Annotated in this window: 51 protein-coding genes and 6 pseudogenes (1 of these 57 only partly in view); 38 read left to right on the top strand and 19 right to left on the bottom strand. The window is 70.9% G+C overall.

The window, feature by feature from the left end; all coding sequences use genetic code 11:
- Both ACZ5NJ_RS15720 and ACZ5NJ_RS15715 read right to left on the bottom strand, forming a co-directional pair.
- Positions 1-410, bottom strand: the 5' portion of a protein-coding gene (locus tag ACZ5NJ_RS15720) for an Imm1 family immunity protein (RefSeq protein ID WP_468765420.1). It extends 22 nt beyond the left edge of the window; only the first 410 of its 432 coding nucleotides appear in the window; it begins with the start codon at positions 408-410; the stop codon falls past the left edge of the window.
- 473 nt (positions 411-883) lie between these two features.
- Positions 884-1474 (bottom strand): ricin-type beta-trefoil lectin domain protein, encoded by a 591-nt coding sequence (locus ACZ5NJ_RS15715; protein ID WP_468765419.1) that lies wholly within the window; start codon positions 1472-1474, stop codon positions 884-886.
- A 113-nt stretch (positions 1475-1587) separates the two neighbouring features.
- On the opposite strand from ACZ5NJ_RS15715, the gene ACZ5NJ_RS15710 reads away from it, so the two are divergent.
- Entirely contained in the window at positions 1588-2568 is a 981-nt protein-coding gene (locus ACZ5NJ_RS15710) for an ArsR/SmtB family transcription factor (protein ID WP_468765418.1), read from the top strand.
- Between the two features lie 363 nt (positions 2569-2931).
- Positions 2932-4383, top strand: coding sequence for a tetratricopeptide repeat protein (locus ACZ5NJ_RS15705; protein ID WP_468765417.1), 1452 nt, complete (start codon positions 2932-2934; stop codon positions 4381-4383).
- A 445-nt stretch (positions 4384-4828) separates the two neighbouring features.
- On the opposite strand, the gene ACZ5NJ_RS15700 is transcribed toward ACZ5NJ_RS15705, so the two are convergent.
- Positions 4829-6049 (bottom strand): beta-ketoacyl-[acyl-carrier-protein] synthase family protein, encoded by a 1221-nt coding sequence (locus tag ACZ5NJ_RS15700; RefSeq protein ID WP_468765416.1) that lies wholly within the window; start codon positions 6047-6049, stop codon positions 4829-4831.
- 274 nt (positions 6050-6323) lie between these two features.
- Positions 6324-7097, bottom strand: a complete 774-nt coding sequence (locus ACZ5NJ_RS15695) for an ATP nucleotide 3'-pyrophosphokinase (RefSeq protein ID WP_468765415.1) — start codon at positions 7095-7097, stop codon at positions 6324-6326.
- A 970-nt stretch (positions 7098-8067) separates the two neighbouring features.
- Here ACZ5NJ_RS15695 and ACZ5NJ_RS15690 point away from each other — a divergent pair.
- The 5 genes from ACZ5NJ_RS15690 (at position 8068) to ACZ5NJ_RS15670 (ending at position 16606) form a co-directional block, all read left to right on the top strand.
- Positions 8068-9447 (top strand): DUF1254 domain-containing protein, encoded by a 1380-nt coding sequence (locus tag ACZ5NJ_RS15690; protein WP_468765414.1) that lies wholly within the window; start codon positions 8068-8070, stop codon positions 9445-9447.
- Positions 9448-9597: 150 nt separating this feature from the next.
- Positions 9598-9813, top strand: a complete 216-nt coding sequence (locus ACZ5NJ_RS15685) for a hypothetical protein (protein ID WP_468765413.1) — start codon at positions 9598-9600, stop codon at positions 9811-9813.
- 606 nt (positions 9814-10419) lie between these two features.
- Positions 10420-10803 (top strand): hypothetical protein, encoded by a 384-nt coding sequence (locus ACZ5NJ_RS15680; protein WP_468765412.1) that lies wholly within the window; start codon positions 10420-10422, stop codon positions 10801-10803.
- Between the two features lie 591 nt (positions 10804-11394).
- Positions 11395-11790, top strand: coding sequence for a trypco2 family protein (locus ACZ5NJ_RS15675; protein ID WP_468765411.1), 396 nt, complete (start codon positions 11395-11397; stop codon positions 11788-11790).
- 1 nt (position 11791) lies between these two features.
- The gene (locus tag ACZ5NJ_RS15670) at positions 11792-16606 is read left to right on the top strand and encodes a tetratricopeptide repeat protein (protein WP_468765410.1); all 4815 of its coding nucleotides are present in this window, start codon (positions 11792-11794) and stop codon (positions 16604-16606) included.
- A gap of 70 nt (positions 16607-16676) precedes the next feature.
- Here the strand turns inward: ACZ5NJ_RS15670 and ACZ5NJ_RS15665 are convergent, their stop codons facing one another.
- Complete coding sequence (locus ACZ5NJ_RS15665) at positions 16677-17165, bottom strand: nuclear transport factor 2 family protein (RefSeq protein ID WP_468765409.1); 489 nt, start codon at positions 17163-17165, stop codon at positions 16677-16679.
- A gap of 80 nt (positions 17166-17245) precedes the next feature.
- A complete protein-coding gene (gene mscL / locus ACZ5NJ_RS15660; RefSeq protein WP_468765408.1) occupies positions 17246-17686 on the bottom strand; it encodes a large conductance mechanosensitive channel protein MscL in 441 nt (146 codons plus the stop codon).
- 420 nt (positions 17687-18106) lie between these two features.
- Between mscL and ACZ5NJ_RS15655 the strand changes: the two genes are divergently transcribed.
- The gene (locus ACZ5NJ_RS15655) at positions 18107-18310 is read left to right on the top strand and encodes a cold-shock protein (protein ID WP_466617938.1); all 204 of its coding nucleotides are present in this window, start codon (positions 18107-18109) and stop codon (positions 18308-18310) included.
- Here the strand turns inward: ACZ5NJ_RS15655 and ACZ5NJ_RS15650 are convergent.
- Positions 18307-19092, bottom strand: a complete 786-nt coding sequence (locus ACZ5NJ_RS15650; RefSeq protein WP_468765407.1) for a serine hydrolase domain-containing protein — start codon at positions 19090-19092, stop codon at positions 18307-18309. The genes ACZ5NJ_RS15655 and ACZ5NJ_RS15650 overlap by 4 nt on opposite strands.
- 272 nt (positions 19093-19364) lie before the next feature.
- On the opposite strand from ACZ5NJ_RS15650, the gene ACZ5NJ_RS15645 reads away from it, so the two are divergent.
- The 4 genes from ACZ5NJ_RS15645 to ACZ5NJ_RS15630 all read left to right on the top strand — a co-directional run bounded on the left by ACZ5NJ_RS15645 (position 19365) and on the right by ACZ5NJ_RS15630 (position 25442).
- Positions 19365-20621, top strand: coding sequence for a phospholipase D-like domain-containing protein (locus tag ACZ5NJ_RS15645; protein ID WP_468765405.1), 1257 nt, complete (start codon positions 19365-19367; stop codon positions 20619-20621).
- A 283-nt stretch (positions 20622-20904) separates the two neighbouring features.
- Entirely contained in the window at positions 20905-23586 is a 2682-nt protein-coding gene (locus ACZ5NJ_RS15640; RefSeq protein ID WP_468765403.1) for a glycosyl hydrolase, read from the top strand.
- Positions 23587-24936: 1350 nt separating this feature from the next.
- Positions 24937-25287, top strand: a complete 351-nt coding sequence (locus ACZ5NJ_RS15635) for a MerR family transcriptional regulator (RefSeq protein ID WP_468765401.1) — start codon at positions 24937-24939, stop codon at positions 25285-25287.
- Between the two features lie 20 nt (positions 25288-25307).
- Entirely contained in the window at positions 25308-25442 is a 135-nt protein-coding gene (locus ACZ5NJ_RS15630; protein WP_468765399.1) for a hypothetical protein, read from the top strand.
- On the opposite strand, the gene ACZ5NJ_RS15625 is transcribed toward ACZ5NJ_RS15630, so the two are convergent.
- Entirely contained in the window at positions 25423-25830 is a 408-nt protein-coding gene (locus ACZ5NJ_RS15625; RefSeq protein ID WP_468765397.1) for a hypothetical protein, read from the bottom strand. The genes ACZ5NJ_RS15630 and ACZ5NJ_RS15625 overlap by 20 nt on opposite strands.
- Before the next feature lie 195 nt (positions 25831-26025).
- Between ACZ5NJ_RS15625 and ACZ5NJ_RS15620 the strand changes: the two are divergent.
- The 3 genes and pseudogenes from ACZ5NJ_RS15620 to ACZ5NJ_RS15610 all read left to right on the top strand — a co-directional run bounded on the left by ACZ5NJ_RS15620 (position 26026) and on the right by ACZ5NJ_RS15610 (position 28129).
- A pseudogene (locus ACZ5NJ_RS15620) lies at positions 26026-26897 on the top strand (helix-turn-helix transcriptional regulator).
- Between the two features lie 168 nt (positions 26898-27065).
- Positions 27066-27227, top strand: coding sequence for a hydrophobic protein (locus ACZ5NJ_RS15615; protein ID WP_468765395.1), 162 nt, complete (start codon positions 27066-27068; stop codon positions 27225-27227).
- A 185-nt stretch (positions 27228-27412) separates the two neighbouring features.
- On the top strand, positions 27413-28129 hold the full coding sequence (locus tag ACZ5NJ_RS15610; protein WP_468765393.1) for a hypothetical protein: 717 nt from the start codon (positions 27413-27415) through the stop codon (positions 28127-28129).
- 252 nt (positions 28130-28381) lie between these two features.
- Here ACZ5NJ_RS15610 and ACZ5NJ_RS15605 read toward each other — a convergent pair whose 3' ends face one another.
- On the bottom strand, positions 28382-28777 hold the full coding sequence (locus ACZ5NJ_RS15605; protein WP_468765391.1) for a VOC family protein: 396 nt from the start codon (positions 28775-28777) through the stop codon (positions 28382-28384).
- 94 nt (positions 28778-28871) lie between these two features.
- Between ACZ5NJ_RS15605 and ACZ5NJ_RS15600 the strand changes: the two genes are divergently transcribed.
- The 3 genes from ACZ5NJ_RS15600 to ACZ5NJ_RS15590 all read left to right on the top strand — a co-directional run bounded on the left by ACZ5NJ_RS15600 (position 28872) and on the right by ACZ5NJ_RS15590 (position 31389).
- Positions 28872-29861 (top strand): helix-turn-helix transcriptional regulator, encoded by a 990-nt coding sequence (locus tag ACZ5NJ_RS15600; RefSeq protein WP_468765389.1) that lies wholly within the window; start codon positions 28872-28874, stop codon positions 29859-29861.
- A gap of 267 nt (positions 29862-30128) precedes the next feature.
- On the top strand, positions 30129-30527 hold the full coding sequence (locus tag ACZ5NJ_RS15595) for a hypothetical protein (protein WP_468765387.1): 399 nt from the start codon (positions 30129-30131) through the stop codon (positions 30525-30527).
- A gap of 121 nt (positions 30528-30648) precedes the next feature.
- Entirely contained in the window at positions 30649-31389 is a 741-nt protein-coding gene (locus tag ACZ5NJ_RS15590; RefSeq protein ID WP_468765385.1) for a class I SAM-dependent DNA methyltransferase, read from the top strand.
- Here ACZ5NJ_RS15590 and ACZ5NJ_RS15585 read toward each other — a convergent pair.
- The 6 genes and pseudogenes from ACZ5NJ_RS15585 to ACZ5NJ_RS15560 all read right to left on the bottom strand — a co-directional run.
- Positions 31378-31551, bottom strand: a pseudogene (locus ACZ5NJ_RS15585) (transposase); the annotation flags it as partial. The gene ACZ5NJ_RS15590 and the pseudogene ACZ5NJ_RS15585 sit on opposite strands and share 12 nt — an antisense overlap.
- Before the next feature lie 122 nt (positions 31552-31673).
- Entirely contained in the window at positions 31674-32768 is a 1095-nt protein-coding gene (locus ACZ5NJ_RS15580; protein ID WP_468765383.1) for an LLM class flavin-dependent oxidoreductase, read from the bottom strand.
- Complete coding sequence (locus ACZ5NJ_RS15575; RefSeq protein WP_468765381.1) at positions 32768-33808, bottom strand: ABC transporter substrate-binding protein; 1041 nt, start codon at positions 33806-33808, stop codon at positions 32768-32770. Before ACZ5NJ_RS15575 ends, ACZ5NJ_RS15580 begins: the two co-directional genes overlap by 1 nt.
- Before the next feature lie 127 nt (positions 33809-33935).
- The gene (locus ACZ5NJ_RS15570; RefSeq protein WP_468765379.1) at positions 33936-34682 is read right to left on the bottom strand and encodes an ABC transporter ATP-binding protein; all 747 of its coding nucleotides are present in this window, start codon (positions 34680-34682) and stop codon (positions 33936-33938) included.
- Complete coding sequence (locus ACZ5NJ_RS15565; RefSeq protein WP_468765377.1) at positions 34655-35527, bottom strand: ABC transporter permease; 873 nt, start codon at positions 35525-35527, stop codon at positions 34655-34657. The genes ACZ5NJ_RS15570 and ACZ5NJ_RS15565 overlap by 28 nt, the downstream gene beginning before the upstream one ends.
- A gap of 180 nt (positions 35528-35707) precedes the next feature.
- The gene (locus tag ACZ5NJ_RS15560) at positions 35708-35776 is read right to left on the bottom strand and encodes a putative leader peptide (protein WP_328303517.1); all 69 of its coding nucleotides are present in this window, start codon (positions 35774-35776) and stop codon (positions 35708-35710) included.
- A 200-nt stretch (positions 35777-35976) separates the two neighbouring features.
- On the opposite strand from ACZ5NJ_RS15560, the pseudogene ACZ5NJ_RS15555 reads away from it, so the two are divergent.
- Positions 35977-36129 (top strand): annotated as a pseudogene (locus tag ACZ5NJ_RS15555) (IS5/IS1182 family transposase); the annotation flags it as partial.
- Between the two features lie 139 nt (positions 36130-36268).
- Here the strand turns inward: ACZ5NJ_RS15555 and ACZ5NJ_RS15550 are convergent.
- A complete protein-coding gene (locus ACZ5NJ_RS15550) occupies positions 36269-36862 on the bottom strand; it encodes an NAD(P)H-dependent oxidoreductase (protein ID WP_468765376.1) in 594 nt (197 codons plus the stop codon).
- Positions 36863-37128: 266 nt separating this feature from the next.
- Positions 37129-37256 (bottom strand): annotated as a pseudogene (locus tag ACZ5NJ_RS15545) (DUF4360 domain-containing protein); the annotation flags it as partial.
- Between the two features lie 275 nt (positions 37257-37531).
- Between ACZ5NJ_RS15545 and ACZ5NJ_RS15540 the strand changes: the two are divergent.
- The 5 genes and pseudogenes from ACZ5NJ_RS15540 (at position 37532) to ACZ5NJ_RS15520 (ending at position 41613) form a co-directional block, all read left to right on the top strand.
- Complete coding sequence (locus ACZ5NJ_RS15540; RefSeq protein ID WP_468765375.1) at positions 37532-38095, top strand: GNAT family N-acetyltransferase; 564 nt, start codon at positions 37532-37534, stop codon at positions 38093-38095.
- A gap of 694 nt (positions 38096-38789) precedes the next feature.
- The gene (locus ACZ5NJ_RS15535; RefSeq protein ID WP_468765374.1) at positions 38790-39539 is read left to right on the top strand and encodes a hypothetical protein; all 750 of its coding nucleotides are present in this window, start codon (positions 38790-38792) and stop codon (positions 39537-39539) included.
- A gap of 91 nt (positions 39540-39630) precedes the next feature.
- Positions 39631-40467 (top strand): hypothetical protein, encoded by an 837-nt coding sequence (locus ACZ5NJ_RS15530; RefSeq protein WP_468765373.1) that lies wholly within the window; start codon positions 39631-39633, stop codon positions 40465-40467.
- 15 nt (positions 40468-40482) lie between these two features.
- Positions 40483-40896: pseudogene (locus tag ACZ5NJ_RS15525) on the top strand (DUF2716 domain-containing protein); the annotation flags it as partial.
- 237 nt (positions 40897-41133) lie between these two features.
- Entirely contained in the window at positions 41134-41613 is a 480-nt protein-coding gene (locus ACZ5NJ_RS15520) for a hypothetical protein (protein WP_468765372.1), read from the top strand.
- A 17-nt stretch (positions 41614-41630) separates the two neighbouring features.
- On the opposite strand, the gene ACZ5NJ_RS15515 is transcribed toward ACZ5NJ_RS15520, so the two are convergent.
- Entirely contained in the window at positions 41631-42281 is a 651-nt protein-coding gene (locus ACZ5NJ_RS15515; RefSeq protein WP_468765371.1) for a TetR/AcrR family transcriptional regulator, read from the bottom strand.
- A gap of 64 nt (positions 42282-42345) precedes the next feature.
- Here ACZ5NJ_RS15515 and ACZ5NJ_RS15510 point away from each other — a divergent pair, with 64 nt between their 5' ends.
- The 4 genes and pseudogenes from ACZ5NJ_RS15510 to ACZ5NJ_RS15495 all read left to right on the top strand — a co-directional run.
- Entirely contained in the window at positions 42346-43305 is a 960-nt protein-coding gene (locus ACZ5NJ_RS15510) for a hypothetical protein (RefSeq protein WP_468765370.1), read from the top strand.
- 49 nt (positions 43306-43354) lie between these two features.
- Complete coding sequence (locus tag ACZ5NJ_RS15505) at positions 43355-44041, top strand: HAD-IA family hydrolase (protein WP_468765369.1); 687 nt, start codon at positions 43355-43357, stop codon at positions 44039-44041.
- A gap of 7 nt (positions 44042-44048) precedes the next feature.
- On the top strand, positions 44049-44819 hold the full coding sequence (locus tag ACZ5NJ_RS15500) for a transposase (RefSeq protein ID WP_468765368.1): 771 nt from the start codon (positions 44049-44051) through the stop codon (positions 44817-44819).
- A 67-nt stretch (positions 44820-44886) separates the two neighbouring features.
- Positions 44887-45222, top strand: a pseudogene (locus tag ACZ5NJ_RS15495) (transposase family protein); the annotation flags it as partial.
- Between the two features lie 26 nt (positions 45223-45248).
- Here the strand turns inward: ACZ5NJ_RS15495 and ACZ5NJ_RS15490 are convergent.
- Positions 45249-45788 (bottom strand): SMI1/KNR4 family protein, encoded by a 540-nt coding sequence (locus ACZ5NJ_RS15490; RefSeq protein WP_468765556.1) that lies wholly within the window; start codon positions 45786-45788, stop codon positions 45249-45251.
- A gap of 270 nt (positions 45789-46058) precedes the next feature.
- On the opposite strand from ACZ5NJ_RS15490, the gene ACZ5NJ_RS15485 reads away from it, so the two are divergent.
- The 10 genes from ACZ5NJ_RS15485 to ACZ5NJ_RS15440 all read left to right on the top strand — a co-directional run bounded on the left by ACZ5NJ_RS15485 (position 46059) and on the right by ACZ5NJ_RS15440 (position 54731).
- On the top strand, positions 46059-46637 hold the full coding sequence (locus ACZ5NJ_RS15485; RefSeq protein ID WP_468765367.1) for a TetR/AcrR family transcriptional regulator: 579 nt from the start codon (positions 46059-46061) through the stop codon (positions 46635-46637).
- Positions 46638-46720: 83 nt separating this feature from the next.
- Positions 46721-47116: a hypothetical protein gene (locus tag ACZ5NJ_RS15480; RefSeq protein ID WP_468765366.1), complete on the top strand. Its 396-nt coding sequence runs from the start codon at positions 46721-46723 to the stop codon at positions 47114-47116.
- Positions 47113-47472 carry a hypothetical protein gene (locus tag ACZ5NJ_RS15475; RefSeq protein ID WP_468765365.1) on the top strand — a complete coding sequence of 120 codons (360 nt, stop codon included), beginning with the start codon at positions 47113-47115 and terminating at the stop codon, positions 47470-47472. The genes ACZ5NJ_RS15480 and ACZ5NJ_RS15475 overlap by 4 nt, the downstream gene beginning before the upstream one ends.
- A gap of 48 nt (positions 47473-47520) precedes the next feature.
- Entirely contained in the window at positions 47521-48453 is a 933-nt protein-coding gene (locus ACZ5NJ_RS15470) for an MBL fold metallo-hydrolase (RefSeq protein ID WP_468765364.1), read from the top strand.
- 139 nt (positions 48454-48592) lie between these two features.
- A complete protein-coding gene (locus ACZ5NJ_RS15465; RefSeq protein WP_468765363.1) occupies positions 48593-48802 on the top strand; it encodes a hypothetical protein in 210 nt (69 codons plus the stop codon).
- The gene (locus ACZ5NJ_RS15460) at positions 48789-50261 is read left to right on the top strand and encodes an amidase (protein ID WP_468765362.1); all 1473 of its coding nucleotides are present in this window, start codon (positions 48789-48791) and stop codon (positions 50259-50261) included. Before ACZ5NJ_RS15465 ends, ACZ5NJ_RS15460 begins: the two co-directional genes overlap by 14 nt.
- Positions 50262-50336: 75 nt before the next feature.
- Positions 50337-51836 carry a serine/threonine-protein kinase gene (locus ACZ5NJ_RS15455; protein ID WP_468765361.1) on the top strand — a complete coding sequence of 500 codons (1500 nt, stop codon included), beginning with the start codon at positions 50337-50339 and terminating at the stop codon, positions 51834-51836.
- A 430-nt stretch (positions 51837-52266) separates the two neighbouring features.
- Entirely contained in the window at positions 52267-52692 is a 426-nt protein-coding gene (locus tag ACZ5NJ_RS15450; protein WP_468765359.1) for a hypothetical protein, read from the top strand.
- Between the two features lie 156 nt (positions 52693-52848).
- Positions 52849-52995 (top strand): hypothetical protein, encoded by a 147-nt coding sequence (locus ACZ5NJ_RS15445; protein WP_468765358.1) that lies wholly within the window; start codon positions 52849-52851, stop codon positions 52993-52995.
- A gap of 386 nt (positions 52996-53381) precedes the next feature.
- Positions 53382-54731 carry an SMI1/KNR4 family protein gene (locus ACZ5NJ_RS15440; RefSeq protein ID WP_468765357.1) on the top strand — a complete coding sequence of 450 codons (1350 nt, stop codon included), beginning with the start codon at positions 53382-53384 and terminating at the stop codon, positions 54729-54731.
- Positions 54732-55213: the final 482 nt, after the last annotated feature.

The raw sequence follows: 55213 nt of genomic DNA, 5'->3' as shown, positions 1-55213 counted from the left end.
TCAAGGCATGTGGGCCGCTGTCCGCCGGACAGGACGAACTCCTTCACGGCCTGGCGCACCAGGCCGATCGGGACCTCTGTCGGCTCCAGGAACTCCCGGGGGTGGGTGACGACCATGTAGGTTGCCACCGGGGCGGTCGCCTCGCCGGCCGGGACCAACGCACCCTCCTTGCCGGTGCTGTAGGACAGGACGCCGAACCGACCGCAGGCGCTGACCCCGACCTGGAACTCGTGGTCCGGCCAGCCCGACGGCAGCACCGCGCGATCCAGGCAGATCAGCTGGGCCGTGTTGCGCAGTGGGCCGCCGGTAATCAGCGCGTCGATCATCGCGTCGACGGCGTGCGCCGAGTCGAGGAGCACCGGTGCATCCAGGTGCTCCTCCGTGAAGACCGCCTCGGTGCCCCGCAACATCCCCTACCCCCTACCGCCCCTGCTGGACCCCTGCGGTGTCCGAGCATCGGAGACTACCGCTTCGCTCAGCACCGCCCTGGCGCCGACACCCGCCCTGATCCCCGAGCGCCGCGACCAGGAGCGGGATCACCACCCGCCCGCCGGGTTCCCGACGACGGTGGGAGGCAGGGCGGGTAGGCGCCGAGCCGTGAGCTGCTCGCGTGAGCAGGCCCGGGGAGCGGTGATGGGGCATCCACTACAGGGCTGCTCCGCCCCCCTGTCGCAGCCGTACAGGATCAGCTGGACGCCGGCGTTCGGCGAATTCGCCGGACCGGGCCGACACTTGTCGTAGTTTCCGTACCCCCGCCCTGAGCTTCCTCCGGGGACATGTCGCTGCGTTCATGCGTGTGCCCTCGGTGTCGAGACTGCCGTTCACCGGGCACCGACACCGGCCGGCACCGACACCGGCACCGGCACCGGCGGCGTCGGAGGCGTCACGCGGTCCGGATGTCCCACCACTGCTGGGACTGGAAGTTCTTGCCCCACAGCTGGGCCCGGGCGCCGTTGCCGGTGACGTTGGTGTCGCGGTCCAGCACGGTGTTGTTGCCGTTGTTGAAGCGGGCGTTGTAGATGGCCAGGTCCCCGGAGGGGTGGTACCACTGCTGCTGGGTGGTGCCGTTGCACTGCCACAGCTGCACCCGGGTGCCGTTGGCGCCGCCGCCGTTGGTGTCGGCGTCCAGGCACATGCCCGGGAACCGCACGCTCCGCAGGCTGCCGTCGGTGGACAGCAGCCACTCCTGCTGGGCGGTGCCGTTGCACCCCCACACCTGGACCTTGGTGCCGTTGCCGCCGGCGGTGGCGTCGGCGTCCAGGCACTGGCCCGGAGTCGCCTTGTACAGGCTGTAGATACGGACGTAGATGCCCGCGGCGAGGGAGCCCGCCCGGGGGCCGGGCGCCTGGCCCTGCTCCCAGGCCACGTGGTGGGCGGCGGGCTCGGCCGCCTGGGCGGACGCCGTGCCTGTGGCGCCGACGGCGAGGGCTGCCACGGCGGTCGCCACGGCGGCCAGCTTCTTGTGAACGATCATGTGTCCTGGATTCCTTTCAGCCGGTCTGTGCGGTGAGTCCAGGAAACGCCAGGCCGATTGACCGGTCGAATGATTCGATTTCTTTCGAAGAGACTGGCGAAGGGGAAACGCGTGTGATCCGGATCCGCCTGGGTGCCCGGGGGCTGGGGGGCGTGAGGTTCGCGGTCTCACCGATAGGCTCGGCCAAGGACCTGCTCCGCCTCGTCGGCTTCAGCCCAGGCACCCTGACCGCGCCCTGGCGGACCAGGGCCACGGACGCGCTGACCCGGCACCGGCTCGGGCTGCTGGCCGTGGTCGGAGGGGGAGGCCCCCTCGGTTACGCCCCGGACTTCCTCCGGCCGGAACCCCCGGCCTTCCTGACCGACATCGACATCGCCCTGCACCAGATCGCGACGACCCCGCAGGAACGGATCCGCTACGAGCTGGCGGGGGCCGTCAACGGCCACTCCTGGGACCCCGGTTCCGTCCAGCCGGCGCCGCGGCAGCTCCTGCAGGCCCTCGACCGGGGGGAGGAGCACTTCGCACGCCGACTCGCCGACGAGATGGGGCGGTTCTGGCACGAGGCACTCAAACCCTCGTGGCCGGCCATCAGGGCCCGACTGGAAGCCGACGTCACCACCCGGGCCACCGAGATCGCCCAGTACGGGCTCGCCGAGGCCCTCAACCGGCTGGCCCCGAACCTGGAATGGCGCGACGGCGAACTGCTCGTCCACCTCCGCACGGACAGCATCCACCGGCTGACGCTGGACGCGGAAGCGGTGATCCTCACACCGAGCGTCTTCGTCGACCGGGCCCTCTTCTGCGCCGGGGAACCGCCCGGGACGCCGGCGCCGCGCACTCCGCTCATCGTCTATCCCGCCGCGCAGATCGGCTGTCTTCCGCCGGCCCAGGACCACCCGCTGATCGGGGCGATGCGCCAAAGGCTCTTGGCCGAGCTGAGCCAACCGCGTTCCACGACGGAGATCGCCCAGCGTCTCTACCTGAGTCCGGCCACCGTCTCCTACCACCTGCAGATCCTCCACCGGGCCGGGCTCGTCACCCGTGTCCGACGGTCCCGGCACGTGCTCTACCAGCGGCGCGGGAGAGCGGTGTAGACGTACCAGCCGCGCCCCTCGCCCGGGGGGAGTACCTCGGCGAGCGAGCGAGCGAGGGGGGGGGCGACGGCTGCTGTGCGGTCCAGCCGGAGATCATGACCCTGTCGAGTCCTGGCGTTCGGACGGTGCCGGGCGGACTTCCAGGTCTCGGTGACCTCTGACAGCGGAGCTGGACCGATTTCAAGGCCTGGGTTGTGCACCCCTGCCAGAGGCCGGATACCGCGCAGACGGTTGACCCGCCTTGTGGACTTCGGCTGGTGACGGGTTGTCCCAGCGGAGTTCGATCGCCGTGTACGAGGTTGTTGCCGGTGTCCCGGCTCCCGTTGGGCGGAGGCTGTCGGTGGCAGTGCGTAAGGTGCCCGGGTGAACATTGACGATCTTTCCTGGCAGGCGCGGCACCACGGTGGCGTCTACCCGCGTATGGTGCGGACCCTCCTCGACCTGGGGCAAGTGGAATTGCTGGTCCGGGCGGCGCGGGAGCGTGGCGACTGGAACTGCGCGGACGCGGCGGCCCGGGAGTTGTGCGCGGCCGGGAAGTGCGACCGGGCGCTGGCGTTGCTGGATCCGTTCGCAGAGGTCGGCTGGCGACCTGCCGAGTGGCTCACCGCGGAGATCATGATCCACCAGGGCCATGGTGACAAGGCGCTCGCGCGGGTGCGCCCCGACGCGACCGAACTGGGCGACGGCCACGTGTGCGCCCGCTACGCCGAGCTGCTGTCGAAGGCCGGACGGATAGAGGAGGCCGTCGACGTGCTCTCACCCCGCCTCGGGGAGCACTGGCTCCGCTCCCGCCTGGTCGAGATCACCGAGGGTCGGGGACACGACGACCTGGTCTTGGACGTGCTCACGCGGGAGGCCGAGCACATGGAGGGTGCCGAAGGCGCGGCGTGCGAGCGGTGCGGCGGATCCTGCGGGACGAACCGGACCGACCGGTGGCATGTGCTGCTCCTGATCTCCCAGGTCTTGGAGCGGGCAGGGCGCACGGACGAGGCCGTCGAGGTCCTGCGCGCCGAGAGGGCTTCCGGCCGACGGCACCCCGTCAACTTCCCGGAGTACTACGCGGAGCTCCTCGCCCGGCAGGGCCTGATCGAGGAGCTGGGGGCCCTGGCCGCCGAAGACCACCGCTCAGCCCTCGACGTGTATGCGAAGGCACTGGAGGACGCGGGGCGGGCGGACGAAGCGGAGTACGTGCTGCGCGAGGGGATCGCGACCCACGACCACCCGAAGGACCGGGCGGCGCTGATGCGGCTCCTCGTCCGCCAGGGGAGGGTCGACGAAGCCGTCGAGACCGGCCGGCCCACCTACGAGTACTACGACTGCTGGAACTTCCTCCAGTGGGCGCTGGAACTGCTCGTCCAGGACGGCCGCCCCGACCGGGCACTCGAACTCCTGGACGGTCAAACCGACGAATACGTCAAGGAGCACCCGGACGAGGTCCGCCACCTGCGGCTCTGGCTGCTGGGCGAGGCAGGCCGTTGCAAGGAGGGCATCTCGGAGGCCACCGCCCTCAACGAGCGGGAGCCGGGCGAGTGGGACGCCGCGCTGGCGCGGCTGTTGGAGCAGGACGGACGGACGGAGGAAGCCCTCGCCCTGCTCCGCTCCTCCACCCACTACTTGGTTCACCATGACTTGCCCGACATGCTGATCAGGCACGGCCGCCCGGCGGCGGCCCTCGATGCCATTCCCACGATCGCCGAGAGCCGCGCGGCTGCCGAACGGCGGAAGAGGGAGCAGGAGCGAGAGGCGGCTGAGCAGCGAGAGCAGGACGACCCCTGGGCCGCTACGGGCGGGTTCAGCGTGGAGCCGCCGTTCTAGCCTGGACCGCCACGGTCAAGCAGTGCTGCCCCCCGTCGGCCGCCGCCCGCTGACTGGTGTCACGCCGTTGGAGCGTGCGCGTGATGCCGGCCCCTGATGGCGGGCGTGGGCACGCGCGTTGCAGCGGGTCCCGCGCACAGCCCAAGACGGCGGCGCGCTCATGGCCCTCACCCTCCTGGTGGCGCCATGGACGCGGCGGCGACCCCCGGCTGTGGCACGAGGTGCAGGCCCACCGCGCGCGCGGGCGAAGAGCAACACGGAAAGGGGAACCGGCGTACTGGGCCAGAGTCTCAGCGGCGGCGTGGGAGTTTTCCCGTACGCGGCCGCCGGGGGCACCGACCTGCACGCCATGGCCGCGCACCTGTCCCTTGCCGTGAGGGTGTCAGCCGGCCCAGACGCCGGCGCGGACGCGTCTGAGGCTGGCGCTTGGAGAGTGGGGATACGGTCAGGCGGAGGTGAAGAGCAGCGCCGCGTTGTGGCCGCCGAAGCCGAAGGCGTTGGCCAGCGCGGCGGGCACCGGCATCCGGCGGGGACCGTCCGTGACCACGTCCAGGCCGATTTCCGGGTCCGGGGACTCCAGGTTCCGGGTTGGCGGGACGACTCCCTCGTACACCGCCCGCACCGCCGCGATGGTGCCCACCGCGCCCGCCGCCCCGAACAGGTGCCCCGTCATGGACTTGGTCGCCGTCACCGCAGGGTGCGTGCCCACCGCCTCGGCGATCGACCGCGCCTCCACGACGTCGCCCGCCTGCGTCGACGTCGCATGTGCGTGCACGAGCGCGACGTCTGCGGGGGCGAGCTCGGCCGAGGCCAGCGCCGTCCGTATCGCGCGTACCTGTCCCGGCGCGTGGGCGGCGGTGATGTGGTGGGCGTCAGAGGTCACCCCCGCCCCCGCCAGCCGTGCGTACACCCGCGCCCCGCGCGCCGCCGCGAACTCCGCTCGTTCCAGGACGAGCAGCCCCGCGCCCTCGCCGATGACGAAGCCGTCGCGGCCGGTGTCGAAGGGGCGGGAGGCCGCCGCCGGATCGTCGTTGCGCGTCGAGTGGGCCTTGGCCTGCGCGAACGCGGCCAACGGCAGCGGATGAACGCAGGCCTCCGCACCGCCGGCCACCACCACGTCGGCCCGCCCCAGCCGGATCAGGTCCAGGGCGAGTGACAACGCTTCCCCGCTGGAGGCGCAGGCGCTGACCGGGGTGTGCGCGCCGCCGCGTGCGCCGAGGTCGATGGAGACCCAGGCGGCCGGACCGTTGGCCATCAGCATCGGAACGGTGTGCGGGGAGACCTTGTGTACCCCGGACGCCTCCAGAACGTCGTCCTGCCCGAGCAGGGTCAGCACCCCGCCGGTACCCGTGCCGACGACCACGGCGAGCCGTTCCGGCTCCACCTGCGGACGCCCCGCGTCCGCCCACGCCTCACGAGCGGCTACCAGCGCGAGCTGCTCGCACCGGTCCAGACGCCGTGCCTGCACCCGGTCCAGCACCTCGGTCGGCTCCCGCCGCACCCGTCCGGCGATACGTATGGGGAGGGTCGCGGCCCACTCCTCCTCGATGGCGCGGATGCCGTTCTCGCCGCGCAGCATCGCCCGCCAGGTGGCCTCCACGTCGCCGCCGAGCGGCGTGGTGGCCCCCAGGCCGGTGACGGCAACTCCGGTGATACCCGTACCCATGACGGTTCTCCCTTGTGGTGATTCGACAGTTGGCCGGACTGGCTGTGTCACCACTGTGTCAAGCGAGAGAGCGCCTAATGAGGGGGATGATCAATCGATTCATGATCACAAATTTGTAGAGTTCCGCCATGGTGATCAGCTCACCAGGACCACGACCACCCATGCCGCGACCAACGTCGGACACCCCGGTACGCCAACAGGCCCGCTCGCCTCCACCCACCCGCCCGCCGCGCCGAAGACCCGAGGCAGCACCCGGTCCTGAGGCCCGCATGCTTCAGACGGCCGCGGACTCAGCCCTGGTGGCGGCTGCCGGAACCGTGGTGATTTCGGGTGCGGTGAGCTGGTCGGCTCCGTCGGGGACGGGGACGGCGTTGAAGAGGGCGTCCTGCTGGGCCTGGAGTTCCTTCTTCCGCTCGGGGCTGGTGGAGGGCAGGCGCTGCTCCTCGTAGAGGAGGTGGGTGGCTTCCTGGGCGTGCTTGCTGGCGGGGGTGTGGAACTGGATTTCGTAGAGCTGGCCCGAACGGGTGGCGCGCCAGCCGGTGTTGAGGCCCCTGTAGCCGCTGCTGCGGCCCCAGGTGTTGGACCACTTGGTGCTGTCGTTGCCCCAGGCTGTCAGAACGGCGGACGCCTGGGTCACGCCGGTGGTGTAGCGACCGTCGGGCCACTGCAGGGTGTAGCGGACGGCGTCGGTGAGCCTGCCGAGGACGGTGTCCACATCCTGCTGGGGGTTGTCCTGCAGGGAGGTGGCGACCTTCCGCTTGAGTGAGTCCGGGGACTTCAGGCGCTGGTCGAAGCCGATGAGCTCGGCTCCCGAGATCTGGGCGGCGGCGCGTACGTCGGTGCTGATCGTCTTCTCGGCTTGGCGGGCCCGGTCGAGGTACGCGTCGACCTTGGCGTTGTCGGCGCTGTTGAGCGTGAGGCCGCCTGCTCCCTTCCAGCCGTCGTCGCCGGCAGCGGTCGCCGCGGTGCCGGTTGTGGCGGTGACGGCCATGGTGAGCGCTGCCGCGAGCAGGCCCTTGACGACGGGGGAGCAGCTGGTGGGGGTCATGCGGTGTCCGCCTTCACGCTGGTCGGGGGTGTGCCAGGCCTAACCACCCCGGCGGGCAGCGGGTTACTGTCGAAGGCGAGGCGCACGCCGCCGCTGGCGCGACCCCGCAGGGGTGCTTCCACTACGTCGTGGAGAACGCACCCAACGGCGACCCGCAGATCGCGGAGGACGCGGTGTGAGCGGCGGTGGCGGCACCGGTGTTGCAGTGGCGGGCGTGACTTTCCGGCTGGGGAATCGTTCCTTCTGGTGTCGCACGGCATGCATACCGCTCCCCCGCGGTACCGCGACGCTGGCCCGGGAAGCCGCCCCCCGACTTCCCGGGCCAGCACTGGCCGGTGTGTCCACCACGCCTCGGCCGTGACCCGCAGTTCCTCAGAAGGGCCGCCTTGACCCGGGCCGGGGACGAAGGCGCGCCAGGCGTCTTGTCGTAGGAGCGGTGACGTCCCTCGACGAACAGCGCCAACGCCTCCCGGGACCGTTGCCACGCCTGCGCCCGTGGCCCGCTTGGTCCGCGTCCTGGCTCAACACCGGCCCCGCCCCACACGGCCTGATGACCTCGACCGTCACGGTCCACGCCACCTGCACCACCGCGATCGGCCCGGCCCGGCCGGCAAGACCGACCGCGCTGCCGCAGCCCGGCCGGTCCCTGCTGCGCGCCGGCCGCCCGGTCACCTGCCGCCACATCGACCCCGCCAAGGGGTTCCGGCAGGCAAGGCGCGTGGAGCAGGCGGTGACCGCTCCGGGGGAGTGGCACGCGTACACGTGCCACGGTCCGGGCCGCCCCCTGCCGTCAGCCCCGGGACGCGCCGGAGCGCGACCGCCCCAGCCGACCCGGCGCCCATGCCGGACCCGAGTCGATGGACGCAGGAGTGAGTTGTGACGGCCCTTCACATCGGCTTGATCTGTCGCTGCGGCGTGCACGGACCGGCCACTAGCGTCACCGATCCGACATACCGGAAGGGATCACGGCATGGCCTCAAAGCCCCACCCCCACCCCCAGCACCACGCGCAGGCCGCAGCGACGGACGTCTACGTCTTCGGCTACGCGCTGATCATGATGGAGCTGACCCGCCGGTTACAGACCAACACCGTGAAGGTGAATGCCACACAGGCGCCCACCAACCAGTTCTGTCAGTACGACGCGCCGCCCACGCCGGAGTCGAAGGACGTGGTGCGTCCCAACGTGGACACGCTCTACTCGCAGGCGTGGATCGACCTGGCGGCCGAGCCGATGGTGCTGGCGGTGCCGGTCATGGACGAGGGCCGCTACTGGCTGATGCAGCTGATGGACGCCTGGTCGAACACGTCCTTCAAATCGCCCAGCAGCATCACCCCGCTCGGCACCCCGACCACCGATCCGTCCTCCGGCGCCGAGGTCTACGCCTACGCGCTGACCGGGCCGGACTGGAAGGGAGATCTCCCCGACGACGTGTACCACGTGCCGATGGGGACCGACACGGTCTGGCTGATGGGCCGGATCGAACTGTTCGGCACGGACGGAGAGCAGGTGAGCGCTGTCACCGAGTACCAGAGCCTGATGCGGCTGCTGCCGCTGAGCGCCTGGCCCGACCACGGCACCTTCGTTCCGCCGGACGGCAGCTACGACCCCGCCGTCTCCACCGCTCCGCCTTCCGAGCAGATCAATGCCCTCAGCGGTCCCGAGTTCTTCGCCCGAATGATCGATCTGCTGCCTGTCACCCCGCTCAATCCCCCGGACCCGGCCATGAGCGCCACGCTCGCCGAGCTGGGCGTCTACCCGTACGACCCCGCGAGGCTGCCCGACGCCCAGGTCCTGGACCGGGCCAAGGAGGAGGGCCTCAAGATCATCACCCAGCACAAGGGGCCCGAGCCGATCAACGGCTGGACCTTCGTCAAGACCGACATCGGCTACTACGGCACCGACTACGTGCAGCGCGCCTACATCGCCATGTTCGGCCTGGCCGCCAACCTCCCCGAGGACGCCCTCTACCCCAGCACCGGCGGCCCCTCGACCGACGGCACCGGCGCACCGATCCGCTACACCCTCACCTTCCCCGCCGGCCAGCTGCCGCCCGTCGACGCGTTCTGGTCGCTGACCGCCTACGACGCCGACAGTTTCCTGGTGGCCAACCCGGCCGAGATCTACGCCGTCGGCCACTTCGCCGAGCCGGTGGCCACCCCGGGCACCGGCGCGACCACCCTCTACCTCAGCGCCGTCGCGCCCGACGACGGCTCCCTGCCCAAGACGAACTGGCTCCCCATCCCCACCAGCGGCAAGTTCACCATCACCCTGCGGCTCTACGCCCCGCAGACCGACGAGATCCCCGCGAACTGGCCGCCCGCCCTCACCAGGACCGACGAGCTGGACTGACGCGCAGCGAGCCGACCTGCCCGGCGGTACCCGGGCTGAGGAACGGGTACCGACCCGGCCCCGCTGATGGCGCGGAGCCCTGGTGCGGCGGCTCCACCCATTCGGGCGCGGGCGGATGCCGCCGGAGCCGGGCCGCCGGAGGCTGGGCTCATGCCCGCCAAGCTGGTCGTCTACCCGCCCGACAAGAACGGCTGGCGTCGGGTGCGGTACGACGGCGTCGCCATCGGAGTCGCCCACCGCCCGGCCGACATCCGCGTCTTTCTGGCCGAGGCCGGCCTGGAGGACGCCGAGGACGTCGACCTGACCGACACGGGCTTCGTGGAGTGGAGAGGCGGCGGACCCGAGGAGTGGGAGCCTGCCGGGTAGAGCAGGGCCGGTTGGCGCCGGCTGGTCGCGCGGCCCGCTCAGAAATGACGTACCCGTGCCCTGCCACGCGGCAGGGCACGGGTACATGCGGTGCTGTTCCGATCGCCCCTACCGGGGCCGCGTACGGCTCGGCGGCCGTTTTTGCCGGGGGCGAGAAGAAGGCGCCGGGGCGCTGGGATCAGCGCGCGTCGGGTGCGCGGCCGGGCGTGGGTGGAGATCGCGGGCGGGCCACGGTTCGCGGGCGACTTCGATGAGGTAGTCGCCGGTAGCCGGGTCGACGGTGATGTCGTGGGCTTCGCTGCGGAAGCCGGGGAAGGCGCGGTCGAACGCTTCCAGTGCGCCCAGGTAGCGCAGGAGGCGGCCGTCGGGGGTCGCCGGTGGCTTCGCCGGGCACCAGGACCGGGAAGCCGGGCGGGGTGACGGTAACCATGGCGGCGGCGGTGTGATAGGCAGCCGGATGCCCCTCAGCGGTGGGTTCGCCATCCGCCCCGTCTCCACTGGCGCACAGCACAGCACAGCACAGCGTGGGTGGGCATGCAGTGCCCCGTCCTGCCGGACGGGGCGGCGGCAGGCGGATCTCGGATGCGGTCCGCGTAGTCTCGTCGGGTGCATTCTCATCTGAGCTTCGAGAACCCTCCGGCTCTGCCTCACGAGGCGGTGGTCAAGATGATGGAGCGGGCTCTGCGTGACCGCTCGGCGGAGGGCGAGGCGGCGGGCGTCCTGGTCGGCACCGCGTTGAACGACGACGACGCGGAGTTCGTCGAGCACTGGTGCATGCAGGTCGGGACGCGGGCTGTGTCGGGAAGTCCACTGCTCGGGCTGGCCGGCCTGTGCCTGGGACATACCGCTCGACGCTTCGGGCGGCTCAGCGATGAGGCCCTCGCGCTGGCGAAGTCGCTGGCGGCGCGGGCCGAGGCCGACCCGACGGACGTGGACGGACGGGCCCTCGACGGTTATGACGACGCCCGGAGCTTCCTTCACCTGTGGTGACGCCGCCTGCCGTGCCGGGTGAGGCAGCGTCATCCCCGGGTCGCGCAGCGAGCGGGCACAGCCACCGCGCCCTCGCCCGACGAGGTATACGCCGCGCAGACCGCGAACGGTGGCTGGCGCAGGAGGCAGCTTGCCGAGTGGGGGTTTCGTGGTCTCCGCCGTCCGGCTGGCGCAAGCACGTGGAAGCGAGGGGGAACGGCGAGGACGTCGCCCCGTTACCGCGTCAGGGGGGCCTCGCCTGGCACGTGTCGGGGGACTGCTCCGCGTCCCAGTCCATGCTCACCGCACCGATGAGGTCGACAAAGCCGGCGATCTCCAGCGAGCGGGAGCGGCCCGGCGCCATCTCGTTCGAGCTCTCGGCTCGACGAGCGCATGCTCGTCGCCGGTGCCACCGGACCGGCAGGAGTGGACAGTTGGCCGTTCCCGGGACGAGCGCCCTCATTTGCCAGCAGACTGGTGCGCGTCGACGGCCCTCCGGGCTCTTCTCCCTTGAGGAGGCGCTCTGTTGAGGCCGTCGTGGGCGGGCCGGATCGGTTGTGCGCCGCGCTCACCACGGTGTGGGGCGGGCACGGATGGGTGGGGACGGTACGGATGGACGAGATCAGTCTCAGTGAAGCGTTGCGGCAGTTGCGGTCGGAGTTGTACCAGGCGCAGACCGACGGCGCGCAGCAGCAGTTGAGATTCGAAGTGGAGAAGGCGGAGCTGGAGCTGGAGGTCGAGTTCCGGCGGGACGGCGCCGGCAAGGTGAAGGTGTCCGTCGGCGCGCTCGGTGCGAAGGGCGAGGCCGAGGCCGGAGGGGCGCGCGGGGCCGTCCGTCGAGAGAGGCTCACCCTCACCTTGAACGTCCTGGACGAGGCCCTCGGCTCCGATGTGCCCTGGCGGGTCGAGCGCGGCTCCTCGGGCCGCAGAACGCACGCCGGGTCGCCTGACCCCGCCTACGGTTCTCAGCCGTCCGAGCCGCCGCAGCCCCAGCCCTGGGACGAGTGACATGGACCCGAGGAGACTGGTACTGATCCGCGTAGGGGACGCACCGAACGGCACCGGCTACCTGATCGGGCCCCGGCTGGTCCTGACGAGCCTGCACGTCGTGCGCGGCTCCGAACCGTGGTTGAGCGTGCGCGTCGGGCATCCGGTCCTGAGCACGGAGCTGCTGCACCGGCGAGACGTCCGCGTCTGCTGGCCCACTCCCGGCGACCAGGTTCCCGACACGGTGGACGTGGCGCTGTTATGGCTGGACGAGCCCGTTGATCTGGGCGGTTCCGCGCCCGTGCGGTGGGGCCGGCCGGCCGGGGCCGCGCTGTTGTCGTACGACGGCCTGGGCTTCCCGTCGTTCGCCGACGACGGCGGGAAACCGCAGGTGGAGCACCTGCGGGGCGACCTGCCCCCGGCCGGTACCTCCAGGACCGGCGGGGGATGGGTCCTGGACACACCGATCTGGCCCGAGCGCCGGAGCCGGAGGGGACGCAACGGCGCGTCGCCGTGGGCGGGGGTTTCGGGCAGCGCCGTCTTCTGCGAGGGGCGGCTGGTCGGTGTCGTCACCCTGGCCGACCCGGCCCTCGGGCAGCGCCGCCTGCACGCCCAGCCGATCCACCCCCTGTTCGGGATCCCGCGGTTCGCCGACCTCCTGTCCCGGCACGGCGACCGCCGGACCATGCCCGACCTGGAGTTGGTCGAAGCCAAGAAGGGCCCGGTCCAATGGCCGGTCCTGGAGGGCAATCTCCCACCCGAACCCAGTGCATTCCAACCGCGAACCGAGGTGTGCGGGGTCATCGACGACGCGCGGGAGAGGTCCGGCACCGTCGTCCTGTCCCAGGTGCTGGCCGGCCAGGGCGGGGTCGGCAAGACCCAGCTCGCGGCACACTACGCCCGCCGGGCCATCAACGAGGGCACCGACCTGGTGATGTGGGTGGACGCCACACGGCCGGCCGGTGTGCTGGAGGCGTACGCCGGCACCGCGGTGAAGGTGCGGGTGCCCGGGGTCGGCGGACAGCCGGAGACCGTCGAGCAGGACGCGGCCGCGTTCCTCGCCTGGCTCGCCACCACCGAGAGGTCCTGGCTGATCGTCCTCGACAACATCACCGACCAGACCCTCGGCGATTTGTGGCCCGCCACGAGCCGCGGCGGGCGCGGACGGGTGATCGCCACCAGCCGGCTGCGGGGGGCCGCGGCCAGCGACGCCGGGCGCGCACTCGTGGACATCGGCGTCTACTCGGCTCCCGAGTCCGCCGCCTACCTGCGCGACCGCCTCGAAGCCGCCCGCTGTTCCCACCTGCTGGACGCCGGGAGCGCCGACCTCGCCGAGGCGCTCGGGCACCTGCCCCTGGCGCTCGCCTACGCCGCCGCCTACATGATCCAGCGGCGGCGCAGCAGCAGCCGGTACCTCCAGTCGTTCCGTGAGCGCGGCCAGTCCTTGGAGGAGGCCCTACCGGGGCGCGACGGCGTCGACGGCTACCACCTGTCCGTCGCAGTGGCCCTTCTGCTGTCCCTCGACGCCGTCCGGCAGGAGGATCCGCTCACCGTGGACGCGCTGGTCCTGGCCTCGCTCCTCGACCCCGCCGGCCATCCGGAGGCCCTGTGGGCCACCGCGCCGGTGCTGGAGCACCTCGCCCGCGCCCGTGCCGGAGCGGTGGGGGGCGGGGGCGCCGAGGTCGAGGACGGGCGCGGTGCCGTGCGACGGGTGCCGGAGGAGGACGCGCTCGACGCCCTGGCGGTCCTGCACAACTACAGCCTCCTCACCCTCACCGAGGAACCGAACCGGCAGGTCACCATCCACGCGCTCACCGCCCGCGCCACCCTCGACACCACCCCCGCCGGCGAGCGCCCGCACTACACGGCCGCCGACGGGCTCCTCGCCCTGTGGCCGGGGGAGGAGCACCAGGACCACGCCCTGGCCATCGTCCTGAGGGCCAACACCGAAGCGCTGCGGGGGCACGCCGGCGGACTCCTCTGGCACTTCGACAAGGCCGAACCCCACGCCCACGGCCTGCTCTTCCGCTACGGCACCAGCCTCCTCGAAGCCGGCCTGGCCGCCGCCACCGCCCACTGGAACCAGCTGGCCCTCGACGGCGGGCGTCTCCTCGGCCCCGACCACCCCGATGCGCTCCGCGCCCGCGCCCACCAGGCCGTCGCGTACAGGCAGGCCGGACGCTTCGACGACGCCGTCTCCACCGGGGAGCGGGCCCTCTCGGACCACGAACGGCTCCTGGGCCCCGACCACCCCCATACGTTGGCCACCCGCGGCAACCTCGTCCTCGCCCATCAACAGGCCGGTCACCCGGACCGTGCGGTGGCCATCGGGGAGCGGCTCCTCGCCGACTACGAGCGCCTCCTGGGCCCCGACCACCCCGACACCCTCACGACCCGGGGCGTCCTGGCGGTCTGCCACGAGCGGGCCGGCCGCACCACCGACGCCGTGCCGCAGCTGGAACGAGCGGTGGCCGACAACGCGCGGCGCTTCGGCCCGGACCACCCCGAGACCCTCGTGGCGCGGGGCAACCTCGCCCTGGCCCACCGGAAGGCCGGGCGCACCGCCCACGCCGTCGCCCTGCTCGAACAGGTGGCGGCCGACTGCCGACGGATCCTCGGCCCCGACCACCCCCACACGCTCGGTGCCCTCGGCAACCTCGCGGACTCGTACCACGAATCCGGACGGAACGAGCAGGCCCTGGCCGTCAAGGAACAGGTACTCACCGACCGCGTACGGCTCCTGGGCCCCGACCACACCCACAGCCTCACGGCCCGGGCCGGCCTCGCCCTGTCGTACTTCCGGGTCGGGCGAACGGACGAGGCCATCCGCCTGGAAGAGAAGGTGGCGGCTGACAGCGCGCGCGTCCTGGGCCCCGACCACCCCGAGACCTTCATGGCCCGTGGCAACCTGGCCTCGTCCTACTGGCAGGTCGGGCGCGGCGACGAAGCCGTCGGCCTCCTGACGGACGTGGCTGCCGACCAGGTACGCGTCCTGGGCCCCGACCACCCCAGGGCCCTGACCGCCCGCACCGATCTCGCCGCCCTGCTCGTACGCATGGGCCATACCGACGAGGCCGCTTCCCTGCTGGGGGAGGTACTGGCCCACGCCCCCGACTCGCTCACCGCGCGCCGCGTCCTCGCCTCCTGCCACCGACACGCCGGACGGACCGGGGAGGCCCTCGCCCTGCTGGATCGGCTCGCTGCCGACAGCGTCCGCACCCTGGGTCCCGACCACCCCGACACCATCGGCGTCCGTGCCGAACTCGCCATCTGCCACCTGCTGGCCGGTCGCGCCGCCCAGGCCGTCACGCTGCTGGAACAGGTGGTGCTCGACCGCACACGCGTCCTCGGCCCCGACCACCCCGACACGCTCTCCGCCCGCGGCAGCCTCGCCCTGGCCCACCAGGAGGCCGGAGACATCGCCCGGGCCGTCTCCCTGCTGGAACGGGTGGCGGCCGACAGCGCGCGCGTCCTGGGCGCGCACCACCTCGACACCCTCACCGCGCGGAGCAACCTCGCCGTGGTCCTCCAGGAGGTCGGACGCTCCGCCGAGGCCATCGGCCTCGCAGAGGAGGCCCTCGCCGGCAGAGTGCGGCTCCTGGGCCCGGAGCACCCGGAGGTCCTCACCGCCCGCGGCAATCTCGCCCTCGCCCGCCAGGAGGCCGGAGACGTCGCGCAGGCCGTTACGCTGCTGGAACAGGTGGTGGCCGACAGCACGCGCCTTCTGGGCCTCCACAACCCCCAGACCCTCACCGCTCGCGGCAATCTCGCCGCGGCCTACCAAGAGGCCGGGCGTTTCGACGATGCCATGGACGTCGGGGAGGAGGTCCTCGCCGACAGGGTACGGATCCTCGGCCCGGACCACCCCGACACCCTCACCAGCCGCAGCAACCTCGCGACGGCCTACCACCGGACCGGGCACACCGCCAAGGCCATCGACCTCGGGGAAGGGGTCCTCGCCGATAAAGAGCGGATCCAGGGCCCGGACCACCCCGACACCCTCACCAGCCGCAGCAACCTCGCAGCGGCCTACCACCAGGCCGGGCGCACCGCTGACGCCAGCGACCTGCTGGAACGGGTGGTGGCCGACCGCACGCGGATCCTCGGCCCCGACCATCCCGAGACCCTCGCCGCCCGCACCAGCCTCGCCGGCTGCCGCTCGGAGGCGGGGCGGTTCGACGAGGCCATCGCCATGGAGGAGCAGGCCGTCGCCGACAAGGTGCGGGTCCTGGGCCCGGAGCATCCGGAGACCCTGACCGTCCTCAGCAACCTCTCCTTCTCCTACCACGGCGCGGGCCGCAACGACGAGGCCATCGCCATCGGGGAGCGGGTGCTGGCCACCCGCCGCCGGCTCCTGGGCCCACACCACCCGGACACGCTGCTCTCCCACGGCAACCTCGCCCCCTTCTACCGTCTCGCCGGGCGCCTGGAGGAGGCCGTCACCGTCGGGGAGCAGGTCCTGGCTGCCCGCAGTCGGCTCTTGGGCCCCGAGCACCCCCAGAGCCTCACCGCCCAGGGCGGCCTCGGGGCGTCCTACCGGCTCGTCGGGCGCCTCGCCGAGGCCATCGCCGTCGGAGAGCAGGCCCTGGCGGCCTGCGTCCGGGCCCTGGGACCGGACCATCCTCAGACCTTCACCGCCCGTCACCACCTCGGCTCCTCGTACCGGCAGGCCGGACGCACCGACGAGGCCATCAGGCTGTTGACGTCCGTCGTGGAGGACCGGACCCGCATCCTGGGGCCGGCGCACCCGGACACGGCGAAGGCACGGGCGGAACTGGCAGCGGTACGGGGCGAACGGGGGCGCCCCCGGCGGCCCTCGGACCCAGCCGGAGCCTGACGCCCCACCAACCCGCGACGGCACACCGCCCAGGGCTCCTGACGTCCAGGGGCCCGGGGCAGACCTTCGGTCAGTACACCTGGGTCGCGGGGGCCGGGGTCAGGTCGTCCGGAAGCTGCGGAGGGGTGCCCTGGGTCCAGACCACCCGAAGTGCGGAGGCGAGGATCCGCCAGCCGGCGGCGGTCCTGACCAGTTCGGTCTCGGTGTGACCGGCGGAGACGAAGACGTTGCCGGGGTCGCCGGCCAGGACGGGGGTGCTCAGCTGCGCACCGCGGACGGTTGCGCGGTCGCCGTGGACCTCGATGATGTTGTTGGTGCCGAGATGGACGGTTCGGTCGAACAGTGCCATCGCGCGCTGAATGTGGGCCAACAGGGCGGCGCGGCCATGGACGGTGCCGACGGGCATGTCCGCGGTGACGTTCTCGATGTGGAAGTCCCGGGCCCACGCCTCGTCGAAGATCCCGTCGTCCAGGGAGCGAAGGTAGCGGTCCATCAGATCGGTGATCTCCGCGCGGTCGGTCAGGGCCTGTAGTTGTCGCTGCATCTCGCTGGTGTCCATGGCGAAAGCCTGCTACCTCAAGCCGACTTGAGGTCAAGCCCTGCGGCTGTCGGGCTGTGATGGTCAAGGGGGATCGGCCATCAGAGGCGCTGGGTCGTATCCCCGGCCTGTGCGGGTACGGCGGGCAGCGCGACAGTGCAGGAGGCGCACCGTCGGGCCTGGGCGGGTACGGGACTGAGGCATTCGGGACAGTCGCGTTTCGGGGCCTGGACGTCCTGGTGCGGGGCGAGGCGTTCGTGCAGCTTGTTGATCGGCAGCACGACCAGGAAGTACAGCGCGCCGGCGATGAGGAGGAAGCTGATCGCCGCGTTGACGAAGGCGCCGTAGGGGAACGTGGTGGTGCCGACGGTGAAGGTCTTGCGGCTCGTGTCGCCGGTGGCCCCGGTGGCCAGCCCGACCAAGGGGGTCAGGAAGGCGCTGACGAAGCCGTTCACCACGGCGGTGAACGCTGCCCCGATGACGATGCCGACCGCCAGGTCGACCACGTTGCCGCGCAGGATGAAGCTGCGGAAGCCCTTCATCTTTTCACCCCTTGATGGTCTTGACGTCGACGGGCGGCACCGGGAGCACGGTGAGCCCGGCTTGACCTCTGCTGCCCGGCCCCACCGCACACATGCCCGCCGGACGCACATCCCCGTACCCGGCCGGGCCGGCTGACCGGAGGGGATCCTCCGGGACCGCTTGGCCGGGGCTGCGGGCATCCGGGCCGTGTGGCGTCTCGGCCACTTCGGCACAGCCTTCCGCCCATCGGGGCGGTGTTTCCTGTGGTGACAGAAGGTGTGGGCGTGTAGCGTCTGCGTTAGCTGTCGTGGTTCGGATTTTCCCTTTGCCCATGCCTCCGGCGTGGGCATTTTTGCTGTGTTGTGCCGCAGGAACCAGGGCGATCACCTCCGGCTTCCCGTATACCGCGGGAGGCGTTCATCGACTGGAAGGCATGAGACATGGCTACAGGAACTGTGAAGTGGTTCAACGCGGAGAAGGGCTTCGGGTTCATCGCCCAGGACGGCGGCGGCCCGGACGTCTTCGCCCACTACTCCGCGATCAACTCCTCGGGCTACCGTGAGCTCCAGGAGGGCCAGACGGTGACCTTCGACGTGACCCAGGGCCAGAAGGGCCCCCAGGCGGAGAACATCACCCCCGCCTAAACATCGGCCGCCCTCGCCTGCCGGATGACGACGTCCGGCGGGCGGGCGGCGGCGCGACGGCCCTCACCGTCGATGACGGCGCTTCCCGCCTTCGGACGAGGCGTCAGGCCGTGCCTTGGCGGGCGTCGCCGCAGGCGGCCTGGTCCTGGAGGGTGCGCAGCAGTTCGAAGGCCGGGGCGTCGACGGGGCGCTGGGTGTTGCTCAGGACGATCGCGCCCCAGCTCGGCGGGGCCGCGGCAGTCCAACTGGGTCCGAACGTAGGACACGAGGTCGACCGCGGACGACCGCAGGCCTCCCGCCCCGGCAAGATCGGCCAGGTTCCACGGTGGGGTGCGGCGCCGCCTGCCGTCATGGCCCTGGGCGAGCCGGCCCGGCCGGGTGACGTCATCCGCCACCCCGGTCGCGGACATGCCCAGCGGGGCGCACACCTGGCTGGTGACCAGTCGCTCGTAGGTGGTGCCCGCGCGGCGGGCGAGGGCCAGTCCGAGGAGGCCGGCACCGAGGTTGGAGTAGCGCACCCGTCGGCCCGGGGTGGATCCGAGGCGGGTGCGGGCCAGTCCGGACAGCAGCGTCTCCGCGGTGCAGCCTGCGTACGGATCGGGGGTGCGGGGACGCGGCAGCGCCCGCACCATCATGCCCTTGGGCAGCCGCGGCAACCCGGAGGTGTGGGTGGCCAGATGCCGCAGGGTGATCTCCCGTCCCTCCCTCGACGGTACGGCCGTGCCCGATGGCAGCAGCCGGCCCAGCGGCTCGTCGAGTTCCACCGTGCCGGCGACCGCCATCCGTGCCTCTCGAAAAGCGTGTCGGCGCTCGGTACCGAGCCATCGCCCCTTCCTGTGGCTCCCGTCGCCGCGTATGCGACCCGCCCGTCGGCTACGACGGCGACGACGACGCCGACGTGCCGTCGGGCAAGCCCCTCCGCGGTGGCCAGAGCCAGCGTGTCCAGGTCTTGAGCCTGTCCATCAGGCAAGACGCCCAGGGGCTCCGTCATTCGCGTGCAGGGATCTTCGTGTTTCATATACCAGTTCGACAACCGAAGGGGAGCGGCAACAACATGCGCAGAGCAGCGGTATTGGTGGCGGCGACAGGGCTGATGGCGGGGGTCTCGCTGCTCACGGCTCCAGGGGCGGGTGCCGTGGACGAGCCGGTGGCCGTCACGGCCACGTTCAATGATCCGGCCGGTTCGGCGGCCGAGCAGGACGCGATCCGCAACCAGCTGATCTCACTGGTCAACCGGGCTCCGGCCGGGTCGGAGATCAACGGCTCCATCTACCTGATCACCGACGGCGGCGTCCGCAGCGCGCTGGTCGCGGCCAAACAGCGGGGAGTGAAGGTCAAGGTCATCGTGGACGGGGACGCCGTCGCCGACACCGACCCCGAAACGGGCAAGGCCACCGGCTCCGAGTACTCCGCCCTCGCGGCCGCCACCGGTCTGGGCACGGACCTCACGGCGGACTCCTGGGTCATGGCCTGCCCGACCACGCGGGGCTGCATCGGCAACCGCAGCCTGTCAGGCGGGGACGGCGGCGCGATCAACCACAACAAGTTCTTCCTCTTCTCCAAGGTGGGCAGCACCGACAACGTCGTGTTCCAGACGTCCGCGAACCTCACCACCAGCCAGCGCCGGAACTTGTACAACAACGCCGTCACCCTCCCCGACAACGGCTCGGGCCTCTATGCGGCGTACCGGGCGTACTGGCAGGACCAGCAGACCTACGGCTCCTCGGGGTTGGGGCTCCCTCACTACTACCAGACCCAGGACAGCGGCCCGTACAAGACGTACTTCTTCCCCCGCCAGGAGAAGACGGGCACCACGTACTCCACCGACGCGAGCACGGACACCGTCGTCTCCCTGCTCAACAACGTCGACTGCGCCGGCGGGGCGACCCGTGTCCGCGTCGGGATGTACGCGTTTACGCGCCCCCAAGTGGCCGACAAGCTGGTGCAGATGAAGACCGCCGGATGCGCGGTCGACCTCCTCCACAACGGCGAGGACGGCAACCTCGGCACGACCGTCAAGAACACGATCGCGGGCAAGCTCGACTACACCGCCCGCTGTGCCGGAACCGCCTCGAACGCCGACGGCACCTCCCGCACCATCGGCATTCACTCCAAGTACCTGCTCATCGAGGGCACCTACCTGGGAGGCGCCAACCGCAAGCTGGTCTTCACCGGAAGCCACAACTACACCTTCCCGAACCTCCGCGCGAACGACGAAACCCTCCTGAAGATCGACAATCCCGCCGTCTACGACGCCTTCAAAGCCAACTTCGAAGCGATCAAGGCGGGGCCGCACTGCACCCAGTGGTAACGCCACACTGAGACGGGGCGCGTCGCGGTGGTGCCGACGTGCGGGGCCGTGCGTCTCAACGCCGGGGGAGAGATAGCCGAGGCGCCGCTACGCGCGGACCGTGCCCGCGTCGAGCCGAGGACGGCGTCCCGCAGCGGCCCGCGGCCGCCTCGGTGGCCGCCTCACGCCGGAATGGCAAACTCCGGCTCATTTTTCCCCGCTCCCCTTTCCCACCTGTCGCGGACACGCCAAGATCTCCCCGCGTCGGGCCACATCCGGTGCCCGACCGTAGGGAGGAGAGCGCATGATGCCTCAACGGCATCGGCGACGGTTCATCACCTGCACCGTCGTAGCCGCCGCGTTCGGACTGGTGAGCACCCAGTCGCTCGCAGCATCCAGTGATGCCCGACCCCGGCCCTGGAACGCGCGCCACCAGGCCGACATCGGCCGCCAGCACACCAAAGCGGTCAACGCGGGTCACGGCAGGTCCGCCTTCGCGGCACCCGGGAGCGAGGGCGACGACGGTTCCGACGAAGCGGAGAACTCCGCCGAGGGCACCGCCCAGTACACCGAGGCCCGGACGGCGCCCGGCATCGTCGCGCCGGGTGCGTACGGCGCGGCCTGGGCGCAGTTGCAGTCGATGCAGCACACCCGCGGCGACTGGAACCACGTCACGAAGAAGCCGTACAACTCTGACGACCCCCGCTACCGCGACCTCAATTCCAACTCCAGTGGCGGTTCGGGCAACGTGACCGGCCGCATCACCGGGGTCGCCGCCGACGACCAGGGTTTCGTGTACGCGGGCGGCGCCAACGGCGGGGTGTTCCGGTCGAAGACCGGCGGCGGGCAGTGGGAGCCCATCGCCGACAAGCTGCCCTCGCTGTCGACCGGCACCCTCGCCCTGGACGGCTCCAAGCGGCTCTGGTACGCCACAGGCGAGTCGAACACCGGGGCGACCTCCTACGTCGGTACGGGTGTCTACCTGCTGGCCGACCCGCAGCACGGGCAGTTCCAGCCCGGCGGCCGGGTGGGCGGTGCGGAGCTGGAGAGCACCACCATCCACGCCCTGCGCTTCGCCGGCACCACGGTGTGGGCGGCCACCAGCCGGGGCGTGTGGTCGCACTCCACCACCACGCTGTCGGGCCCGTGGAAGCTGGAGTTCGCTCCCAACCCGGACTATCTTCCCGGCGGCGCCAAGGCCTCCGACCCCAGCGCCCCGTACAAGAACATCGCCAACGACATCGCCGTGGACCCGAAGGACCCGTCCAAGGTGCTGCTCGCCGTCGGCTGGCGGGGCGGTGACACCAACAACGGGCTGTACTCCAAGCAGGGTGACGGCACCTGGCAGCCGGCCGCCGGTCTGGGCGACCTGCCGACGAACCACGAGGACGTCGGCAACGTGACGTTCGCGTCCGCCGCGGACGGCTCGCGCATGTACGCCATCGACCAGTCCCCGGCACAGATGGCCGCGGACCCGAACAGCGGGCTGAAGGGCGTCTACGTCTCCAAGAGCGGCTCCCCCTTCGGGCCGTGGACGCAGATCGCCGACTACCCCAAGCTGAAGGCGTCCGGCTCGGCGCTCCAGGGCGACGGCTACATGCCCGGCATCCAGTCCTGGTACAACCAGTTCCTCCAGGTCGACCCGGCCAACCCCGGCCACGTCTACCTCGGTCTGGAGGAGGTCTTCGAGACCAAGAACGGCGGCGCGGACTGGATCACCCCGGGCCCGTACTGGAACTTCCCCTTCCCCTGCTGGAGCATCGACCCGGCGAAGCAGACCGGTGACTGCTCAGCGACCACGCACTCCGACCAGCACGCGGTCGCCATCGGCACGTACAAGGGCAAGACCTACGCGTACGTCGGCAACGACGGCGGCATCTACCGCCGCCCGGTCAACGGCGCGGTCGACTCCGGCGGCCACGCCAAGGACTGGCAGTCGCTGAACGACGGCACCATCGACACCCTCCAGTTCTACTCGGTGGGCGTCGGCAAGGACCTCGCCTACGGCGGCGTCTCGGTCACCGGCGGCCTGCAGGACAACGGCCAGTCGATCCTCCGCGGCCGCGACAAGGTGATGGGATCCAACTTCGGCGGGGACGGAGCCGACACCATCACCGACCCGAACAACGGCTGCAACATCGCCGAGGAGTACGTCTACCTCGACATGTGGGTCACCCAGAACTGCGGTGTGAACAACGGCTCCTGGACTACGGACCCGACCAAGGCCACCGAGTACGAGGTGGCACCCCCGGACAAGGACCTCGGCGGCGCGGGCGCCCGCTTCATCGCGCCGATCGCCTCCGACACCAAGGACGTCAACACCTGGGTCGCCGGCGGCCGTCACGTGTGGGTGCAGCACAAGGGCTTCGCGATCCGTTCCGGCGCGGAGTGGAACAACGCCTACGACCTGGGCGAAGGTCATGTGGCCACCGCCGTCGTCTCCTCCGGCGGCACCGTCTACGCCGGCTGGTGCGGCCCCTGCAACAACCAGGGCTTCAGCCGCGGCATCGCGACCGGCAACGCCGACGGCACCGGCTGGCACCAGCTGAACCTCCCCGTCGACGGCACCGTCCCCAACCGCTACATCTCCGGCTTCGAGGTCGACCCGGCCGACGCCCAGCACGTGTACGTGGCCGTCAACGGCTTCTCCCGCAAGTGGACCGAAGGCCCCGGCGCGGGCGTCGGCCACGTCTTCGAATCGAAGAACGGCGGGGCCGACTGGACCGACATCTCGGCGAACCTGCCCGATGTCCCCGCCAACTCGGTGAAGCTCGTACCCGGCGGAGGACTGTCCCTCGCCACCGACCTGGCCGTCTTCTACCGCCCCGTCGGCGCGAACCAGTGGCAGGTACTCGGCAACGCACTGCCCACCACGGCCGTCATGCAACTGCGCCTCGGCCCGGACGGCAACCTGTACGCCGCCACCCACGGACGGGGCATCTGGTCCTTCGACGCACGGCGGCTCAGGGGCCGCACGAACGACTGACCGGGTCCTGTGGCCAAACGGCCGGTGCGACCCCGGCACGGGGGATCGCGCCGGCCGTCAGGGGATCTGAAAGGCGGCCACGTCGAGGCGCAGACTGAGCACGGGCGAGCCCTGTGTCCCCCAGGTCACCAAGGCCACGCCCGGTCGGGCCGCGCGAAGGGTGACGTGGCCCGTGCCCTCCGCATCGGTCGTGGCCGCAGTGATCACGGCCGGCATCGGAGTGCTCGTACTCGGCCCCGGCCAGGCACCACTCGGGCCGGCCGGCACAACGACCGTCACGGTGGCACCGACCCTCACGCACACCCGCTGGACGGCGAACTCCCCGGGCCGCATGGTCACCGTCACCGCACCCGAGACGCAGCCACCAGGACGCGGGGCTGCCCCGGTCGCACGGCCGGGGGACACGAGCGGCGACGGGCCCTGCGGCCCGGCATCCCCGTGAACACCACTGCTGTTCCCGCAGGCAGCCGCAGTCGCCGCACCCACCAGTACGACCACCCCTGTCACCGGAGACAGAGCTCCGACGTTCCCGACGGCTCGACGGTTCCGCCGACAGGCGACCGCGTCAGGCGCCTGCCTCCGCTCTCACCTGTGTGCGTGCGGACCGCCGATTACCTCCCACACCGCCATCCCAAAATCTGTCGTCGCTGGAGTAGACATTGCGCTGCGGCGTAGCTATGGTTTCTTTCGTAGCCCAGAGAGAACGAAGGGCCCGGCAGAGATGAACTGCCGGGCAGCAGTACCCGAAGTTGCAGGACGGTGCGGTGGTGGAGTGTCGAAGCCAGAGCGGTTGCAGGACGGCGACGGGACTGATCACCGCACTGGGTGGCCCGCAGTCATCAGGGGCCGCCGCAGGCAGTACCCAGTGGTTGCAGTACCCAGCAGTGAAGTCAGTGAGCAACACCCCCGGTGAAGGCGTCGGCTGCGGACGCGCGCACCGGGAAGTCCGGCAGTGGGGTTCTAAGCCAAAGCAGATGCAGGATGGGCAACGGGGCTGGCTGCCGGAGCGTGGTGCTTGGTCAGGCCACGAGCAGTACCCGCATTTCGCAGTACCAGCAGTACAGCAGTTCCCTGTAGGTAAGCAGTTGATCACCAGAGGGAAGAACGGAGGAGTTGGGACGCCATCAGGATCGCCCGGACGCCACGCGAGTCCGGGTACCGCAGGACATCGATAGTGAGGTGGTCTCCGGTCAAGCACCGCGATCCCCGCAACCCCGGCGAAGCTCAGGTCGGGTAGGCGGAAACAGAAGGCCGGCGCAGTATCAGGGCCGGCAGATGGTGTAGCAGTTCCTTCGGGGCCCTGGCGCTATAGGCGCCAGGGCCCCTCCATGCGTGGCAGAAAGAGGTGCGATGACAGCAGACAACCCGGGGAGCCCGCTCGGCGGCCGTCTGGACGACGACAACTTCCCCGCCTACACCATGGGCCGGGCCGCCGAAATACTCGGCACCACCCAGAGTTTCCTCCGCGCGATCGGCGAAGCCCGCCTCATCACCCCGCTTCGCTCCGCCGGCGGCCACCGCCGGTACTCCCGCTACCAGCTGCGGATCGCGGCCCGCGCCCGGGAACTCGTCGACCAAGGCACCCCCATCGAGGCGGCCTGCCGCATCGTCATCCTCCAGGACCAGCTCGAAGAGGCCCAGCGCCTCAACGCCGAATACCGCCGCGCCGCCGGTTCGCCCCGCTCGGATGCCGCGGCCTGAGAGTCCTCGTGCCCGCTGGAATGCCAGGCGGGCCCCGGCTCGCCGGTAGGACGCTGCCGAGCGGCAAGGCCTGCGGGATCCGCGTCCCGGGGGAGGCCTTCGACGCCGAGGACTTCCTCTCCTCGGTCGCCGACATCAGCTGGTCACGACGCTGACCGGCCCTTCCACGCCACGCCGCGTCACCAGTTCGAGCCGTAGCGTCCGGCACGGCCACGGCGGTGGTGGCGCCGCGCCGAACCAGACCCTGACGTCCAGCCCGGTGCGGACCGGCAGGCGCGGGTAGTCGTTCTCGGCGTGCTCGGTGCGGTGCAGGGCGTGGCCCGCGCCCAGGTGCCGGGCGGCGTACCCGTCGAAGGCGGTCGCCCCGAACGGATGACAGATGGTCGCGAGCACCTCGCGGGTACCGGGCGCGGGTGTGAAACCGGGCCCGCGCAGGAGCAGGACGTCGTCGCTGTCGGTCATGGTGGCGTTGGCTGCTTCCCGGTGCTGGCGCCAGACCGGGCCGGTGTAGAAGGACTCCAGTGAGTGCCGTCGGCGTGCCATGTCGGGGAACGAGCGCAGCCAGACGAAGCGGTTCGGGTCGTCCAGGTCGCGGAACCGCCCGCTCCGGGGCGCAGGGTGTACTGGCGAAGTTCGACGATACTCATGCGCCGGCCCGCCCCCTTCGGGTGAAGGCCGCGACTTTGGGGCGCGAGCCGGCTGGTCACTCTGCTCCTCCTGCTCCAGAACCGGGGCCGGATGACTGCCCGGGAACTGGCCGAGGAACTGGAGGTCTCCGTTCGTACGGTCTACCGGGACGTCGAGGCGCTCGGCGCCGCCGGCATCCCGCTGTACGGCGCCGCCGGACATGCGGGCGGCTACCGGCTGGTCGACGGTTACCGGACCCGGCTCACCGGACTCACGGCGGACGAGGCACAGGCAGCGTTCCTCGCCGCGCTCCCCGGCGCCGCCGCCGACCTGGGGCTCGGAGATGCGCTCGCCACCGCGCAACTCAAGTTGCGGGCCGCCCTTCCGGCGGATCTGCGCGAGCAGGCCGAACGTATCCGGCAACGCTTCCTGCTCGACGCTCTCGGCTGGTACAGCGACGCCGACCGCACGCCGTATCTGGCCCCGGTCGCCTCCGCGGTGTGGGAGGGGCGGGCAGTAGTGCTGAGGTACCGGCGCTGGCGGGCCCCGGAGGAGATCGAGCGCCGGGTGGAGCCGTACGGGCTCTACTGAAGGCCGGCCGTTGGTACCTGGTCGCGGGCGGACGGTCCGGGATACGCACCTACCGGGTCGATCAGATCCTCGGCATCGAACCGCTGGAGGAATTCGCCCCTCCGGAGGGGTTCGACCTGGCCGCCTACTGGGACGGACACCTGGCCGGCTTCCGGGCCCGGCTGCACACAGGCGAGGCGCTGGTGCGGCTCACCCCGCAGGGAGCCCGCCGCCTCGGCGTGGGGCCCGTGAGCGACGGCTGGACGCAGGCCCGGGTGCCGATCGAGTCGATCGACCACGCCCACGGGGAGTTCCTGCGGCTCGGCACGGATATCGAAGTGGTGGAACCGGCCGAACTCCGCGACCGCATCGCCGCGACCGTGCGGGCCTTGACCGCCCGGTACGGTCGCTGACCCCGGGCAGAAGGCACCCACCCCAGCCGCCAGCCGGCCATGCCCAGGACCGCGTTCCAGCGGCTGAGCGGCCGAAGGCTCTTTCCCGGGAAGCGGCATAAGAAACCGCTAAATAACACGAATGCAGGAGAGCGGGCGGGGCAGGAGGCTGTCCGGAGGTTGATAATCATGGTTCCCCTGCTCCTCGTTCTCCTGCTCGCCCTGATTCTTTTCGGTGCGGGCTTCGCCATCAAAATTCTGTGGTGGATCGCGATCGCCGTCCTGGTGATCTGGCTGCTTGGTTTCGTCGCCCGCCCGAAGGGCGGAAGCGGCCGGTGGTATCGCTGGTAGCCCATCGACCAGTGCACTCGCCGAGGTGGGCCGGGGTCGGTTCCGGCACGGGCCCACCTCGGCATTCCGTGCTGACGCCCCGCACATTGATGGCTGATTCACGAAGGGAAAGAGGCGTCGGAGGCAATATGCTCCGCGTTCTGAGGCCGTGAGCGGCCCGCAAAGGAGGAAAGGCGGTCACCTTCGTGTCCGGTAAAAGAGCCGATGCCCGTATCCGCCATCCGCGCCACGAACGGCGCGGCGAAGCGAGGCTGCCCGCCGTCGTCGCCACGCTGGCAGCCATCCTCCTCTACCTGGCGCTGCCGCAGAAGCTGCTCATCGCTCCGCGCTACGTGCTGCCGGCGTTGGAGGTACTGCTCCTCCTGCCGTTGGTCGCTATCAATCCGCGCCGGCTGACCCACCAGACGAAGATGTTCCGGTTCCTGTCGGTGGCACTGGTCCTGCTCATCGTGGCGAGCAATCTGACCGCCCTCGGCATCCTCGTCCACGAACTCCTCTATGCCGGAGTCGACGACGGACGTTCCCTGCTCGTGGCGGCACTTCAGGTGTGGCTGACGAACGTCATCGCATTCGGGCTGGCGTACTGGGAACTCGACCGCGGCGGCCCCGTCAGCCGTACCCAGACCCCTCGTGAAGAGCTGCAACTCGCGGACTTCCGCTTCTCGCAGGACGAGAACGACGATGCCGTTCAGGAAGTGGCGGACGGCGCCAGCAAGGTCTCCGACTGGGTCCCCACCCTCGTCGACTATCTCTACGTATCGGTGACCAACTCGACCGCTTTCAGCCCGACCGACACCATGCCCCTGTCCGTGCGCGCCAAGCTGCTCATGGCCGTGCAGAGCGTGGCGGCGCTGCTGACGTCGCTTCTGGTCATCGCCCGGGCGGTGAGCGTCCTGCGCTGACCCGCCGCACTCTGCCGTCGCCACGTCCCGGGGGCCGCCCTCACGAGGAGCGCTGCGGCCCACCTGCGGGTGTGGGAGCCGGGCGGCGATATGGCCGTCGCAGGCCGTAACCCCACGTCAGCGGCCACTCCGCCGTGGCCGCCGATCAGCTCGCGCGCCGGGCGATGCCTTCCTCGCCGCGGTCGGCGACCACCCCTGCGGTACGGGCGGCGCGGTAGCCGGTGCACCAGGATGTCGGACAGGGTCAGCAGGTCAGGGAGCCGTTCGGACGGCCCCCGGCGTGACAGGGGTGAAGAAGTTGACGAGGTTGCCGTCGGGGTCACGGAGCAGGAGCGACCGGTTGCCCCAGGGCATCGTGGTGGGCTCGGTCACGAAGTCGGCGACGAAACCGGCCAGGTTCCGGTACACGCCGTCCACGTCGGCGACGAGGAATTCGATGATCACCGTGTTGTTGTCGGCCGGACGGGCGGAGCCGGGAGCGAAAAGTGCCACGGTGCGGGTGCTGCCGATCGCGAGGGTCGCGCTGGGGGTCCGCAATTCGGCGAAGTCCTCGGTGGACCAGTCCGCCCGCACACCGGTGGCTCGCTCGTAGAAGTCGACGAGGCGCGCGACGTCGCTGGTGATGATCCGGATCGAGACGAAGTCCATGGTGCTCTCCTCAAGCTGGTGAAGCCGTTGCACCTCGGACGCTAGAGCAAATAGTGGACAGATTCGGTCCAGTATCAACGCTAGGCTCGTGGACATGGCTCGACCCACCAGCCGCGTGCTCACCCTCCTGGAACTCCTGCAGTCGGGCGGCATCAGAACGATGTCCGAACTCGCCGACCGGCTCGGCGTCGACGGACGCACCGTTCGGCGGTACGTGGGCCACCTGGTCGACCTCGATATCCCGGTCGAGGCGGTCCGCGGTCGCTACGGCGGGTATCGGCTCGCCCCCGGGTACCGTCTGCCTCCGCTCATGCTCAACGACGACGAGGCGCTTGCCGTGCTCCTCGGCCTGGCCGCCGGCCGCAGGACCGGGTTGCCGGCGACGAGTGAAACCGCAGGCGAGACGGCGACGGCGAAGATCCGCCGGGTACTGCCCGAGCGTCTGGCCGCTCGGCTCGACGCCGTCATGGAATCCCTCGCCTTCACGGCTGAGCCCGGCGATGTGGCCACCCCGGAGACAGGGGTCCTGCTCGCCATCGCCGATGCGGTACGCCATCGCCGTCCGACCTTGATCAGGTACACCGCCCGAGACGGCCGACGAAGCGAACGCACGCTGCACCCGTACGGGATCGTCGCCCATGCGGGCCGGTGGTACGTCACGGGCACCGATCCCGGGATCGGCCAGGACCGGACTTTCCGGCTCGATCGCATCGCGGACGCGAGGAGCCTGCCAGGCTCATTCGAGCCGCCCGCCGGCCTCGATCCGGCACAGCGCGTCCTGTCAGGGCTCGCCAAGGCCGCCTACCGGCACGAAGTGACCCTGCGGATCCACGGGACGGTCGAACAGATCCGCACCCGACTGCCTGCCAGCGTCGCGAGCGTGGAGGAGCCCATTTCCGCGGAAGCCGCAGATCCGCACACCGAGCGTTGGGTCCGCGTCGAACTGAGAGCAGAACGGCTCGACTGGTTGCCACCCGTGCTCGCCTCGCTCGACCGGCCGTTCGTCATCGAGCGACCGGACGAACTACGAGACCTCGTCATCGCGTTCGCGGACCGGCTCGCAGCCTCTGCCCGCCAAGCCTGACGCCGGTATCTGCTCCAAGATCCCGACCGCGGATCCCAAGCCACTCGGGCGCGTCGACTTCGACGCCTGCGAGTGCGGCGGCCGCACTCGGTTGCTCGACCTGGTCAACACGATGGCCCCCCAGCTCATCGCCGCCCCGTTCGGCATGGACCCGAGGCCACCACGATCCAACTCCCCGACCACGTCGATCCGTGCCACCTGCCTGATCCGCGACAGACGAGGCAAATGCGCTGGTCAAGTCATTGGTCAAGCTGCAGAATCAGCAGAATGCCGCGCTTCTTGTGTGACCACTGCCGACACCCCCTCACCGGACCGGTCACCAAGGTGAGAGTGCCGCCGCCGGTCCCGATGTCGGAGATCCCGGGCGTCCGGACACGTCCGGCCCGGATGCCCCGCGGCACCTATGCCGGGAATTTTCAGGTGAGCGATTTCGGCATCGACGTCCCTGGCTTCACCGTGCACCCCGACGATGTGACCGGCACGGAACGGCACCCCGACCTCATGCGATCGACCGGCTGCTGCCAGGGCCCTTCTGGCACCGACGGTCTGAACCTCGTATGCGCGGGCTGTGCAAGCGAAGTCGGCACCCGGCAGGCGGATTGCTATACGGACAACCAGGTGATCCTGGAGCCACGCGCGGTATGTCTCTCCTTTGCCGACGACTGATCATCCGCCCCAGCAGGGCTGAACCCATTCCGTTTCGGCGCTGCCTGACACAGGTTGGATCACCCCGGGACGTTTTAAATGCTTCGACAGCGCCCCTCGGCACGCGGCACAGTGGCCACCCGTGACGAGCAGTGAACTGTGGACCCGCGCGACCGCCGACCGCTACGACGCCGAGGAAGCCGAGGCGTCCTCGGCTGCCGTCCTCGAACCGACCCTCGCCTTCCTCGCCGAGCTCGCCGGAGACGGCCGGGCGCTGGAGTTCGCCATCGGAACCGGCCGGGTGGGAGTCCCGCTCCGGGAACGAGGCGTGCCGGTCGTGGGCATCGAACTGTCCGAGCACATGGCAGCGGTGCTGCGGCGCAAGGTCGACGAGGGCGCCCTCCCGGTAGTCATCGGGGACATGGCCACCACCGTCGTTCCCGGCGCGTTCACCCTGGTCTACCTCGTCTACAACACCATCACGAACCTGCTCACGCAGGACGAGCAGGTCGAGTGCTTCCGCAACGCCGCACGGCATCTGGAGCCCGGCGGCCGGTTCGTCATCGAGCTGGGGGTGCCGCCGCTGCGGCTCCTGCCGCCCAGCCAGGTCGCGGTGCCGTTCGACGTCTCTCAGCAGCATCTCGGCTTCGACACCTTCGACCTGGTCGAGCAGGTACTCGTCTCGCACCACTTCACCCGCGACGGCGACGACGGCCGCTACCGCCGCGAAAACTCCCGGCACCGGTACGCCTGGCCGGCGGAGCTCGACCTGATGGCGCGGATTGCCGGGCTCGAACTGGAACGTCGCGTTGCGGACTGGGACGGGTCTCCGTTCACCCAGGACTCCACGAAGCACATCTCCGTGTGGCGCAAGCCGGCCTGAGGTCCGCCACGGGGCCAGAAGGGCCTCGTGGAGCCGGGGCCGGCCTCCAGCAGACTCGGTCCACTCGGCCAGGCGGCGCCGGCACGTCATGCCCGAGCCGAAGCCCAGTTGCCGTGGCAGATGTTCCCAGGCGATTCCGGTGTGCAGGACGAACAGGATGCCCCCTGGACCACCAGCCGCCCCGGCAGACACAGGTGCTGGCAGGCGCAGGGCCGGCACGCCCACGTCCCGGTCCGCGTCCCGCGCAGGTGCCGGGACCCTCCCTCCCCCCCCTCGCCCCCGGCTCAGGACCCGAGCAGTCCGCGCGCCGCCAGTTCCGGGGTCACCCCTTCGCCGAACCAGTACGCCTCCTCCAGGTGCGGATAGCCCGAAAGGACGAAGTTCTCGATCCCGAGCGCGTGGTACTCCTCGATCCGGTCGGCCACGTCCGCGTGGCTGCCGACCAGGGCCGTACCCGCGCCACCGCGGACCAGCCCGACCCCGGCCCACAGGTTCGGGGAGATCTCCAGGCCGTCCCGCGATCCGCCGTGCAGGGCCAGCATCCGCTGCTGCCCCACCGACTCGCTCGCGCCCAGCAGCGTCTGCGCCCTCGCGATGTCCGCGTCCGACAGGTCCCCGAGCAGCCGGTCCGCCGCGCCCCAGGCCTCCTTCGCCGAGTCGCGCGAGATGGTGTGCAGCCGGATGCCGAAACGGACCGTCCGCCCCCGCTCCTCGGCCAGCGAGCGGATCCAGTCGATCTTCTCCTTCACCTGCTGAGGCGGCTCGCCCCAGGTCAGGTACACGTCGGCGTGCTCGGCGGCGACCGGGCCCGCCGCTGCCGAGGACCCGCCGAAGAAGATCTCCGGCAGCGGATCGGGCGGCAGCGCGGTCAGCCCCGCGTCGATCCGGTAGTGCTCGCCGTGGAAGTCGAACGGCTCCGCGCGCCAGGCCCCCCGTACGACCGACAGGAACTCGGCGGTGCGCTCGTAGCGGCGGTCGTGGTCGAGGTGGTCCCCGAAGCGCCGCTGCTCCGCCGAGTCGCCGCCCGTCACCACGTTGAGCAGCAGCCGCCCACGGGTGATGCGCTGGTAGGTCGAGGCCATCTGGGCCGCCAGCGTCGGCGAGATGACCCCGGGCCGGAACGCCACCAGGAACTTCAGCCGCTCGGTGTGCTGCGCGAGCGCCACGGTGGTCAGCCAGGCGTCCTCGCACCAGGTCCCCGTCGGGGTCAGCACCGCCTCGAACCCGAGCCGTTCGGCGGCCTTCGCGATCTGTGCGAGGTACTCGATGTCCGGCTCGCGGACCCCGGGCGCCGCGGTGTTGTGGGCGTAGGCGTGCCGGTCCACCAGGGTGCGGCCGTCGCCGCCCGTGGGCAGGAACCAGTGCAGACGGACCGTCATCAGGAGTCCTTCCCGTAGGTGCGCGGGGCGGTGGTGGAGGGCGGCAGGTCGCCGTTGAAGCGGGTGTCGACGACGTCCTTGAAGACGACCTTGCCCGGGATCAGCTTCAACTCGGTGAAGGTGTCGGCGATCTTCTGCTCGGAGGCGACGGCCGCGTCGTCCACGGCGACCGGCACGCGGGTGCCGTTGCTGCGCTTGACCGCGTCGAAGGCCACCTCGTACGGCAGGCCGGTCTCCTTCGACCAGACCTTCGCCCACTCCTCCGGGTGCTTGAACACCCAGTCCTGGGCGCGCCGGATGCGTGCCAGGTAGTCGCCGATGGCCTTGGACTTGGCCTGGTCCGCCAGGGCGGAGGGCGCCGCGACCTGGAACCCGAGGCCGTTGACGACACCCTCGCCCGAGGTGAGGACGCGGGCGCCGTTCCGCAGCACCTGGGAGGTGTACGGGTCCCAGACCGCCCAGGCGTCGACACTGCCGCTGTTGAAGGCGGCCAGCGCGTCCGCGGGCTGGAGGAAGTTGACCGTCACGTCCGAGGGCTTCAGGCCGGCCTGCTCCAGGCTCGCGATGAGCTGGAAGTGGGCGGAACTGCCCTGCGCCACCGCGATCTTCTTGCCGCGCAGCTCGGCGGCGGACTGGAGCGTGGAGCCCTTCGGCACGAGGAGCGCCTCGCCCGAGGAGGAGCCGTGCGTGGCCGCCACGACGGCGATCTTCGACTTGGCGGCCGCGGCGAACACCGGCGGGGTGTTGCCCACGCCCCCGATGTCCACGGCCTTGGCGTTGACGGCCTCCAGCAGCGGCGGACCGGAGGTGAAGGTGGACCACTTGATGGTGTAGTCGAGGTTCTCCAGCTCGCCGGCGGCTTTCAGCAGCGACTCGAAGCCGCCCTTCTGGTCCCCGATGCTGAGCGTGACCTTCGCGTTGCTCTTGGTGTCCCCAGCCGCGGCCGGGCCGCTGTCGGCCGCGGAGCTCCCGCCGCAGGCGGTCAGGACCAGGGACAGCGGGACCAGGGCGGCGAACAGGGGCAGGGAATGGCGTGTCATGTCGCTTCTCTTCGTTCTCTTGACGGGGTGAAAGGTCTTCTGGGCGGGGGCGGGGGCGGGGGCGGGGGCGGGGGCGGGGCCTTCGGGCGACGGCCCTTCGGGCAACGGGACTTCAGGCCACGGGACTTCAGGCGACGCCGAGTTCGCTGAGCAGCCGGGCGCGCAACATCGCGAAGCCCGGGTCACCGACCTCGCGCGGCCGGTCCAGCGGGACCTGCGTGTCGTAGGCGATCCGTCCCCCGTCCATCACCAGCACGCGGTCGGCCAGCAGCACGGCCTCGTCCACGTCGTGCGTGACCAGGAGCACCGCGCAGCCGCGCCGCTGCCACAGCCGGGCCACCAGCTGCTGGGCCTTGATCCGGGTGAGGGCGTCGAGGGCGCCGAACGGCTCGTCCAGCAGCAGCAGATCGGGTTCGCGCACCAGTGCCCGGGCCAGGGAGGCCCGCTGGGCCTCGCCGCCGGACAGGGTCTTGGGCCAGGCGTCCGTACGGTGCTCCAGCCCGACCTCGGCCAGGGCCAGCTCGGCGCGTTCGCGTCCCGGCTTGCCGGGCAGTCCGAGCAGAACGTTGCGCCAGACGCGCTTCCAGGGCATCAGCCGGGGCGCCTGGAAGGCCACGGCCCGCCGCTCCGGTACGAGGACATCGCCCTCGATCTCCCGGTCCAGGCCGGCGAGTACGCGCAGCAGGGTGGACTTGCCGCAGCCGCTGCGCCCGAGGAGCACGGTGAACTCGCCGGTCCGCAGGGTGAGATCGAGCCCGTCGATGACGGCCCGCCCGTCGAAGGACCGGGTCAGACCGGTGACCCGGACGGCGGTGCCGGCGTCCGTGGCCGCGGGGGAAGCGGCGGCTACTGCCCCGTGAACGTCGGTCGCCATTGCAGCAGCAGCCTTTCGAGAGTGCGGACGACGAGGTCGGCGGTCAGGCCGAGGAAGGCGTAGACGACGAGGCACACGACGATCACGTCGGTGCGGAAGAACTCCCGCGCCTGGTTCATGAGGAAGCCGATACCGGCGTCGGCGTTGATGGACTCCCCGAACACCAGCGCCAGCCACGCGGTCGCGAGGGAGTAGCGCAGGCCGGTCATGAAGCCCGGAAGTGCCCCCGGCAGCACCACGTGCCGCACCAGACCCCAACGGCCGAGGCCCAGCACCTGGCCCGCCTCGATCAGTGGCTCGTCCACCCCGCGGATCCCCGCGTACACGTTGAGGTACAGGTGGAAGGCCGTGCCGAGGGCGATCAGCGCGACCTTGGGGGCCTCCCCGATGCCCATCCAGATGATGAACAGGGGAATCAGGCCGACCCACGGCACCGTGCGCAGCATCTGCACGCTCGCGTCGATGAGGTCCTCGCCGAGCCGGGACAGTCCGGACAGCAGCGCGAGGACCGTCCCCGCCGTCCCGCCTATGACCAGCCCGATCGCGACGCGCTGCAAGGACACGGCCATCGCCCCGGGGAGCGTCCCGTCGCCGATCAGGTCCGCCCCCGTGGAGGCGATGGCCGACGGCGGCGCGAGGGTGTCGGCCGGCAGCCACCCGAGGGTGCTGGCCAGCTGCCACAGCGCGAGCAGCAGCAGGGGCCCGGTCGTCCTGCGGATCCAGCGGGGTACGGTACGCCGCCGGGCGGAGGACGGCTTGACCGCCACGAGTGCGGGGGAGTCCGGGGGTGAAAGGTCAGATGCCGGTGTGGCGGATGTTTCCGGCGGCGCGTGGCCGATGCTCATGGAGGCTCCACGAAGACAAGGTGTGAAGGCAGGGGCGCGCACCGCCCTGACAGACCTCGCCCCGGCGTGCAGGCGGGGAGCAGGGGGATCAGTGCGGATTCAGGGGCGCGCGGGCATGCCGTGGAAGAGCGCGGAGCGCTCGTGACGCGTCAGCGACGGAGGGGCGTCAGGAAGAGGGCGTCAGCAGCCGCGGCAACAGGCGGCGGAAGCTACCCGCAGCAGGTCGATGTGACCGCGCGTGGTGAGCATGGCTGAACGCAACATGCGGCGAAACCTAGCCATCCGGCCGGGCGCGGGTCAATGGCGTCTCGCACACTGGACTGGCCGTCTCTGATACCGGGCGCCACGCGGGGCGCGCAGGCCGGAAGAGAGGGCCCGGAAGGGATGGAAGAGACGCCCGAAGCCTGTCTGCTAATTGATCTTGTGGCACGGCGAGGTGAGTCGACGGGATGGCTTGGGAGCGGATAGAGCCCCTGTTGACGCAGGTGGACGGGCGTGGTCGGCCGTGGCGGACCGTCTATGAGCGGTTCGCCCGCTGGAAGGCGGCCGGCACCTGGGCCAGGCTGCTGGAGCACGTGCAGGTCCACGCCCGAGCACCGGGGGACCGCCACCGGGAGGAGTGTCCGGGGTCCTGCCCCGGCAGGCTGTTGGGGGAGGCCCGGCCGGGTTCGTCCCCCCCTGCCCTGGTCACGCCGGCCTCCGCCAGCAGCGGTGAAGCCCCTGATAACCGCCGCGGCCCGGTCAGGCCAGGAGCGCGGCCGCCTCCCTGCGCGTCTGCGTCAGCCAGGCCGCGCGTTCCTCGTCGGCCGAGTCGGTGACGGTCCGGAAGACGAGTCGGCGGATGTCGGTAACTCCCACGTACGGCAGGACACATGCGGCCCAGATCCTCTGCAGGGGGTCCCCGAACTCGTCCTCCTCGCGGTCGGCGGGAGTGTCGGACGTGTTCAGCACGAGAGCCCTGCGCGCCTTCAGCAGGCCGGCGGGTTCACCCTCCGCGGTACCGAGCTTGTAGGCGACGCCGGGCGCGAACACGCGCTGCACCCAGCCCGTGAGAACAGCGGGCGGCATACCCCACCAGTTCGGGTGGACGAAAACCATCGCGTCGAGTGTGGCCACTTCCGTCCGGTGCAGCGCCACCTGCGCGTCGTGGGCACGTCCGGCGGACTCGACGGTCCCCGTCTCATCGGCGGACAGCAGGGGAGTGAACCCTTCGGCACACAGATCATGCGCCAGCACCGTGGCCCCTCCCTCCCGCAGTTCCTCCACGACCGCATCGAAAACGGCGTGATTGAAACTGCCCGGCCGCGGATGCGCCAGGTACACACCGATCTGCATCTCTCCCCCATTCAGCCGCGACGCCGTTGGGCGATCGCAAGCATGAGCCTATGCCGAGCGGAGGGGCGGTTGTGGCCCCTCACTGCGAGGGCACCGCCTGCTGAGGAGTTGATTCCCTTGGTTCCCTCGTCGGGCGCGCCGACGGCCGTCGGCCCTCGCGCCTGCCGTGCCTGCGGGGTGATCGGCACTGCGTCCGGCCGCGTACGGGTCGGGCGGGGGACCGGCGCGCCCCCGCCCGGTGGGTGTCAGGTCGCGGTGCAGGACGCAGGGGGCGAGGTGCCCTTGCGTACGCGGAGTTCGGTGCGCGTTGCACGCCGCAGGGCGCCCAGACCAGTGGGGCGCAGTCGGTCGAGTCGGTGGCCTGCCAGTTGTCGTCGTACAGGCCGCTGAACGGTGCTCTCCTGCGCTGCGCGCAGCTCGCGCGCGGCGGGGCGGAACGCGCGTAAGCGGTCGACGATGTGGGCCGCCCCGCTTCCTCGGTCCGCTGCTCCAGGCGGTTGCTCGCTACCGACCAGGTCGTCGCGGGCGGGTGCCTGGTCGACATCGTGGACCTGCGCTACCGGCACGGTGGCCCCGGACGATGATCTGACTCCGCCGGTGTGGCAGGGGCGGTTCAGATCGGCTTCGGAGGGCCTGTGCATCGCGCGCTGCGGCGTGATCGAATAGGGGATGGCATCGTTTTGGACTGGTAAGCGGGTACGGCTGCGGGGTATCGAGCCCGACGACTGGACGGCGTTCATGCGCTTCGCCGTCGACGAGGAGCGGTTGGGAGATGTGCTGCACCCACCCCGTTCCGCCGAGGGCTTCCGTGCCTGGACGAAGGAGCAGGCCGCTGCCAAGTCCGATGGCGACTGCTTCGGGTTGGCAATCGAAGCCGTCGGCACGGGGGAGATAGTCGGTGCTGTCGGCTCGCACCACGCTGATCCACGTGCGGGCTGGTTCGAGTACGGCGTCACGATGGGTGCTGAGCATCGGCGCAAGGGCTACGCAGCAGAAGCCGTGGTGATGTTGTTGCGTTTTATGTTCGCTGAGCGGCGCTATCACAAGTGCGGGGCGCGGATTTTCGCCCACAACGAGGCATCGCTGGCACTTCATCGGCGGCTCGGTTTCGTAGAGGAGGGTCGTCTCCGCGATCAGGTGTTCCTCTCCGGCCGGCACCACGACCTCGTCGTGATGGGCATGCTCGCTGACGAGTTCGCGCAACTGCACGAGATGGGCGGACTCCGGGGCTGAGTTGAGCTCACCCACGGTGTTTCCGGGGCGGCCGCCGTGCCGGTGGGATTGCGGTGGGTGGGCACCTGGTCCAGGGCGACGCCCGAGGATGGGGCGCAGCTGCGCGGAGGTGACCCACGTGCTGTACTCGGCGGGTTCGACGCCGCCGCCCTCGGGCGTCTGCCACAGAGGGCACGCCGATGCGGTACATCCACACCCCCGTGTCCATCCGGAGCCCCTCGTAGAGCCGTACGCGCCCGATCTCCTGCCCGTCGGGCAAGCAGGAGAGTGATCGCGGCGGGTGGTGGTGGGTCGGGCACGGTCAGGGGCGGGCGAGCCACTCTGCCCGGGCCTCCTGGCAAGCCGCCCACAGGGGGCTGGCGCCGGCTCCGTAGCGCGTGGTGGGGCGGTGGCAGCGGACGCATGGCCCGGTCGAGACCGGCGTGGGCCGTGGTGGTGCGGTGTCGATGGGACGGCTCATGCTGCGGTCCTCCGTCCGGGGCCCGGGCCGCTGAGGGTGCGTGCGGCGCGGCGCAGGTCGGCGCCGCTGGCCCGCCCGCCCGGCGGGCGCGCGCAGTAGGGGTGGGTGCAGAGGCGTCCCGCCAGGGCGATCAAGCGGCGCCGCAGCGCGGTCGCGCCGGATCCGGCGGGGGCCTGGGCGAGGTCGGCACAGGTCTCCTGCCACGCCCTTTGCGGACCCGTCTACCCTGGCCGAATGATGGATGAAGGGGACTTCCGGGTCGGTGACGTGCTGTCGGTCGCATGCCCCTTCACGGTTACCAGCGTCGAGCAGGGTCTCACGTGGGACGAGGTGTCGGTGCGCTGGCCGTGGTGGGAAATCGACGCCGACTCCGAAATCGCGCACTGGAACGGGGTCGTCTCCCTCGGCGTGAACAGGGGCGGGATCGTCTCGCCAGACGTGGAGACCGAGCTGTTTCGAACGGACCCTCCGCCCGAACATCTGAAGGCGGGAGATGTCTGCCGGGTCGGCGTACCGCCCACCCTCGTGCACGTGACGGCCGTACACGACCACGATCCCCCGCTGGAGACGGCCTGGCTGCCACATCCCACACGGACCGTGACCGTGCTGCGCCGAGGTCTGTCCTATCGCGAGTTCCCGGACGGGAGCCATCTCGATGGCTCGGGGTACACCATCCACCCCGGCGACGGGATCCCCTTCTCCTTCGAACTGCTGATGCGCCCCTACGCGTGTCTCCAGGTGGGAGACGAAGTCGCCGACGCCGGGGGTCGGGCGTGGCGGTTCGATGGCCCCTGGGACTGGACCGCCTTCGATGGAGAGCCAGCCGGTGCGGGGCCCGCCTGGCCGCTTCTCCTTCTCGCCCGAGCAGGGACGCCGTGCTCCGTCGAGGACGCCGAAGCAGTGGCTGCGAGCACGGCGAGCGGTTCGCACCAGCAGACGGTACGAGACTGGATGGCCCTCACCGAGGCCTCGCCCACACCCTGACTTGTCGGCAGCGGCATCTCGACCATGCGGCTGGACGCCGTTTCCGGCCCCTCCTGCCAGTGCATCCATCGGCCCGCCTAGGCTCCGGATCATGGACGTGGGTAAGCGGTGGGAGCAGTGGAACGGGCTACGGGGGCGCGTTCCCGCGTGGCATCCGGTGGGGGTGGTGATCGAGGCCGACGGGCCGGTCGTGCGTCGGCACTACGGGACACACGGCACCGCCGAGCACGCCCCGATCGCACCCGGCACCGACCTGACCGGGGTGGTACGCCGGCAGCAGGTGGCTTTCGCCGAGCGCGGCGAGCCGGTGGAGTGGGGGGTGTACGGGCACGATTCACCGGGCTTGGGCCCGGCTCTGGTGGCGGCGGGCTTCACCCCTGGTGGGGAGCGTTCCGTGCTGATCGCCGACACGCTTGCGGGCGGGAAGCCTCAACATGACGCGGGGCGGGATCCAAGCGACGGGGTGTACGACCTGTACCGGGTGCGGGACCAGGCCGAGCGGACCTGGGAAATCGCCGTCGGATCGCCGGGCCCGCACGCGGTGCCCTACGCCGAAATGATCGCGGATGGCTCCTCGGAAGAGGGTGATGTCCTGATCCAGGTCCTCCTGGAGGATGGTCTGGTGACCGCTGCCGCCTGGGCCCACGGCGATGATCAGCCCTTCACGATCATCGGCGGTCTGACCAATGGCGACGAGGGCTTCGTCAGGGCCTGCACCGACGGGTGGCGTCACGACAGCTGGCTAGGCCGCCCCCTCCTCGCCGAGGCTGACGGCCCACTGCGCGCGCGGCTTTTGGAGGCCGGATTCACCGAGGCCACCACCGTTCGCTCCTATCACTGGCACCCGCCAGGTGCCCCGGAACCCTCCCGCCCCGCGCAGTTCCTCGACTGGCTCCATGACGACGGACCGCTCTGGGACCGCTTCTAAGCCGACTTCGGCTTCAGGCCCAGCACCACCTACCGCCCCGCGATCACCGAGCCCTCCCCCTCGGCCGTCTGGCACCTGCACTCCCACCACCGACCCGCCCCATACCTCCCGGCCGAACTCGACGCGATCGTCCAGCGCGGGCTCCTCGCCGCGACCGAGCCGGGGGAGTTCGTGTACTGGCTGGACTGGCAGCACGACGGCTACCGCTACGACCCCCGCCGCACCGCCACGCCGGGCCGGCCGCCCCACCCCGGCCTGGGCACCTACCCCAACGGCGACTACTACCTCCACCTCACCCATGACCTACGCCTGGGCACCTTCGGCCACCCCTGGGAGCAGACCCTCACCGTCTGGGGATCGGCACTGCTCACCGCCGTCGAAGGGCAGCTGACCGAGCTGCTCGGAGAACCGGTCAGGCGCCAAAACTGAGCAGCCCCACGTGCTTGCTGATGAACATGCCGTCGGCGGATCGGAGAACCGTACACAACGGCCCAATGTCACCGCATCACCGCTCCGGCGCGGGGCCGTAGGTGACGCGTCTGGACTTCGACGCACACGGGCCCACCGGGTACCCGTTGGGAGGGGAAAGACGACCATGCGCTGATCGAGAAGCTGCGGGCGCGCGCGTGGGACCCCGGCCGGCGCCTGGATACGGCAGACGTACCCATGGCATGGATAGCCGAGCACTACGGCAGGGAGCCGGACCGGAAGAGGGTCGTGTCGTACTGCGATGACGGAACGGTCCAGCTGAGGTCTGACGCCGAAGAGGTGACCGCCTTCTACGCCTCCGCTCCCCGCGGCCCCCCTGTTCCCGCCGGTTCGCACGCGGCCGTCGATGACGCCGAACGTCGCATCGGGCGCCCGCTGCCCGAGCTGCTTCGGCGTGTCCACACCGAGGTCGGCGACGGAGGCTTCGGCCCCGACAGCGGCCTGGCGTCCCTGGCCGAAGGCAACCGCCCGCCCGGGGACCCTTTTGACTGGCCCTGCTCCACCACGGGCCGAGGGCGCTTGCCCAGTGTCCCGACCTCCTGGCTGCGCCTCGCCTACGGTGGCTGCTCGATGCAGTGGTTCCTCCACCTGACCGCCACCGACAACCCGGTCCTGCTCTATGACTCGGACGGCTGGGGCCGGACGGCGGCAACGTAGGGGTCTGGTGACGACGTCTAGCCTGCCGACGCCGGCCCGGCAGCGGGGTGGAGTCCGCGGCAGAGCAGGCCGAACCCCTGGACCACGGCCGACGCCACGGCGTCACGGGCCGCCTCGGGCGCGTCGCCGGCCATGATGCGCCTCCGGAGCTCGCGCAGGGCCGCCCGATGCGTGCCGGCGACGGCCCCCGCGAGGAGCGCGGGCGGCGGGGGAGCGGCGGGGGCGTCCGCGGCGGGCGGCGGATGCTCGGTGAGGGCGGCCGCCAAGGCGGTCTCGGCACGTTCGCCGATCTCGCGCTCGCGGGCGAGCAGGGCCGGGCTGTCCAGGACCACCTGCCAGAACGCGGTCGCGCCGGGCTGCAGCCCGAGCATCGGATGGTTCTCGCGGAGGCCGGACAGGAGGTCCTCGCGCACGGCCTCGACCGGGCAAGTGCCGGGCGCCCGGTCGCGCACCACGGCGGCCAGGTGTTCCTCGGCCTGCGCCCCCCGGTCGAAGAACAGATCTTCCTTGGTCGGGAAGTAGTTGAACACGGTATTGGTGGACACGCCCGCGTGCCGTGCCACCTCGGCGACCGTCACCCGGTCGAAGCCGTACTTCAGGAACAGGGGCAGGGCGGCGTCGGCGATCGCCGTACGGGTCTGCTGCTTCTTGATCTCTCTGAGTCCCACACCCCACATGGTAGTGTCACCACAAATTTAGAGTGACACCAAAATTCTTGACCTGGAGGCGACCATGCCCATGACCTTCGGCATCTATCCCGGCGGACTCCTGGGAGACGAGCAGGGCATCGTCCATCCCGTCTCCCCCGACGACCCCGAGCGCATCACCGCCGCCCTGGACGCACTGCAGGGCGACGCGGACACGCTCTTGGTGCGCGCCTACCGCTCGTTCGCCGCGACCGTGACCCCGTACGGCCCTACGCCCGCCGATCCGCAGGCCTGTCTCCGGCGCGGCCGCACACTGGACCTCGTACTGCAGTTCCGCGAACCCTCCGGCCGGCTCGACGGCTGGACGGACTTCGTCCGCGGAGCCGTCCGGGACGGGGGGCCCGGCCTGGCCTCCGTCCAGATCTGCGAGGAGCCCAACCTCAACCTCCCGCCCGTCGACGGCAGCACGCCCAATGTCCTGAACGCACTGGTCCAGGGCGTGGTCGCCGCCAAGGAGGAGGCCCGCGACCTCGGTCGCCGCGTGGCCGTCGGCTTCAACGCCGTCCCGTCCTTCGACCCAGCCGACACCTTCTGGTCCGACCTGGGAACCCTGGCCGACCCGGCCTTCCGGCAGAGCCTGGACTACGTCGGACTGGACTTCTTCCCCGACGTGTTCCGCCCCGTCGCCCCCGGCCGGCTCGCGGACGCGGTCACCGCAGTCCTCACCTCGTACCGCCGTACCTGCCTGCCGAAGGCCGGCATCCCCGACACCATCCCGGTCCGCATCTGCGAGAACGGCTGGCCCACCGGCCCCGGCCGCACCGAGCAGCACCAGGCCGCCGCCCTGGACACCGTCATCCGGACGACGGCCGCCCTCGCCGCCGAGCTCAACATCGACGGCTACTCACTCTTCGCCCTGCGGGACGCCGACAGTCGGGCCGAGGGAATCTTCTCCCACTTCGGCCTGCTGCACGACGACTACACCCCCAAACAGGCCTTCGAAACCTACCGGCGGCTCATCGCGGAACTGGGCGGCAAGGCCTAAAGCTTGTCCCGCAAACTGCCTGCTCAGGGCCTGATGGCATGATCGAGGCGTGATCAGCGAACCCGCTCGCCCCGATGTGATGAGATATGTCCTGTTTGATGTCGATGGCACGTTGATCGATGCCGTGGACAATCAGCGCCTGGTCTGGCGCACGTGGGCAGAGCGGTACGGGCTGGACCCTGTTGAGGTCTACCGAGTGGCGCTGCGGACGAGGCCCATGGAGACGTTCGCGCAGGTTGCCCCGGACCAGAATCCCCGGGAGTGCCTAGCCGCACTGCACGAGTTGGAAGACGAGGACGTCCGGTCCGGCACCTATACGGCCTTCGATGGCGCGTCGGAGCTGCTGAGCGCGCTGGAGCCCGGGACCTGGGCACTGGTGACCTCGAATTACGAGCACCGGGTACGTGGACGTTTCGCGCGGACGGGCCTGCCGGTCCCGAAGGTTGTCGTGGATGCGGCCGCTGTGGCGGAAGGCAAGCCGTCGCCGGTGCCGTATCTGCAGGCAGCCGCTCAACTTGGTACCCAACCGGAGAATTGCCTGGTCATCGAGGACGCCCCCTCCGGGGTGCAGTCCGGGCTGCGTGCCGGGATGGCAGTGTGGGGCGTCAACGCCCCCACGGCAGCGGACGGCGTGCATCGCCACTTCGGCAGCCTGCGCGAGGCAGTCCGCGACATCCTCGCCTTCGCATCTGGGCCCCACCCTTACCGGTCGGAGGGGGCGGCCACAGTGGAATGATCTGGCTGTGACTGGTGTGATCACGGCGTCGGATCCGTCCTGGATAGACCCGTTCACCGGGCTGAGCCCGCGCCAGTTCACGAAACTGGTGACGGCGCTGCGTCGCGCGGGGGTCGATGCCATCCGCCGGGGCAGACCGTGGAGCCTGCCGCTGGAAGACAGAACGCTGCTGGTCACGGCGTACTGGCGCACCAACTTGACGATGCGTCAGCTGGCCCGGCCGTTCGGGATCTCCAAGTCGGCAGCGGACCGCATCATCGACCACCCCGGACCGATGCTCGCCCTCCAGCCCCGCAAGCGGTTCGCGAAGGACACCGTGCTCATCGTGGACGGCACTCTGGTCCCCACCCGCGACCACGTCATCGCCGAGCGGTCGAAGAACTACCGGTACTCCACCAACCACCAGGTCGTCATCGACGCGGACACCCGCCTGGTCGTCGTAGTCGGCCGACCACTCGCCGGAAACCGCAACGACTGCAAGGCGTGGGAGGAATCCGGGGCCAAGGCCGCCGTCGGCAAGACCCTCACGATCGCCGACGGCGGCTACCCGGGCACCGGACTCGTGATCCCGCACCGCCGCGAGCGCGGCCAGAGCGAACTCCCGGCCTGGAAAGCGGACCACAACAGGTCCCACCAGCAGGTGCGGGCCCGTGTTGAGCACGTCTTCGCCCGCATGAAGACCTGGAAGATCCTCCGCGACTGCCGGCTCAAAGGCGACGGCGTCCACCACGCCCTGCTCGGCATCGCCCGGCTGCACAACCTCGCCCTGGCCGGATAGGCCAGCGGCCCACACAGCGGCCCACCCCCCCCGGCGGCTCGGAGATCATTTACGGGACAGCCCGTAGCACGTCCCGGCCGTCGTCGATCACCTGTCCCGCCGGGCGCCCAGTCTGCTGCGGGTCCTGCGCGAGACGGATCCTGATCACCTCCTGCTCGACGGGACGCTCGCCGAGTGCGCCTATATCGGGACCGACCCCCGGGTGACCACGCCCATCAGACGGCTTCCCGGCCAAGACCTCACCACAACCCAGCGGGCGATCAACCGAGCCCTGTCGGCGGCACGAGCACCGGTCGAACGAAGCGTCGCGCGACTCAAGTCCTGGCAGATCCTCCGCCGGGCCCGCCGCAGCCCCCACCGGATGACCGTCATCGCCGCAGCCATCCTCACCTTGGAACGTCAATGGCCGTCATCCAGTTGGGAGCCGTCTCACGACCAGACAAGTCGACCTTCGGTGAACCGACAAACCGGTGAGCTTCCATCGGCGATCCTCGTCAGCGTCTCCGCTACGGAGTCGAAATACTCGGCCATCGATTCGTACTCGCCCGTGACCGTGGGGTCACCCACGAACCAGCGGCCAACGCGCCCGTCCCGCACATCGACGAACTTTCCCGTCCAGCCGTCCTGGTCCGACAGGAACGGGATCCACTCATTACGCCAGAACGGGGAGTTCGGCTGGTCCGGAGGGTCGAATCCGCAGGACGTGGAGCGGTTGGCGTAGAGCCTCTCCACCGCCCGGATGCCCAGAAAGAAGCTTCCCTCGTCGGGGAACCCGTCGAAGCCGCAGCATGCCACTTCGTCGTCGACGTCTCCCTCTGGCAGATCCAGACTGTTCTGCAACAGCCAGGTCCGCAGGTCCCCATGCAGGGAGATCCCCATCCGTTCCTCGGCTGCTGCGAGCATCTGCTCCGTAGCTGGCCCTGGCAGATCTGCGTGATCGGCCGGCGCGTGCTCCCGAAGAAGAGTCATCACACGCGACCAACTCTCAGTCACACTCATCACCCTCTGCCCTCCGTCCTCTCTACAGGGATGGTATTTCGACCGTGTGTTCCTCCCCTCCCCATGATCATTTTTCTGCCCCGAAGTGCGGAGTCGGCCCCTCGGCGAAGTGACTGCCCGCGGCTTTTCCCTGGGCCGCATGCCGGTACCGCGTGGCGGCCGGGTGGGGCCAGTTCTCGTGGTGGTCCGGCGCAGGTCGACGTCCAGCCCGACGCAACTCCTTCGCATTAAGCTGTGTGCATGAGTTCCCGAGCGACCACACGCCCCGGCGGGCGCAGCGCCCGCGTCCAGCAGTCCGTGCACCAGGCCGTCCGAGATCTGGAGGCGGAACTGGGGCGGGACGCGCTCACCGTGCCGCTGATCGCCGCCCGTGCGGGAGTCACGCCGTCCACCGTCTACCGGCGCTGGGGAGACCTGCGGGAACTGCTGTCCGACGTGGCCGTCGAGCGGCTGCGCCCCGACGCCCCGCCGGCGGACCACGGTAGCCTGCGGGCGGACCTGGAGGCGTGGGCGGTGCAGTTCGCCGAGGAGATGTCCTCGACGGCGGGCCGCACGTACATCCGTGACGCCCTGCTGGGCGACCCCGAGCAGGGCAACGCGGCTCGCTGCTCCGACTACGCCGCCGAGCAGTTGAAGGCCGTCGGGGTGCGCGCGGCCGGGCGCGGGGAGGCCGTGCCCGACGTGGAGACCCTGCTGGACGTCGTCGTCGCCCCCCTGATGTATCGGATCCTGTTCCGCCCCTCGGACCTTTCGGAGGCCTACACCGATCACCTGGTGGGGATGGCGCTCGGTCGTAGAGCACCCCTCCCACCCCGCTAAAAGCTAAATATTTGCGTTTCAGGGCGACGCGAGCCTAGAGTGCTTAACGCAAAGCATTCGCCTTAAGGCTCGGAGGTGCTTCCATGACCAGCGTCGCCGCCCGGCCCTCCCGTCCCCGCCACCTGCCCGTGCTGAGCCGCCGTGGCGCGTTCCCGCTACACGCCTCGGTCCTGACCACCCTGCTGGCCGCCTCCAGCGCACCGACCCCGCTCTACGCGCTCTGCCAGGCCGCCTGGCCCTTCGCGGCCATGACGCTCACCGTCGTGTTCAGCGCCTACGCGCTCGCGCTGCTGCTGACACTGCTGACCGCGGGCACGCTCTCGGACCACCTGGGCCGGCGCCCGGTCCTCGCCGGGGCGCTGCCGGCCGAGACCGCCCGCCCCCACCCCGGCGCCCGGCACTCACTGCGCCCCACGATCACCGTCGCCCCCGCCTCCCGGCCGGCTACGCCGCCCGGGCGCTGCCCGCCCGCACCGTGACCCTCGCCGGCACCGCGCTCCTGATCCCGGGATCCCTGCTGACCCTCAGCGGCCCGCAACTGCACAGCCTGCTCGCGCTGTTCGTCGGCACCGCCCTGGCCGGGGCGGGCTTCGGCGCCGTCACCCAGGGTGCCCTGCGCCTGCTGCTGCCCCCGGCCGCCCCAGGCGAACGCGCCGGCACGCTCGCTGCCTACTACGTCCTCAGCTACCTGGCCATGAGCATCCCCGCCGCCCTCGCCGGCCTGCTGACCAATCTGTACGGCCTGCAGACCACCGTCTCGCTCTACGCCGTGACGGTCGTCCCGCTGACCCTGATCGGCCTCATCCGCGCCGTGCGCCGGCCCCGGACCGCCTGACCCGGCCCGACCTCCCACCCCGCCCGCCCCACCCGAAAGGACCCACCGATGAGCACCGCCACACCCCGTCAGGCCACCCCCCTCACCACCACCGGATGGAGCCTCGGCGACATCGCCGTACGCCGCGTCGACGAGATCGAACTGCCGCGGGAGACCGGACCCTGGTTGCTGCCGGACGCCACCAAGGAGGTGCTGGACCAGGCGCCGTGGCTGCGCCCCGACTTCGCCGACGCCGACGTCCCGCGGCTGGCGAGCCACAGCTTCGCGGTGGAGGCCGGTGGGCTGCGGGTCGTCGTGGACACCGGCATCGGCAACGCCAAGACCCGCGCCAGCCCGGCCTGGAACGGTCTCGACACCGACTTCCCGGAGCGCCTGGCGGCGGCCGGCTTCCCGCCCGAGTCCGTGGACCTGGTGATCACCACGCACCTGCACACCGACCACGTCGGCTGGAACACCCGCCTCGCCGGCGGGGACTGGGTCCCCACCTTCCCCAACGCCCGCTACCTCACCAGCCGTACCGAATGGGACCACTGGGCCGCCACCGACCTGGACGAGGCGCGCAGCCAGATGTTCCGTGACTCCGTCCACCCCGTGCGCGACGCCGGGCAGTACGACCTCGTGGACGTGCCCGAGCAGGGGCACGAGGTGGCGCCCGGTGTCCTCCTGGTCCCGGCCCCGGGCCACACCCCGGGGCAGGTCGCCGTGGAGCTGCGCGGCGGCGACCGCCAGGCGCTGATCACCGGCGACAGCATCCACCACCCCGTACAGCTGTCCCACCCCCACGTGCACAGCTGCGTCGACACCGACCCGGCCCAGGCGATCCGCACCCGCGCCCGGCTGCTCGACGCCCTGGCGGACACCGACGCGCTGCTGCTGGGCACCCACTTCCCGCAGCCCACCGCCGGCACCGTCCGCCGGGAAAACGGCCGCTACCGGCTGCTCGCCGAGCACGGCCGCGAGATCCCGGCCACCGCGACCTGATCACGCGGCCGGTGCCGCCCTCGCCTCCCCGCGCCGGCCCGAGTATCCGTGGCGCCTGCCAGCTACCTAAAGCAAACTATTGGCCTTTACGGCCTCGGACACTCCGCCGCTCCCACCTCGACCGAGAAGGAGAACATCCATGTCCACCGTCGAACTCACACCCCCGGAGGCCGCCCGCTGGGCCGCCCGCGCCGGGCTCGTACTGCCCGCCGAACGCCACGCCGCGGTCGCCGCGGTCGCCAATCACATCCACGCCGTCGTCGCGGTCCTGCGCGAGCTGGACTTCGCGGACGTCCCGCCCGCCGCCGCCTACCGCGCCGGACAGGAGCCGCACGATGCAGCCGTATGAGCTGTCCCTCGCCGCCGCCGCAGACGCGATCCGTGCCCGGCGACTGTCCCCCGTCGAACTGGTCGACTCCGTCCTCGATCGCATCGAGACAGTGGAACCGCACCTCGGCGCCTACGTCAAGGTCGCCGCGGAGCAGGCACGCCGGGCGGCGAGCGAGGCCGAACACGAAGCGACGCACGGCCGATACCGGGGACCGCTGCACGGCATCCCCATGGGACTCAAGGACCTGATCGACGTCCGCGCGATGGCCACCACCGCAAGCTCCCGGGTGCGAGCCGACCACCGCGCGACGGCGGACAGCACGGTCGCCGCGCGTCTGCGCGAGGCCGGCGCGGTCCTGCTCGGCAAGACCCACACCCACGAGTTCGCCTTCGGCCTGACCACCCCGCAGACCCGCAACGCCTGGGACCGCGGCAGGATCGCCGGTGGTTCCAGCGGCGGCTCCGCGGTCGCCGTCGCATCGGGCACCGCGACCTTCGCCCTGGGCACCGACACCGGAGGGTCGATCCGGGTGCCCGCCGCACTCAACGGCGTCGTCGGCCTCAAACCGACCTACGGTCTCGTCCCCCGCCACGGCGTGACCTCCCTGTCCTGGTCGCTGGACCACGTCGGCCCGATCACCCGCACTGTCGAGGACGCCGCCCTGGTCCTGACCGCACTGGCCGGACACGATCCGCGCGACCCCACCTCGCTGTCCGTGCCCGCCACGGACTACCGGCCCGGTGCCGGCACGGACCTGACGGGGGTGCGCATCGGCCTGCCGCGCACCTACTACTTCGACCACGTCCACCCGCGGGTGGAGGCCGCCGTCCGGCACGCCATCGGGCAGCTGGAATCCCTGGGCGCACGGCTCATCGAGGTCGACATCCCGATGACCCGCTACATCCAGGCCACCCAGTGGGGCCTGATGGTGCCGGAGGCCGGCGCGTACCACGAGGGCAGCCTGCGCACGGTCCCCGAGCTGTACCAGGAGGACGTACGCATCCTCCTGGAGGCAAGCGAGTTGATGAGCGCCGGGGACTACCTGCGTGCGCAACGCGCCCGCACGCTCATGCGCGCCGAGTGGGCCCGGCTGCTGGATCAGGTCGATGTGATCGCCGCCCCGAGCGTCCCGATGCCCGCGGTCGGCGCCGACGAGGCGACGGTCACCTGGCCCGACGGAACCGTCGAGGGCGTCTCCGACGCCTACGTGCGCCTCTGCGCCCCCGCCAACATCACCGGAGTGCCCGCGCTGACCGTTCCGGTCGGCCACGACTCGGCCGGCATGCCGATCGGCATGCAGCTGCTCGGCCGTCCCCTCGGCGAGCCCACGCTCCTGCGCGTCGGCCACGCCTACGAGCAGACGCAGCCGGCCCGGCACGTCGCCGCGGACACCGCTGCCGCTGGCGATCGCCGGCGGCAGCGGCCGGTCCAGGCGGTTTCGGCTGGTCAGGACGGGTGCCTGGACCACCTACGGTGAGAGCGGCAGGGCGTCGGTCACGGTCCGGCCGGGGGGCGTTCACCACGGGCAGGGGTGTGGGCTAGGTTCCTGATCGTGACTCACGATCGCGGACGACTGCTGGCCGGCCGGTACCGGCTGGCCGAACTGCTCGGCCAGGGCGGCATGGGAACCGTCTGGCGAGCCCACGACGAACACCTCGGCCGAGAGGTCGCCCTCAAGGAGCTCCGATTCCCCGACGGCCTCGACACCTCCGGGCGCGAGGCATGGATCGGCCGCCTCGACCGTGAGGCGCGGGCGGCCGCCAGGCTGAAACACCCAGGGGTGATCACCGTCCACGACCGGATAGCCGACGAGGAGGGCCGCCCGTGGATCGTGATGGAACTCGTCCGCGGCCGCTCCCTTGACGACCTGATCGAGGAGGACGGTCCGCTTCCCCCGGCCCGGGTGGCCAGGATCGGCCGCGAGATCCTGGACGCGCTGCGCGCCGTGCACGCCACCGGCGTGACCCACCGGGACATCAAACCCGCCAACGTGCTGCTCGAAGGCGACCGGGTGGTGCTGACCGACTTCGGGATCGCCGCCGTGGAGGGGGAGCCCGGCCTTACCCGGTCGGGAGCCCTCATGGGCACCCCGTCCTACATGTCACCCGAGCAGGTGCGCGGCCTCCCCGCGACCGCCGAATCCGACCTGTGGTCCTTGGGCGCGACGCTGTTCACCGCTGTGGAGGGACACCCTCCGTTCGGCGGCTCCGGTTCCTGGGCCGTCTTCGTCGCCATCGCCACCGAGGAACCCGCCCCCGCCGTCCGCGCCGGAGACCTCGCCCCCGTGCTGACGGGACTCTTGCGCAAGGACCCGGCGCAACGCCTCACCGCCGAGGAGGCGTACGACCTGCTCGCCGGACCGGCGGGCGGGCCGCGACCCTCCCGGCGGGAGCCCACCCCGACCTCCGCATCCACGGTGCGGCTGGGTACGGCCCCCGGAGCGGAACTACTCAGCCCGCCGGCCCGGGCCCGTCGTTCCCGGCCGTTGGGATATCGGCTGGCCCTCCTGGCGGGGGCCGTGGTGGCCGTGCTGATGGCGGTGCCCTGGTGGTTACCGGAGTCCCGGTCCGGCGCCGACGACGACGGCCGTACCCGCGCGGCCGGCTCCGCGGCGCCCACTCAGCACTCCCCGCCCCCGTCGACCTCCCCTGTCACACCCTCCGTGAACAGTTCCCCGGGGACCCTGACGCCCAAGCCGACGCCCACGCCGAAGCCCTCGCACGCTCCTCTCGACCGTCAAGCCGTGGAGCGCGTCTTCGCGCTCTACATGAACGGTCTGGCCGACCACGACATGACCTCGCTGCGCCGGGGCACCTGCCCCCGGCTGCGTTCCGGGCTGCTCGGGTTCCTCCTCAACGGCTACTTCGTGGACCGGTGGGAACTCCAGCCCTACGAGATCCCCGCCGGCATGGACCAGCTCAGCGTGGAAGCGAAGATCACCCGACGGAACCCCGACACCGGGCAACTCGCCGGCGACGTCCTCAACCAGTGGATCATCGAGCGGGACGCGGACCAGCAGTACTACGTATGCGGCTGGCTCAACGAGGAGTGATGTGACGCTGGACGAGGTAGCCCGGGGCTCGCAGGGGGCGCGGGCCTGGGGGTCGTCTCCCGCCGTGCCGGTGCGCGGCTGGCCATCGGGCTGCTCTCGAACAGGCCATCCGGCCCGACGCCACCACCGGCGGCCCCCTGCTGCTCCCGGTGACGACCGGCGCCTGCTACCGGGACGCTGACCTCCTGAGTCCGTCCTGTGGGGGTTGGTTCTCAGGAACTGCCACCATGAGGCGGCGACTCGCGGCCGGAGCAGGCTGTGCCCCCAGCTCACTCCTGCGGCTGAAGGTGCGAGCTGGGCCGCTCTCGGCATGGCCCGAAGAATCCTTATCCGCGTCAGTCCCTCCTGGGAGGATCGCCAGTCGCACAGCACTGGTCGAGTAGGTGGCGGTGGCCACCGACCCAACAGGACGGGGGAAGTCGTGCCTGCTTTGTCGAAGGCACTCAAGACCGGAATCGTTGCCGGTCTGAGCAGTGCGGTGCTCGCCATCGCGCCGAGCGCCGCCATGGCCAACGGTGGTAACTGGGCCGTCCAACTCGGGGATGGCGGTCCAGCCTGCTACGGCTACACCAACTGGACCAGCAACCACGTCACCGGAAAGATCTACTCTCAGGCTGGCGACCACTGCTTCGTCGGGATCCGCCAGTGGTGGCGGAGCAGCGGTGCCGAGACCGGCCACGACACCGAATACACCTGGGGCAGCGGAACGACGGCCGTGGCGCCCCACAACGGCTACGGCTACTACTACTACGGCCCGGCCGGGAACAACGACTACCTCTGCGTCTCGGTGTATGTGCAGGACAATGACTCCCCGCCGCCGTGGTATGCCTTCGTGACCTACGGCAGCGGCTGCTGACGAGCAAGCTCTGCTGGGCGTGAGCACCCGTCACTGCGTGCCCACGCCCAGCTCACTACCGACTCTGTCCGTCCGGCTCGACGCTCCAGATCAGTTGTCGGGAACAGGCGGCGGACCTGCTGTTCGGGAATCCGGGGCCTGAGCCCCCGCTACCAGGTGGGCGGTTCCGCCGTCGTAGACAAGGACACCGCCGAGTTCAAGCGCTACCAGACGGTCTGCGCCGGAGCCATCCAGCTCGCCCCGGCCCAGCGTGCCATCGCCACCGACGGGACCACAGATCTGGCCACCGTAGGCGTCGGCTGACGTCGGCGGCACATGGGCCGCAGGAGGTGCCTTGGCCGGGTCCCGGGTCGGAGTGCAGGCCGACCAGCCAGCCAGCGCACGCCGACAGCCCCTTTCCGGCGTCTCTTCCGGTTCCCCGACCCGGCCCCTGCGGCCGAGGACGCGGACAGCGACGAGCAGCTGTACGAGAGCGCGCCGACGGTGCCCCTGCTGGCGCGCGTGTTCATCGGCCCCGACACGAGCGGCAACCGCCGCCGAGACCGCGTCCTCGCCCTCGTGCAGAGCGGACGCGGGCACGGCAAGAGCTGTACCGGGAGCTGCTGCGTCCCGCGGCCGAGCGGCTCGCAGCTGTTCCAGCCACCTGGCGGGAGGGCCAGGTGTCAGATGCCCCGGGTACGGTCAGCGTCATGAACGATCAAGACATTCACCGCTCGTCGATCCACGCATTCGCCGCATGGGAGCCGCTGCTGCGGCTTCTGTGGGCGGAGAACGCGGACCGGCTTGCCGCGCCGGGCGGTCGGGTGGTGGGCCGTATCACGCGCAGCGGCTGGAGTGTGCCCCTGCAGCAGATGCACAACGACGGTGTGCTGCGGGTGGTCGACGTCCTGGTGAAGGACGGTATCAGTGGCGTGACGTTCGTGATGGAGACGGATGCGACGGGACGTACCCGGCTCCACCTCCTGATACCCGGCAGGGCGGTGGAGCTGGGCGCCGGGTTCAATCCTGGGGCGCTCGTCCTGGTCGAGGAAGCGCTCCCGGAGCCCTGGCGGCGCCTTCCGGAGCCAGCGCCGCGGGCGGTGCCGGGGCCTTCGGCGGACCCGGCGCTGCTCGAACGGACGGTGCGCGGGCGTCTGCCCGGCGCGGTCGGCGCCACCGAGGCCGAGATCGCGGCGGCCGAGTCGCGTCTGGGCATTCCTCTGCCCGAGGAGCTCAAGGCCCTGTACCGGGTGACGCGGGCCCAGTGGGCGGACTGGAGGGGCGACTACGAGGCGGCGAGCCGCCATTCCGAGGCGGTGCGCTGCGAACTCTTCGACCTGGAAGGCCTTTACGTCGCCGAGGCGACAACCCGCGAGTGCCCCTGGCACCGCGCGGCGATGGAAGCGGTCCAGACACCGCCTTCGGCCGCGGTGCAGGGGCTGGCCGGCTCACCGGGCTGGATCGCGTTCGCCGACAACGGAGGCGGCGACCGACTGGCCATCGATCTGACTCCGGGCCCCCGCGGGCACATCGGGCAGGTCATCCTCATATCCCACGAGGAGGACATCGGCGCCCGCCTCCTCGCCCACTCCCTGACCGACCTGTTGCTCGACCGGCCCCCCACGGAACCCGGCGGCGCAGAGCCCCACGCACCGGCGGTGACCTCGTTCGCCTGCGATCAGGAAACCTTGGAGGGCTCCGTGCACCCCGGCCTGGAAGCCCTGAGACTGGGCGCACGCGGCGGCCGCCCGGTCAGCCTCGCGCCCTTGATCGGGCTGCCCCGACTCCGATCCCTTGTTGCCGAGCCCGGGACGCTCACCGACCCTGCCGAGATCGCGGCGCTCAGCGGGCTCGAATACCTGGAGCTTGGTTCCCGGGAGTGGAGTGCCGTCCTGGATGCGGACGCCGTCCCGCAGGGCCTGTTGGCGGCCGCTGTCAACGGGCCCTTCGACGAGGATCCCCTGGCCGTCGCAGGCCTCGCCAACGAACTCCTTGCGCTGTGGGGCCGGCCCCGCATCACCCAGACCGTCGTCGAGGGCGACCTCGGCACGCAGGCGTAGTAAGGGTGGGGTCATGGTCAAGGGCGGCCTGCTGCTCTTACGGCGTGTACCAAGGCCTCGCGCCGGTTCCGTAGCGTGTGGTGCGGGCGGCGGTGCCGCCCCCTGCCCGGCATGCAGCGGGTGCGGCTCCTCTGTCCGGCGTCGGGAACGGGGGCTGCGCCGAGGCGAGGGGCGCGGGCTGTCCGCTCAGATGCCCTGGATCCCCCTCCGTAGCCCGAATGCGCTGGTCAGGCTTGCTTGCGGCACCCGTACCCAAGCCCCGGGCCGGGGCGGCCGTCGATCGGTGGAGGTGAGCAGGTTCCCTGCTGCGTCACGACGACCGTCCCGGTTGTCGCCTCGCATACCCGCGGCATCCGCTTCCACCCGGGAAGTACAACGGCGGTGGGGCGCACCCCCCCCCCAAAGGGGGGGGCCACAACACCGGGGGAAGAAACCCCAATGCACCAAAAAAAAACTCACCCCCCCGGGAAAGGGGAAAAAAA

This window comes from Streptomyces sp. NPDC032091, assembly GCF_055580265.1.
This window is presented reverse-complemented; position numbering and strand designations above follow the sequence as displayed.

Excerpts from the sequence above, each read along its gene's own strand:
- ACZ5NJ_RS15715 (WP_468765419.1), bottom strand. The coding sequence starts at position 1,474 with ATGATCGTTCACAAGAAGCTGGCCGCCGTGGCGACCGCCGTGGCAGCC.
- ACZ5NJ_RS15700 (WP_468765416.1), bottom strand. The coding sequence starts at position 6,049 with ATGGGTACGGGTATCACCGGAGTTGCCGTCACCGGCCTGGGGGCCACC.
- ACZ5NJ_RS15695 (WP_468765415.1), bottom strand. The coding sequence starts at position 7,097 with ATGACCCCCACCAGCTGCTCCCCCGTCGTCAAGGGCCTGCTCGCGGCA.
- ACZ5NJ_RS15690 (WP_468765414.1), top strand. The coding sequence starts at position 8,068 with ATGGCCTCAAAGCCCCACCCCCACCCCCAGCACCACGCGCAGGCCGCA.
- ACZ5NJ_RS15685 (WP_468765413.1), top strand. The coding sequence starts at position 9,598 with ATGCCCGCCAAGCTGGTCGTCTACCCGCCCGACAAGAACGGCTGGCGT.
- ACZ5NJ_RS15675 (WP_468765411.1), top strand. The coding sequence starts at position 11,395 with ATGGACGAGATCAGTCTCAGTGAAGCGTTGCGGCAGTTGCGGTCGGAG.
- ACZ5NJ_RS15670 (WP_468765410.1), top strand. The coding sequence starts at position 11,792 with ATGGACCCGAGGAGACTGGTACTGATCCGCGTAGGGGACGCACCGAAC.
- ACZ5NJ_RS15665 (WP_468765409.1), bottom strand. The coding sequence starts at position 17,165 with ATGGACACCAGCGAGATGCAGCGACAACTACAGGCCCTGACCGACCGC.
- mscL (WP_468765408.1), bottom strand. The coding sequence starts at position 17,686 with ATGAAGGGCTTCCGCAGCTTCATCCTGCGCGGCAACGTGGTCGACCTG.
- ACZ5NJ_RS15655 (WP_466617938.1), top strand. The coding sequence starts at position 18,107 with ATGGCTACAGGAACTGTGAAGTGGTTCAACGCGGAGAAGGGCTTCGGG.
- ACZ5NJ_RS15650 (WP_468765407.1), bottom strand. The coding sequence starts at position 19,092 with ATGGCGGTCGCCGGCACGGTGGAACTCGACGAGCCGCTGGGCCGGCTG.
- ACZ5NJ_RS15645 (WP_468765405.1), top strand. The coding sequence starts at position 19,365 with ATGCGCAGAGCAGCGGTATTGGTGGCGGCGACAGGGCTGATGGCGGGG.
- ACZ5NJ_RS15640 (WP_468765403.1), top strand. The coding sequence starts at position 20,905 with ATGATGCCTCAACGGCATCGGCGACGGTTCATCACCTGCACCGTCGTA.
- ACZ5NJ_RS15635 (WP_468765401.1), top strand. The coding sequence starts at position 24,937 with ATGACAGCAGACAACCCGGGGAGCCCGCTCGGCGGCCGTCTGGACGAC.
- ACZ5NJ_RS15630 (WP_468765399.1), top strand. The coding sequence starts at position 25,308 with ATGCCAGGCGGGCCCCGGCTCGCCGGTAGGACGCTGCCGAGCGGCAAG.
- ACZ5NJ_RS15625 (WP_468765397.1), bottom strand. The coding sequence starts at position 25,830 with ATGGCACGCCGACGGCACTCACTGGAGTCCTTCTACACCGGCCCGGTC.
- ACZ5NJ_RS15615 (WP_468765395.1), top strand. The coding sequence starts at position 27,066 with ATGGTTCCCCTGCTCCTCGTTCTCCTGCTCGCCCTGATTCTTTTCGGT.
- ACZ5NJ_RS15605 (WP_468765391.1), bottom strand. The coding sequence starts at position 28,777 with ATGGACTTCGTCTCGATCCGGATCATCACCAGCGACGTCGCGCGCCTC.
- ACZ5NJ_RS15600 (WP_468765389.1), top strand. The coding sequence starts at position 28,872 with ATGGCTCGACCCACCAGCCGCGTGCTCACCCTCCTGGAACTCCTGCAG.
- ACZ5NJ_RS15595 (WP_468765387.1), top strand. The coding sequence starts at position 30,129 with ATGCCGCGCTTCTTGTGTGACCACTGCCGACACCCCCTCACCGGACCG.
- ACZ5NJ_RS15580 (WP_468765383.1), bottom strand. The coding sequence starts at position 32,768 with ATGACGGTCCGTCTGCACTGGTTCCTGCCCACGGGCGGCGACGGCCGC.
- ACZ5NJ_RS15575 (WP_468765381.1), bottom strand. The coding sequence starts at position 33,808 with ATGACACGCCATTCCCTGCCCCTGTTCGCCGCCCTGGTCCCGCTGTCC.
- ACZ5NJ_RS15570 (WP_468765379.1), bottom strand. The coding sequence starts at position 34,682 with ATGGCGACCGACGTTCACGGGGCAGTAGCCGCCGCTTCCCCCGCGGCC.
- ACZ5NJ_RS15565 (WP_468765377.1), bottom strand. The coding sequence starts at position 35,527 with ATGAGCATCGGCCACGCGCCGCCGGAAACATCCGCCACACCGGCATCT.
- ACZ5NJ_RS15550 (WP_468765376.1), bottom strand. The coding sequence starts at position 36,862 with ATGCAGATCGGTGTGTACCTGGCGCATCCGCGGCCGGGCAGTTTCAAT.
- ACZ5NJ_RS15540 (WP_468765375.1), top strand. The coding sequence starts at position 37,532 with ATGGCATCGTTTTGGACTGGTAAGCGGGTACGGCTGCGGGGTATCGAG.
- ACZ5NJ_RS15535 (WP_468765374.1), top strand. The coding sequence starts at position 38,790 with ATGATGGATGAAGGGGACTTCCGGGTCGGTGACGTGCTGTCGGTCGCA.
- ACZ5NJ_RS15530 (WP_468765373.1), top strand. The coding sequence starts at position 39,631 with ATGGACGTGGGTAAGCGGTGGGAGCAGTGGAACGGGCTACGGGGGCGC.
- ACZ5NJ_RS15520 (WP_468765372.1), top strand. The coding sequence starts at position 41,134 with ATGGCATGGATAGCCGAGCACTACGGCAGGGAGCCGGACCGGAAGAGG.
- ACZ5NJ_RS15510 (WP_468765370.1), top strand. The coding sequence starts at position 42,346 with ATGCCCATGACCTTCGGCATCTATCCCGGCGGACTCCTGGGAGACGAG.
- ACZ5NJ_RS15490 (WP_468765556.1), bottom strand. The coding sequence starts at position 45,788 with ATGACTCTTCTTCGGGAGCACGCGCCGGCCGATCACGCAGATCTGCCA.
- ACZ5NJ_RS15485 (WP_468765367.1), top strand. The coding sequence starts at position 46,059 with ATGAGTTCCCGAGCGACCACACGCCCCGGCGGGCGCAGCGCCCGCGTC.
- ACZ5NJ_RS15480 (WP_468765366.1), top strand. The coding sequence starts at position 46,721 with ATGACCAGCGTCGCCGCCCGGCCCTCCCGTCCCCGCCACCTGCCCGTG.
- ACZ5NJ_RS15470 (WP_468765364.1), top strand. The coding sequence starts at position 47,521 with ATGAGCACCGCCACACCCCGTCAGGCCACCCCCCTCACCACCACCGGA.
- ACZ5NJ_RS15465 (WP_468765363.1), top strand. The coding sequence starts at position 48,593 with ATGTCCACCGTCGAACTCACACCCCCGGAGGCCGCCCGCTGGGCCGCC.
- ACZ5NJ_RS15460 (WP_468765362.1), top strand. The coding sequence starts at position 48,789 with ATGCAGCCGTATGAGCTGTCCCTCGCCGCCGCCGCAGACGCGATCCGT.
- ACZ5NJ_RS15440 (WP_468765357.1), top strand. The coding sequence starts at position 53,382 with ATGAACGATCAAGACATTCACCGCTCGTCGATCCACGCATTCGCCGCA.